This is a genomic window from Candidatus Defluviilinea gracilis, from assembly GCF_057138825.1.
In genome coordinates, this window is the sequence record NZ_DBNHEF010000051.1 from 1 (window position 1) to 57,367 (window position 57,367).

The following is a 57,367-nucleotide window of genomic DNA, read 5'->3' on the forward strand; positions in this document are numbered from 1 at the left end:
GTTTTGGCTCTCATTCGACAGGCTAAATTTCATAATGCCGCTCACGCCCGTCGCTGGTTTGCCGCGCACATCTCACAAGCCTTTGCCCTACTCACCACACCTTTTTCTCTACTTTGGTAAAGCCATACGCGGATTATAACATTCCCTGCTCAAATTACGAACATTCTGATACAATACCGCCCGCACGTCCTGAAATTCGGAAGGCTCGCGAAAGCCCCCGCTCGTCACAGGCTGGGGCTTTTTTGTCGCAAAGTGCGCAAGTAAACACGGAAACAGGTAAACACGAAATACGCAATACGCAATACGCAGTACGAAGCATATCCCCGTTGCTCGACTAACCAACTACCAAACTACCAAACAAAGAAACTAACCAATGCTAACAACCCGCACCGACCTCCGCAACATCGCCATCATCGCCCACGTTGACCACGGCAAGACCACCCTCGTGGATGGTTTACTCCGTCAATCGCACACCTTCCGCGACAACCAGCACGTGGAAGAACGCGTCATGGATTCCAACGACCTCGAACGCGAGCGCGGCATTACCATCCTTGCCAAAAACACCGCCATCACGCTCAACGATCCCAAGACCGGCAAGCCCATCAAGATCAACATCGTGGATACGCCCGGTCACGCCGATTTCGGCGGCGAGGTCGAGCGCGTGATGAACATGGTGGATGGCGTCCTGCTCCTCGTGGACGCGGCGGAAGGTCCCATGCCACAAACGCGCTTCGTGCTCAAGAAGGCGCTTCAAATGGGACACAAAGCGGTCGTCGTCATCAACAAAGTGGATCGCAAAGACGCCGAACCGGAACGCGTCCTCAATGAGACCTTCGACCTGTTCATCGAACTTGGCGCCTCCGACGAGCAGGCGGAATTCCCCGTCGTCTACGCCATCGGGATCGACCAACGCGCCGGGCTGACCACTGAACTTGGTCCCGACCTTCAACCTTTATTCGACGTGATTTTGAATCACATCCCCGCTCCCAACGTGGACGCGGACGCGCCCCTGCAAATGCTCGTCACCACCCTGGGCTACGACGACTATCGCGGCGTGACCGCGGTGGGTAGAATTTTCTCCGGCACGATCAAAGCCGGTCAGCGGCTTGCGCGATTAACCATGGATGGAAGAAATTTACCCGAATCGGCAAAGTATCTTTACACATTCCAGGGTTTGAATAAGATCGAGATCGAAGCCGCCAATGCCGGGGATATTGTTTCGCTGGCAGGCTTGGAGGAGATCGCCATCGGCGAAACACTCGCCGACCCGGCGAACCCCGTTGCTTTACCCACAATTAAAGTAGAAGAGCCCACCGTCCGCATGACGTTTGGCGTGAACACATCGCCCTTTACCGGCAAAGAGGGGAAGTGGAGCACCTCCCGCAAACTGCGCGAGCGTTTGTTCGAGGAACTTCGCACGAACGTTTCACTGCGAGTCGAAGAGACCGATTCGGCTGAAAATTTTTTGGTCTCAGGCCGCGGCGAGTTGCATCTTGGCATCCTCATCGAAACCATGCGGCGCGAAGGCTATGAATTCCAAGTCTCGCGCCCGGAAGTGATCTTCCACAAAGCGGACGATGGGATGTTGCTCGAACCGTTCGAGGAAGTGCACATCGAGACCAGCAACGAGACGGTTGGGGCGGTGGTCGAAATGCTGGGGAGTCGTCGCGCCAAAATGATGGAGATGCACGACGCGGGTCAGGGCATGACGCGCATGGTCTACATTGCGCCCACGCGGGGCTTGCTCGGTTTCCGTTATCAGTTCCTGACCTCTACGCGCGGCGCGGGGGTGATGCACAGCATCTTTCATGGGTACGATGAAATGGCGGGAGCGATGTCCACGCGGCAAACAGGCTCACTCGTGGCGTGGGAGGCGGGCGATTCCACGGCGTACGCGCTGAAGAACGCGGAAGAGCGCGGCACGTTGTTCATCGGTCCCGGTGTGGCTGTCTACGAAGGCATGGTGATCGGCGAGAACACGCGCGGGCAGGATATGCCCATCAACGTGTGCAAGAAAAAGCATCTCACCAATATTCGCTCGGCGGGCGCGGATATGGAAATCCGCCTCACGCCGCCGCGCCGCATGTCGTTGGATGAGGCGGTCGAATATTTGTCTGACGACGAATTGCTTGAGGTCACGCCCGAGTCGTATCGCATCCGTAAACGGATTCTCAACACCGACGATCGCGGCAAACAAACCAAGAAAATGAAGGAAGCGTTGGGAGAGGAATAATTTTCATTCACGCTCATAGAGTCGGACAGGTCTCGCGCGCCATGCGCGAGACCTGTTTCTTTTTGCGTTTATACCGCGACGGCGGTTTAACAACCAAATGAATTGGTGGAATCGGTTTCGATGCCAGCCGCGTTATACGCCTCGAGGCGATAACTCACGGTCTGCCCGGAGTCTACCGCGGATTTGTCCACGAACGAGGTGGTGTTCGCCGGGAGATCGGCGATCAACTCTCCGTTGCGATAGAGGCGGAAGCCGGTTTCGTTTTCCGATTTGTCGGACCAGGTCAGCGTTACAGTGAGTTCGGTGTTGACTCCGTTGAATTCACACGAATAATCCCAACTTTGAAACGATGGCGCTTTTGGCGGAGGTTTCGTGGCGGTCGGCGGCGGCGTGACGCTCGGCACAACCCAGTAACTGCCGCTCACTTCGACGAACTCGCCCCACAACCAGCATTGACCGGTTGGGCTGTCGGACGATTTCACGAGCCAGTAATTTGCGATCCCGTAGTTGCCGACGATCTCCAGTTTGGCGTTCGGCAAATAGGTGAACACCACTGCGTACTCTTGACCCGGTCCCGCGCGGCAGTTCGTTTGCTCGCGGACGATGAGCATCGGCACGGAATAGGTCGGTGTGATGGTTGCCGTCGCCGCGTTTGGATTCGTTGTGCTTGTTAGACTTGGTATCGGCGAAAACGTCGCGGTGATGGGAACGTCCGCGCCATTTTGGAGACCCTCCATGAGCGCGGTTTGAAGTTCCGGTGGCATTTGGTTTTCATCTGTAGGCGGTTGCGCGTCGGGCAAATTGCAGGCGAGCATCGCCGCGATCAACGCGAAGGATGCGATCGCAATGTTGGTTTTGTTTCTCATTTAATTTTCAAGTGCGCGCGCCCGCCCACGCGGAAATATTTCACGCGTCCCTTTTCGTCGCGGAGGATGTCGGCGAGCGCGCCGTTGTAGGGTTCGTCCAAACCGATGAGGTTATCTTTGTCGTAAAACGCGAATCGCATCGGCGCGAGAGCGGGACCCGGCGGCGCGTCGGGCGTGGGGAATCCTCCAAGCGGGATGTGATGATACACGAGATATTTTCCTTTTGTCTTGATGTCGAAACATTCGGTGCCGATCTTATATCGCCCGACGAATTCTTTTCCGTCTTGCGGATTCTTCATCGGCTTCGGTGATTTGAGTTTGATCCCAAAATAGAGGTCGAGCGCCCAGCCGAACGTCTGCGCGGTGATGACGCCGCCCTCGTCGCTGTTGGTGAGGATGGCGAGCGCGAAATCTTTTTCGGGGATGTAGAAGAAATACGCTTGCTGTCCGTTGGTCGCGCCGCCGTGCGCGTACGCGGTGAGAGCATCGGCATAGCGGATGAACCACGTGATGCCCATGTCGCCGCGCCCGCCCGCGCTCACTTGTTTGACGCGCATCGCTTTGAGACTCTTGCGCGTGATGATTCTGTTACCACTGCCCATGTGGAAGCGCGCATACTTCAGCAAGTCTTTGACCGTGCTGACGACTCCTCCCACGCCGTTGCCTGCCCTGCCAATCGCCCACGGACGCGACACGTGAGTTTTTTTGTCTTTGCGATAATGCCCGACAACGAAGCGATGCGTGAAGAGAATATCGCTTGGATAAAGGAACGACATGTTCAAGCCAAGAGGATCGAGCAACATTTCCTGCAATGCCTGCTCGTATGATTTTTTCGTCACCACTTCGATGACCCGCGAAGCGACGTTGAATCCCGTGTTGTTGTACGACCAGATTTTTCCCAGCGGCTGAATCTGCGGAAGATGGGAAATATCTTTCACCATTTTATCGAGCGCGTCGTCGCCATCGCCGAAACTGTTGAAATAATCGCCGACCCATCCGCCCGTGTGCGTAAGCAAGTGACGGATGGTGACTTTCTTCGCCACGCTTTCATCCTTGAGTTTGAAATCTTTGATGTACTTTCGCACAGGCGCGTCGAGATTCACTTTTCCCTGCTCGGCGAGCATCATCAGCAATGTGGCAGTGAATGTCTTGCTGATCGAACCGACTTGCATCAACGTATCGGCATTGACGGGCAAAGGGTTTTCGAGACTCGTGACGCCGAATCCCGCCGTCCAATCTTTGCCTTTGTGATAAATTCCGATGGCGACGCCGGGAACGTGGAGTCGCTTCATTTCTTTTTGGATACGCGTGGAAATGGTTTTGAAGTTTGCGTTGGGGGAGGTTGTCGTTTTCATAGACTGATTGAAGAGACCTCAGATGTTTTGAAAACCTCCGAGGTCTTTGATGTTATTCTCCGGTTCCTTCCATCCACGTGGACTGATACTCGGGCTTCTCGAATTCGAGCGCGTCCTTCGTGAGATGCAGCGGATAAAACGTATCCACCATCACGGCTAACTCTTTCGTTTCTTTCGCGCCGATGGAGGCTTCGGTCATGCCGGGTTGCGGACCGTGCGCCAAGCCGTAGGGGTGCATGGAAATGTCACTGCGGTCAATGCCTTTGCGCGACATGAAGTTGCCCTCGGCATAATAGATCACCTCATCCGAGTTGACGTTCGAGTGATTGTACGGCGCGGGGATGGCGAGCGGATGATAGTCGAATAGTCGCGGGACGAACGAGCAGACGACGAAGTTATGCGCGTCGAAGGTCTGATGAACGGGCGGCGGCTGGTGGACTCGTCCCGTGATCGGCTCGAAATCTTCGATGTTGAAGATCCACGGGTAGAGATAGCCGTCCCAGCCGACAACGTCGAAGGGGTGATAATCCAAAATGTGTTTCGATAGGCGATCGCGCACTTTCACGCGCACTTCAAAGTCGCCGCGTTCGGTGTGCGTTTCAAGTTCTTCGGGCGTGCGGATGTCGCGTTCACAGTACGGCGCGTGTTCGAGCATTTGACCGAAATTGTTTCGGTAGCGTTTCGGCGGCTCGATCTGCGATGGGTTCTCGATGGTGAAGAAACGCGCCTCGCTTCCGTCAATGTGCATTTGCCACGTCGTGCCGAACGGGATCACGATGTAATCGCCTTTGCGGAATTTGAGATTCCCAAACTGCGATTTCAACACGCCGCTTCCTTCATGCACCCACCACGTTTCGTATGCCTGCGCGTTGCGATAGAAATAATCCATGCTCTTCGACGCGCGCGCCACGCCGAGGATCACATCCTTGTTGGCGAGAAGCGGAATCCGCGCGGAGACCGCGTCGCCGCCAAGAGGCGCATCGGCAGTCTTGAACGCGCGATGACGGATGGGACCAAACTCCACGGTTTCAGGCAGACGCGAGCCGAGGTCTTCGGTGTGTTTGACGCGCGCCGGGATGAAGTTGTGATAGAGGATGGATTGCAGGGATGAGAATCCCTCCAGTCCCATCAGTTCTTCGCGGTACAGTTCGCCGTTCGGTTTTCTGAATTGCACGTGCCGCTTGTGTGGGATTTGTCCGAGTTTTTGATAGAAGGGCATTTTGGACTCCGTATTTCGTGTGTTCTCCCGCCGTTCAACTGCGGGAGAAACGGATTGTAGTATTTCGTATTGCGTAAATTCTCCCGCGTTCCTTCGGCAGTTCAACTGCCGAAGGAACGGCGGTAAGCAACTCTCCTAAGGCGAAATCGTTATAGATTGGATCAAGGCGTCTAAGGAAGCAAGAACCGGCGTAAATGAGGAGGGATCCGCCGCGGTGAGTTTATCCGCGACCGCCAGATAGTACGCGTCCATTTCGCCCGGGGCGGCGGAAGCGTAATCGGGGAAGTTGATTCCGTCCGCCGATGGGTTCTCCGCTGTGGATTGAAGCGGCGACACGACCGGCAAGATCGCGATCACATAATATTTTCCGTCGCTGGTGAGACCTTGATAGTGATAGATCTGTCCGGTGCGGATGATCGGACCGGGAAATTGCGAAAAGTGCGAGATCATGCGAATGCCTGAGCCGTTTTGAAAATTTAGCCTCTCACCTTTTGCAACCAGGTCTTGACCCGCGTTATAGAACGGAATACCCGGAGCCGAATCGAGATCGACCGGCGCGGACGGGCTGGCGAGCAACGCCTGCAACTCCGGGATGCTCAGGCTCGCGCCCGGACTGACCTCTGCAAATGCTTGCGTTGGGTATACGTAAATGGTCGGCTGGATGGGATGGTTTGGGTCTGTTCCGGTATACCCGGTCAGCGTAAACACAATATGTTCGGGAGCCATTTCCCATGGGGCGGTGTCGCCACCGACGGCCGGCTCAAGGATTGGCGTCGCGCCGCTAGCGAGTCCGTTGGGGATGACGAACGAAACATGATTGAAAGAGACTTCAATACCAGCGGGAAGCGGCGTTGCCGCCGTAACTGTTTCGGCGGGCGTCTCGGCAGTGTAAGCTTGCAATGTTGACGCCACAACAGTTTCGAGTTGTCCCGGGTTTTCAGCGGCTGGAGTTGCATTGCCGCACGCCGTTAACCCAATTGCCAACATCATTGACGCGCATGTAAATTGTTTGAGCGAGTTCAATGGATTATCCTTTCGCGCCGACCGTGTTTCGTAACAAACCAATGCGCTCAACTTCTAATTCGACCACATCGCCCTCGTTCAGCCACGGACCTTGGTTCTTGGTCAACTCATACAAACACCCTGTACCCACAGTGCCGGAGCCGATCACATCGCCTGGTTGGAGCATAACCGATTCGGACGCGCGGGCGATGATATCTCCGAATGACCAGTAAATATCGTTGAAGTTGCCGCGTGAGACTTCTGTGCCGTTGATCTTGGCGGTCATCAATAGGTCGTACACGCCCGGTCGTGTTGTTGCTTTATCGGCAAGCGATTCGTGAGTGACGATGACCGGTCCGTAGGAGGAGGCGAAATCTTTCGATTTGACCGGACCGAAGTTGACCCTCATCTCTTGCACTTGCAGGTCGCGCGCCGACCAGTCGTTGAAAATGGTATAGCCGAAGATATGCTTTGGGGCATCCTCTGCTTTGATGTTCATGCCCGCCTTGCCGATGATCACCGCGATCTCCAATTCAAAGTCAATGGCGTTGGTGTAGGCTGGATGGGGAATCACGTCATCATGCCCGAAATCGTTGGTGGGGTTCGAGAAATAAAAGACCGGGAACTTATACCAATTCTCTGGCACATCTTGTCCGCGATTACGGTTCGCGGTTTTGACGTGGGTTTCAAAGGCATACGCATCGCGCAAGGTTTTGGGATGGATCGGCGAGAGGAATTTCACCTCATCCAGCGCGAGTGATTCCTTTGCGGCTTTCTGCGATGCGGCTCCCGCGCCCGCGGCGATCACCGCGAGCATGTCGGGGTAGGGCAGGGTGTGGACGCGGTCGTCCACGACGATGGCAGGCTGGGTCGTGGCGCGAAGCGTGCTGACGGTGGCAAATTTCATAGTGTGAGTCCTATGTCAAAGGTCGCAAGTCGCAGGTCGTTGACTTTCGACCTTTGACCTTCAACTTTCAACTATAGATTGCCTCGTCGTTCCTGTTCCACTTCAATCGACTCGAACAGCGCTTTGAAGTTACCCTTGCCGAATCCTTTCGCGCCGTGACGTTGGATCACTTCGATGAACATCGTCGGGCGGTCTTGGATGGGCTTGGTGAAGATCTGCAAGAGGTAGCCTTCGTCGTCGCGGTCAACGAGGATGCCAAGATCGTGGATGGCTTTCATGTCCTCTTTGATCGAGCCGACGCGGTCGGGCAACGCCTCGTAATAGGTGTCTGGCACGCGCAAAAATTCCACGCCGCGACTGCGGAGGGCGTCAACGGTCTTGAGGATATCGCCCGTGATGATGGCGACGTGTTGCACGCCGGGCGTCAAATAATAATCGAGATATTCTTCGATCTGGCTTTTGCGTTTGCCCTCGGCGGGTTCGTTGATCGGGAACTTGACGCGCCCGTTTCCGTTTTGCATTACCTTCGACATGAGCGCGGAATATTCGGTGGAAATATCTTTGTCGTCGAAATGAAGCAATTGGCGGAAGCCCATCACCTGATGATAAAAATTCACCCATTGATTCATCTTGCCGAGTTGCACATTGCCGACCATGTGATCGATTGCGGCGAGTCCCGTTGACTCGGCTTCGTATTTGATCGGCTTATACGTCGGCGCGAACACGCCTTTGTAATCGCCGCGATCAACGAACACATGCAGAGTTTCGCCGTAGGTGTAGATCGCGGAGGTGCGATAGATGCCGTGATCGTCTTTCTCTTCGCGCGGAGTCCATCCCGATTTTCCGCCGCGCGCGGTGGTTTCCTTCCATGCTTTTTCCACATCGTCCACTTCGAGCGCGATCATCTTCACGCCGTCGCCATGCAGCATGTGATGCGATGCAAGCGGGCTGGACGGCGAATAGGGCGCGGAAACAACAAACCGCGCCTGCCCCGATTCCAACACATACGAAGCAAAGTCGCGGTTGCCTGTTTCAAGTCCCGAATACGCAATGGGCTTGAAGCCGAATGCCTTCCACCAATAATACATGGCGTGCTTGGCGTTACCCACATAAAAATGAACATGGTCAACGGATTTGATCTGAAGAAAGTCCGCCTCTTCTGTCATGGGGCGTGCCGCTTGCGCGGGTTGTACAGTTGTAGCCATCGAGCCTCCTTGGGTTAGATCATCGGATTGTACGCCAAAGGATGTTTCAATGCAAACAAAAAATGTTGCGGATGAAACCCCGCTTCACCCCACGGGACGGCTGTTTCTCAGTAGGAAGTTTTTTTCTACGCTGATGTTTTCCCTCGTTGATTTACGCTGATCCAAAGAAAGAAAATCTGCGGTTTCTGCGCGGTCAGCGGCCAAATGGTTCTGTATGGTTTGTCACGGCTTGACGCGGCTGACTTTTCCATCCGTCATCTTTTGCAGGTCGTCCGTTCTCAATTCAAAGATCGCGTTGGGAGTCCCCGCCGCCGCCCAAACTTTTTCGTATTGCAGGAAATCTTCATCGAGGTACGTTTCAATTTGTTGAGTATGACCGATGGGAGGCACGCCGCCGATGGCAAAGCCAGTGACGGTTCGCGCGAAATCAGCGTCCGCTTTGCCGATGGTCTCGCCCGCGTACTCGCTGATGCGTTTTTCGTCCACGCGGTTCGCGCCGCTGGTGAGGACGAGGATCGGCTTGTGCGACTCTTTGCCCTTGAAGATCAGCGACTTCACGATCTGACCGAGTTCGCATCCCGCGCGGTCTGCGGCTTCTTGCGCCGTGCGCGTGGACTCGGCGTGTTCGATCACGGTGTAGTTGTAGCCAAGCGAGTTGAGCAGGTCTTGAATTTTTTGAGCGGAGGGGGAGAGAGTTGACATGTCCCCGATTATAATTTGGAAATCATGCCCATTATAAAAGTCGCTCTCGCGTTCCTGATCAGTCTCATGCCGTTGAACGTCTTGCGCGTTCTCGGCTATCGTTTGCTGTTCGGCTACCGAATTGACAAGTCCCGAATCGGATTTGGCGCGATCATTGCCGTTGACGAATTTGCCATTTCGAAATCCAAGATAGGATTCTTCAATCAATTCATCGGCCCCATGAAAATCAAGATTGCGGAAGGCGCGTCCATCGGAAACCGAAACACTTTTTCATGCGGATACTGGGTACTGCGAGAGGAAAATCAAGCGATGAATTACGCGCGGACGCTGGAAATCGGCGCAGATGCGTTGATCACGTCGGGTCATCACTTCGATGTGGCTGGCAGATTCAAACTCGGCGACCGTTCGTGGGTGGCGGGCATCGGCTCGCAGTTCTGGACGCACGGAGTCGGCGCGCGAGATCGGGATATTGAAATTGGAAGTGATTGTTATCTCGGAAGCGCTGTCCGCTTTGCGCCAGGTTCATCCATTGGAAACAATGTGCTTGTCGCGATGGGAAGCGTGGTCAGCGGGAAAATAGATGTGAGCAACGCGCTGGTGGGTGGAGTCCCTGCGAAAGTGTTGAAAGAAAATTACGATTGGAAAACTCAGCGAGAGTGATTTCGATGTTCGTGACGCAGTTGCACTGCGTCACGCCTGTCGGCAGTTCAACTGCCGACAGATCAAATGTCAAGAAAATGTGACACGATTGGAAAACTCAGAATGAGTGACGAACAACAAAGAAAAATCTACCAAACAGATGGGGATCGTTACGAAGCCTTAATTGCGCGGGAGGATTATCAAAGCAATATCTTGAAAGCAATCGAAGAAATTATCAGCCCCGACGGCTTGGACATCCTCGATCTCGGCGCGGGGACGGGACGGTTGACGCTCCTGCTTGCGCCTCGCGCAAGATCGATCCGCGCGTTCGATATTTCAAGCGAAATGTTGCGTGTCTGCCGCCAGCGACTCGCAGCAAGCGAATTGTCCAACTGGCAGGTAGATATCGCCGACCACAGAAAATTGCCAATTACTAATCACTCTGCTGATCTCGCCGTCTCTGGCTGGAGCGTGAGTTATCTTGCGGTGTGGAATCAGGAATCAGGCGCTAGAGAATTGGAGAATTGGTTGGAGGAGATGAGGCGCGTATTGCGCAAAGATGGGACGATCATCCTGTTCGAGTCGCTTGGCACAGGCAACGAGAGTCCGATTCGGCTGGAGCATGTCGAGTCTACCTATCAATGGCTGGATGCGAATGGATTCCAAAGCAAATGGATTCGCACCGATTACAAATTTGAATCGCTGGAGGAAGCCGAAGAGTTGTCGCGCTTCTTCTTCGGCGATGAGTTGGGAGAAAAAGTCAGCCAGAACGAATGGATCGTCCTGCCTGAGTGTACCGGGGTGTGGTGGTTGTAAGACCGACTTAAGTCGGTCTCGTTGATTATTTGACGAACGCCTCAGCCCGGTTCATCAACGCGTCTTCCACGCGCAACTTGTGATTTCCAAGCATCGTCAGTGCGTCCATCTCAGTTACCGAGAAAAACCCCGCGTCGGTTGTCTCGTTGCTCAAGCCCAATTCGCCGCCGACGATCGCCACTTCGAACGATAACGCGACGACGAAAACTTTATTCGCATCGGGATAGATGACGAGTTGATTCGGATCGCTGTACACGCCGACCAAACGCTTCACGCGGACGTGGAGGCTTGTCTCCTCCCACACCTCGCGGATACAAGCCTCAGCCGCGCTCTCGCCTGAATCCATTGCGCCGCCGGGCAGGCACCACTGACCATTGTCCGTGCGGCACGTGAGCAGGACGCGCTGGTTTTCATCGAAGAGGATGGCTGAAGTGCCGAGTCGGAGTTGCCCCTGTTTGCCGAGGCGGTCGCCGTAGAGGACTTGAGTCATATTAAATTATAAGACCTCACAGGTCTCTGAGACCTGTGAGGTCTATCTCCTTTTATTTTATGAAGGTCCCGTTGCGCAGTTCTTTCAACGTTTCTTGAATCTCTTCCAATGTATTCATCACGAACGGACCGTATGGCACGATGGGTTCTTTGAACGGCGCGCCCGCGATGAGCATGAAGCGGACGGAGTCGTTTTCTGTTTTGACCGTGATGTGATCGCCCTCGTCTGAAAACTTGAGCATGTGAGTGGCGTTAACTGTGTCTTCGCCGAACACGCCTTCGCCGTGGAAAACGTACGCCACTGCGGTGTGTCCGCTGGGGATGGGGAAATGCCAGACGGAGGCGGGAGCCAGCTCCACGTCGAGATAAAGAGGCGAGGCGGAGATGTCTTCGACGGGTCCGTTGACTCCGTCCACCGTCCCAGCGACGACGCGGATTCTGACTCCATCCTTTTCAAATGTTGGAATCGTTGACGCGTTCACTTCCTGATAGCGCGGCTCAGACATTTTGAGATGCGAGGGGAGGTTGACCCAGAGTTGGAAGCCGTAGATATTGCCGCTTTCGCCGCGACGGGGCATTTCTTCGTGGAGGATGCCGCGACCGGAACTCATCCATTGCACGTCGCCGGGACCGATGGTGCCTTCGTTGCCGAGGCTGTCGCGGTGCGCGGTGGAGCCTTCGAGCATGTAGGTGACGGTTTCGATGCCGCGATGCGGATGATATGGGAAGCCGCGCAGGGGTCCTTCGAGCGGATCGTTGAAGGCGAAGTGATCGAAGAGCAGGAATGGGTCGAACAGGTTGCTGACCTTCGGACCGAACGAGCGAAGTAAGCGCACGCCCGCGCCTTCGATGGTGACCTGCGGTTCGATAATCCGTGAGATTTTTCGTGGGTTGTTCATGTCGTGTAGATGAGGTGAGGAGGGGAGGTATTACGTTTACCTGTGAGACACTGGATGAGTTGTCAATGCTATAATTGCTCGCAGTGACTAGAATCTATCTCGATAACTGTGTGCTTAATCGTCCATTTGACGATCAAAGTCAGGAGCGGATTCGGCTTGAGACCGAGGCGATTGTACTCCTTCTTTCACGTGTGGAACGAAAAGAATGGACATGGCTCGGCAGTGAAGCATTGGGGATCGAGATTGATCGCACGCCCGACGTTGACCAACAATCACGATTGAAACGTGTTGTTAAATTCGTCAATTCTGTTATCGAGATCAGTGACACAGTTCTGGCGCGCGCTCGTGAATTGCAGACGGTAGGTTTTGTGGGCTTTGATGCAGTTCATCTGGCTTGTGCGGAAAAGGGTAAAGCGGATATTTTTCTTACCACAGATGACCGCTTGCTCAAGACGGCAAAACGCTTGTCGAAGAAATTACTTGTAGAAGTTAAAAACCCTTTGGATTGGATGAAGGAGAAAATCGAATGAACATACGATTGATGACCCCTCAGCAAATTCGCGTCGCTGGGCTAGCCGCGCTTTCTCGCGAGCTTGGTCTGGTTGGGATGATTCGTTTTATGCAACAGTTCGAAATGGGGAAGGGCGACTATTCCAAAGACCGCCATGAGTGGCTGGACCAATATTCTGTGGACGATATTGCTAGGATGGTTCGCGAAAGAAAACCGACTTATAAGACCAGCAGAAAGAAGAAATAAGAAGCGGCGCACAATTGAGTGCGCCGCTTGGTCTTTAACCTCACCCGCCAGTCCCCAATTCAAGAAACTTGACCTCATGCGTGAGCTGGTAATTGACCAGCCTCGGCAGGAGCGCTTCGTTCAATCGGTTTTCGATCCGTTTTTCGGCGTCATCGAGCATTTCCAGTTTGGAGGCTTTATCCAACGCCAGAGCATTGAGTTCTTTTGTGGCGTTCTCAATATCCTTGCTCAAAACCCAGTTGATCAGACCTGAGGAAGATGTCTTTTGTATGTCCAGCGGTTCGACGGAGAGAATCTCGGCGCGCGGAAGTTGCAAGATGACTTGACCCGGCTTGAGAAATCCTCCGCGATGGACTTCGATGTTGAATCCCTTTTGCAGATCGAATCCGATCTTTGCCCGGTACATGCCGCGCAGGTGAATCCGTTTTTCGCTTCCTAGCAGTTTGTCGCTGGTCTCATATTCGACATCGTAATCCTGCTCGATCATCGCCAACTGTAGGATTTCATTCGTCCGTTTGTAGATGATCTTCTGGTTGATGGTCACCTGCGGCGTCAGCCCCAACGTGTTCTTTACAGTCTCAGCCAGTTCGTTGGCAACCGATAAAGTCTTTTTGGGGAAATAGACGAACACCAGCCATGCCGTCCCTGCGAATAGGATGAGCAGGAAGACGAGGATACTGATGACGATGATGGTTGTGTCGCTCATGGTGTTGTTGGTTCAAGGATACAGGAAAACATCACTGCCTGCAAGCCCATGAAAGTTGACAATGCCTGGCTTTCTCAACGCCCTAGTTTTCTGAGGTCCAATCGCGCTTAAGTACCACTTGAAAATAATCGAGCCTAAAACACTCTCGCCACTTTACAGTACCAACGGATGAAATTTCAGAACTGTAATTGAATTTTCTCCATCAGACATTTGTAGATCGCGGTAAGCCTCCTACAATTTCAGGCATGACCCGACCACGCGCCAATTTGCGCAGTCTGCTTTTAATATTTGCTATGGCGTTCCTTATCCTTCCGTCGCCTGCGCGGGCGTGGGAGGGGAGCGAAATCCCGCCGCTGGATGAATTTATCGCGCATGTGGCAAACGGCCAAGCGGACGAACTGCGCGGCATCTACGTCCCAGATCTATTTGCTTACCCTGTCGTTCCTCAGCCTGAGGATAGCCCTGCTTTCGTTTCCACTCAACCCGAAACTCTCACGCAATTTAACGCGGCGGCGCGATACGGCACGACCGGTCTGCTGGCGCATAATTATCTCGCGGGTGAAAGTTTTTCATTGTTGGAAGAGGGACAATTGATCTATCTGATTTACGGCGATGGCAAAACCGAAACATTCATCGTCCGTGAATTCATGCGTGTTCAGGCATTGAGTCCGAACAGCGTCACCAGCGAATTTGTAGACCTCGACACGGGCGAACGGCTATCGTCAACCCGTCTCTTTTTCAAAGTGTTCAATCGCCCAGGCAATTTAACACTGCAAACCTGCATCAACGCCGAGGGAAATCTATCGTGGGGCAGGGTGTTCATCCTTGCCGAGCCTATCGTCAATAAATTCATTTCCATGCCGCATCGGTTGAAGTTTTACTAAACGGTAGTAACGACTTCAGTCGTTTCTGTTGCCGCTACGACGCTAAGAAATTCGCTCGAGCAACTGTCTCGCCGCGCCGTAGTAGTTTTCATCTTCATTGGATGCGTCAATGCGCAGGATTTTTTCCGGGGAAATTGACTCCAGCCATTCGCGGATGAATCCCTCCATCGATTCCGCATCTTGCGCCGACGCGATGTTGATGCGCCTGCGGGAGGCGAGTCGCCCCTCGATTATTTTTTGCGGCGCGCTCAGCACGACGATGAGATCGGGCGGTGGAAGGAACTCGCGGCAGAGCGAATAAAGCCGAAGGCACAGATCAAATTCAGGGTTAGCGAGCAAGCCGCGGCGGTGAAAGAGGCGGGTGAATCCGTGGAAGTCGAGGTCGAGTCCGCCATCCATCAATCCAGTTTTATCGCCCGCGCGAAGTTGCTTTTCCTGTTCGGCGCGTAAGAGCAAATAATCCATTTGGTTGGCGAGCGCGTATTTGTTATCCTGCTTGAACAGCGACTGAAACGGACGCTCGGCATGTTGTTCGAATGCCGTCGCGAACAATCCCGTTTTTGCCAGCGCGTTGACGAAGGTCGTCTTGCCCACGCCGCTCGCGCCGATGACTGAGATGAGTTTCCGCATTATGGGAAGCGTCCGTAATACAGCGTGGGGCTTTCGTACGGGGTCATGAAGAAAACGAACTCGATGATGTCCGCGCGGTTGAATCCAACGACCGACCATTTGACCGAAGGGCTGGCGTCAAAGGAGAAACTGCCCGGGGGCGAGGCAAATAGTACCGGGTTGTTCCAGTTCGCGCCATTTTTCCGAATGGTGCAAATATCGTCCATGGAGGTGCAGGTCGCATTCAGTGGATGCCCATGACCAATGATGTAAATCTGCCCACTGCTGTTAATGGCGACGGCTGGATCATGCGTGAACGCCGCGAGAGGCTGATCCACCCAACCTGAACCGTTATTGCTCACGTAGTGGATACGACCATAATCGCCGACGGACAAGTCGAACTCCTGGATGTATGCCATGTGCTTCGCGCCGGATGAGTCGATGATCAGACTGGGACCCTGGTCGATGTTGAGTCCGTTCGAGGAACTCGTCCACACCGGGGATGTGCTGGCGGTTTCGATGGAGCCCCACGTTCCATTTGATTGGCGCGCGCGTGTGAGGATTTGTGGCGGGCTGACTGCTTGCGATATCCATGCCACCGTAAGCGAGTTGTTCGCTGGCGAGATGGCAAGGGATGGATGATTCGCGCTCCCTGCCGTATCCACTTGCGTGAAGCCGCCTGCGGGTGTGAGGGTGTTTGATCCGCTATTGTAGGTGTAGGCACGGTGGAGGATGTGGTTGCTGTTCGTCCAATAGCCGACGTGCAAAGTTCCGCCCGGCTCCATCATCCCGCTGATGCCGCTGGTTCCCACGTATGGTGAGCCGCTCACTGAGCCGCTGTCTGTGGCAAGAGTGATGGCAGTTTTGAAGGTATTGGTGGAGGTGTCAAATGGATAATCTTTGATCTCGCCGTTGCGCAAATTGATCAACACGTGGATGATCGTTCCGCCGTTGTAGACCGCATCCACAGAAAGCATACTGCTGGACTCGTTGATTGTGATCGGGGCGGCGAAATCGCTCGCAGAGTTGGGGAACCCGGGGTTGTTAGTTCGATACACGCGCAGGAGCGAGGAGGAATCCTGGCTGGAAAACAGGTAGAGGAAATTACTGGAGGCGCGCACAATCTGATGCGGGATCACATCCGCACCGCCTGGTCCCACAGCGAAAACGGCGGGTCCAACAGGCGGGCTGTTCGTGTTCGTGGGGGTTGGCGTGTGCGATGCTGTTGAGGTGGCGGTTGGCGCGTCTGAGGTCAGTGTGGGCGAACTGGTAATAGAGGGCGTTAAAGTTGGTCCGCCTGGCGTGATCGTGTCGGTCGATGCCGGACCGCCCGGGGTGTTCGTAAGAGTCGCGGTTGAGGCGCCCGGCGTATTTGACGATGAAGCATTTGATGTCAGCGTGGGGGTTTTCGTTAGTGTCGGTGTCGAAGTTGGCCCGCCTGGCAATTTTGTGCGGGTGAATACCGGCGCGGCGGTGAAAGTGCGCGTCGGCTTTTTGATCGTGCCGGGAGGCAGAACGACGATGGTAAATGTTGGGAAGGGTGTGGAAGTGGGGACAAAAGTTGGTCGGGCTGTTTGCGTCTCTGTAAACACCGGCGCGAAGGTCGAAGTGGAGGCGAGAGTATCGGTGGCGGCGGGAGGGCTGGCATTGCGACTCCGGAACAAGATGCCGAGCAGGATCGTCACGCCACACACGAACAGCAAAAGGATCAACACGATGGTGGCAACCTGTGTGGAGCGTTTGTTGAAATTGACGTTCATCGGAGTTAAGCCTTTCTCGCGCTATCGCAGTTCGGCACGGTTTACCTTGCGGGCGGAAGTCGTCGCCAGATCGGTGCAAAGTGAACTTTGCGCTACGGCTGAATTGTTTCGATCTTAATTGCAAAACGCCGGCGCGTCAAAAAAAATCACCGAGGTGATGAACCAGCCCGCGTTCAGTTTTTGAATCGTGATCGTCTGCGGCAACAACCTGGGACCGTCGCTCGAAACCGCTTGCCCATCCGCGCTTTGATAGACCGTGATCGTCCACACTTCGCAGGTGTCCACTTCGAGGCGCGTGTCGCTGACTACGCGGATGTCGTGAATGAAACTGTTGTAGTAATCGACCTCGGAGATCGAAACCAATCCTTGCTGGTTGAGCGCATCGATTTCGGCAAATAGATTTTCGAGAATATCGCCCGCCATAATCGAGGAGGCGATCGCCGCGTCGCTGTTGCGATACGCCCGAATCTGCAACTCGATGGCTTCGGTTAAGAATTCGCTGACTTCCTCTTCAAGTTCCGGCGACACATCCGCCTGCTCGGGGAAGAATGGATTCGTGCCGGCGGCAACCTCCTGCCCGTCGTTCACGCCGTCACGATCCATGTCTGCGTCCAGCGGGTTCATGCGGTTGACGACTTCCACGCCGTCGTTTAAGCCGTCGTTGTCGCTGTCCGCAGTGTTGGGATTGGTGCCGGTGACGAGAACTTCGTCGCGGTCGGAGATTCCATCCTGGTCCGAATCGTCCTCCGCGCTGGGAGGCGGCGCATCTTCCGCAGGGACATCTGGCGCAGGCGGTGGAGCGCTTGCCACCCCGTACAGGCTTTGCGCGCCGGCGATATCGTCGTTCCCGAGGAAGCGATGCGGTCCGCTGTAACTGGGATACATCAACGCGTTGGGATCGTCGCTGTGACCCAGCCCCAAAGTGTGACCGATCTCGTGCGCGGCAACGGTGAGCAAGTCCACGTTGCGCGAGTCGCTGTTTACCCAGCGTTCCGCATCGTCGAAATGCAGGAACACCTGGCGGTCTTCGTAAGGATTGGGGAAGGAGGCGTGCGCCAACACGTCGCCCGACCCGTCAAACGGGTCGCCGTCTCCGTGTTCGCCTTCTGCCCAGCCGATGACAATATCTGCTTGCGAACTGCCGGCAACTTCGGTAAAGGTGAGCGGCGTAGATCGCGCCCACATCGCGAAAGCCTGCCGCACCACATCTTGTTCCTCGTTGCCGGATAACGCGCTTGTCCCGTTGACGAAGACATAGGCGATCTCGAATTTGTTCCATTGTGCGATGGCGCGATACTCAGAGAATGCCGCGCTTTCATTTCCGGGGGCGGGCAGATCGTCGTAGCGATATTCAGGTTCGGAAGCGGAAGTTGAGAAGTTTCCGCAGGCAAGCGAAACAAGGGCGAGTGCGATCATTCCCTTGAAAAAATTCAAGCGTTTGGGCAGGCGCATGACGAGACCTCCGTGAAAGATTGTCCTTTTATAGCACATGCCCATCGGCGCATCAAGATAACGTTTTTACTTATGTAACTTTCTCAAAATCTCTTGAATACCCGATCTCCACTGGTTGTGCCGCAAAGTTTACTTTGCGATTGCGGCGTTATTTCAAGTACCGATCAAAGAACTCGATGGTCCGTTGCATTGCCGTGCTAAAGTAGTTCGAGATGTTGTGGTTATCGCCCTCGTACTTGTACAGTTCCACATATTGTTGGGCGTCCAGCATTTGAAAGAAAAGGTTTTCCGAAAATAACAGCGGCACGTCCGTGTCGTTTGTGCCATGGTGCAATTGGATCGGACCGGAGATGTCGGCGAGATATGAGTTTGCCGAGATGGAATTCCAAAACACCGGGTTTTGTTCCGGCGAGCCAAACTGATCTACGTAGGTAGATCGCCACGAACCCGGGCGCGGCGCCGAGTCGGGGGAGGCGCCTGTTCCGCGACGCCAGTTGTATAGAAGGTCGGGATATGAACCGACCACGCCAGCCCAGATCACGCCGGCTTTGATATCCTTCGTGATAACCATGGAGCGCAAGGTGATGTAGCCGCCCATGGAGTGTCCCCACATGCCGATGCGATTCGGGTCGGCGCCGGGATATTTTTTCATGGATGCGACGGCGTTCAAAATATCTACGGTGTAATCGGGGTTGCTGTACGCGCCGCGCGCTTCGCCTTCTGAGTTGCCGTGTCCGCGATAATCGGAGCGGAAGACGATGTATCCGTTGCGCGCGATCAGGTCAACGTATGCGACGTACCGTTCGGTGGTGACGTACACGTCCGGGGGAATGTATCCATGGTTGAAGATTACAACGGGCCAGCCATCGGCGGGTTTTTCGCCGGTGGGCACGGTCATCAGCGCGTAGATTTTGAGTCCCTCGGAGAGGTAGGAGACGATGAAGCGGTTGTAGTTTACGCCGGGGTCGAGCGTGGTTTCGATCACGACGTCACTGCCGGGGTAGTCGCGCGCGCGCATGGCATCGATCGATAGCGGATGCGGGATGGGTGTGGCGGTTGGGGAGGCGGTGAATGTGGAGGTTGGCGGGGGTGTTTGTGTGGGCGGCGGAGGGGTCGAGGTGGCTGAAGCAACTTCACTTGTCGGAAAGGAAGCGTTGCTTGTCGTCCCGCAGGAGTTCAAGAGGAGGAAGCCCGTCAGGAGAATGAAATTCATGGCGCGTAATTTTTTCATGCCGTTACGACGCTTTTTTTTGTTTGATTATTACTCCCTGGCGGTTTCCCATTTTGGGTTGAATCAAAAAGCCCTCGTTGCGGCGAGGGCTTTTGTGAGTTGATTGGTTTATTGTCCTTTGAGTTTCCACAGTTCGACGCCGGCGTTGTCGTTGCCGTTTGCCTGGAAGAGCAACTCGTTGTTGAAGACGACCAAATACGCAGGACCGTCGTTGCCTGCCGGGTTCACGTCGCCGACGAGTTTCGGGGAGGCGCCGTCGAATTTCCACAACTCGATCCCTTTCCCGTCGTTGCTGATGGCGCTGAAATATAACGAGCCGCTGAAAACGGTGAGGAAGGATGGGGCGGCGTCGCCCGCCTCGGGGTTGATATCGGTTACGCGGACGGGGTTGTTTGTCCCATCATATTTCCACAACTCGATGCCCTTGGCGTCGTTGCTGATGGCGCTGAAGTATAGGGCGTTGTTGAATAAGGTGAGATAGGCGGGGTTGGCGTTGCCCGCGTCGGGGTTGATGTCGCTCACGCGGACGGGTGCGGTTGTTCCGTCGAACTTATACAACTCCACGCCTTTGCCGTCCGCGCTGACGGCGCTGAAGTACAAGGCGTTGTTGAATACCGCCAAATGCGAGGGGTTCGAATCGCCCGAGCCGTTGATGTCTGCGATCAACTGGGTGGAGGTGCCATCCGTTCGCCACAATTCATTCCCTTTGCCATCCGAACCTGTCGCGCTGAAGTATAGGAAGTTGTTGAACACGGTCAGGTAAGCCGGGTTGGCGTCCGCCGCGCCGGCATTGATCTCAGCCACCCTGCCGGAATCGGAGCCGTTCCAGCGCCAGAGTTCTGCGCCGTTGCCGTCTCCGCCGTTTGCCCTGAAATACAACGCGCCATTATATGAGGTGAGGTACGCGGGATCGGAGCCGGTGGGTCCTGGGTTAATGTCGTCTGCGATGGTGGGGAGTTTCGTGGTGGGGTCGTATCTCCATAGTTCGGCGCCGGCATTGTTGTTGCCTGTGGCGCGGAAGAATAACTGCCCATTGAAGTTTGCGAGGAACGCCGGGTCGGAATTTGGGGGTCCGGGGTTAATGTCTGCCACGCGTTCGAAGGAGGTGGTTGCCGGAGTGACTGCCGATACTTCAAGCGAGAATTGTTTGGTGGAAGCTTCGGCGCCGGTAACAGTAATAATGGTATCGCCTGACGTGGGGACAGTTCCCGTGAATGTGGCGTTGGCGTCTTGCGCCTTGAGCACAGTTCCGCCGGCGGCGGTAATGCCCATGGTGAGGGTGTTCGCGGGACCCGTTAGTTTTACTGTGAGCGTTTGCCCTTGTGAGACCGCCAACAGATAGCGGACGGTCGCTGTGCCGGTGACCGAACCAACAACGGTTGTGCCTGTGCTTCCGGACGGGAAGGTGATGCGAATGTCTGCTCCGGGTTGGGGCGTGACCGGCGAGGTGGATGGGCAGGCTGTGATTACGGTTTGAGCCGGCGTGGCTCCCCCGGCGGAATTCAACGGGATCTTGAGGCAGTTCCCCAGGGATGGAGAAACGATGGTTCTGTTTGCCGCTTTCAAAACGACTACATCCGCATTAAATCGCGTTGCGATATTTTCCCAAGTGTCGCCAATTTGCGCCACGTAGTATCCCGCGCAGGGAGGTCCGAAGATCGTCCCTTTCGAGCCGATATTGGGGACGTTCACGGTCATTGCGGGCAGGATGTAATGCAGGTTAGGGATCTGCGGGTTGGCGGCAAGCGTCGCATTGATGTCCGCGCCATAACAACGGGCGATCTGATACAGCCATTCGCCGCTCACCACGGTGTGGGAAATGTTCGAGCCTTTGGTGTAATTGCCGCCGGTGATTACGCCTTTTGTGACCACGCCATTCACCGCCGGCGAGGTAACGCCTCCGCCTGAAGCGGTGACTGTATTGGTGATGTTTGCCGCATCCAGGTCGGCCTGGGTGACGATATATTGCGCCGAGCACGAGATCGATTCTCCGGGACCCAGCGTTCGGTTGGCAACGTCGCAGTTAACCTGCGCGGTTTGCTTGCTGTCGGTCACTTTGAATTGATCGGGACCGATCGAAGCCGCGCCTGTATTTTTTACGCCATACGAGTAGGTGATGATCTGCCCCACAGCGTTGTAGGCGGTTGTGTTCGGCGTAACCGTCACAGTGAGCGCCTTGTTTACCGCCGCCATGGGCACGGTGGTTGTGGCAGTGTTCGAGTTGATTCCGCCGACTTGCGCTGTGGCGGTACTCACCACCGAACCGGCGTTGAGATCGTTTTGGGTGATGGTATAAGCCGATGTGCAGGTGACGGTCTCGTCTTTGTCGAGGTTGTTATCGAGATTTCCTACGGTGTTGACCGCTATACAGACAGGTGGAGTCGTCCTATTGTCCGCAACGGTTACAGGGCCGGTGAGGGTTGGGTTGCCCGTGTTTTTCACCGAATACGAGTAGTTGATCGTTTGCCCGACCGTGTTGAACACGGTTGTGCCATTGACCGCCACAACCGCCAAGCCAACCGATGGAATATCGCCTGAAAAGTTTGCAGGCTCTGTAATCTCCTCTGGCGTTGCCGTTGGGCGCGTGATACAGCCATAAAGAATTAATGAAGTAGCGACCCCCAATACGATAAATCTCTTGAATGTGCTCATCCTCAGTACCCTTTCCCTTTCTGCCAGTGAGGCGGGAAGTACCCGTTCGTTGGTTTAGTATAGTCATTTTGACGGGATTTTACAACCAACGGTTCCCAGTTCACGGCTTTCTTAAAATCAAACCATGCCTTTTTTTCGTACACGGATTGGACGGATTTTCTTCCGTTTGTTACGGAGAAATCCGTGACTTCCGTGCAATCCGTGTCCAAAGAGATCGTTAACCGCGACTTATAAGAAAGCCCTGCCCAGTTTTTGGCTTGTTCATTAAATTGGCATGGCTGTCTTGAATCAAAAAACTCACCTAATTTTAGGTGAGTTTTTTGAAATCCGTTTTTTATTTCTATGGAATGTTATAGGAAGTCAATTCGATGACGCTGTTCCCGCCGTCGCCTGTTTTGGCTGTTTTGACCGCGCCGACATTTTCCGCATACCAACTCGTCGTGGTAAATTTGAGCGCAGTTGTCACCGGGGTGTTCGCCATGGTGATCGTGATGTTCATGTTCGTCTGACAGTCCACGCGCATGGCGTCGAACGTCCCCGCAGGGACGGTCACCGATTCAACCCCGACTGCTTTGCACGAATTGGTGAATTCATTTTTTGCGGGGATCTGATTGCCGCCGATATCTTCCGTCCCTTCGAGGGTTATGGCTTGCTCCCACGTGTCGCCAGGCTTGATCGTTGCGGGCAAAGTAACTCCGCTTGACGAAGTGGTTTTGAAATCGGCGGTAGCCTTTTCTGTACTCACGGTCCCGGATGTGTCGGCGCTCGGATCGAGCATGATCAACGCGCCGTCGTCGCAGTTCCAATATCCCTGGCGGGTGACTCCCGTGCCAAAGACATCTTGTTCACTGAAACTACTCGCTTCAACGGAAATGACGCTGTGGATATACGTGTCGGCAACGTCGCCGGTCATGCTGTAGTTCCATGTCGCGCCTTGAACAATGGGCAGATAAGGATTATCACATGCGCCGCGAGAAATATTGGAAGAAGATTGGTCTTCCTGCGGCGCGGTTTCTGTCGAGTTTCCTCCTTGCGGCTGGGTCTCCTCGGTAGGCGCTTGGCTCCCTACATTACATGCCAATGTGGAAAGTATCAGAACACTGGCGGCGAACACGATGGAAAATGTTCTTTGTTTCATGATGTATCACTCCTTCTTGTTTGGGTAAACGTTCGAATCGAGTATAGTCCTCTCAGTTTAGGAAAGTCTGAATTTAGGAAGAATGGAGGATAAACCCCTCCCCAAAATCTGCCATGCCTCGTATAATCTCGCTCAATGAAAATCAACTTCACATCCTCTGCCGCCGCTACATTGCGCGTCCTGTGAATCTGTCACGGCTTGAGGCTGAATGATAACGACCAGTCCCGAACCCAACAGGTTCGGGATTTTTGTTTCACCCGCTTGGTATAATTCGCCCGTCATTGTCAAAATTGTGGAGTTCTCATGAGCAAAAAACTTACCGGCAACGAAATCCGCCAGACCTTCATTGACTTCTTCGTCGAGCATGGACATACCGCCGTGCCTTCGATGTCGCTCGTCCCGGGCGGCGACAGCACGCTTCTTTTCACCAATTCGGGCATGGTTCAGTTTAAGGATGTCTTTATCGGCACCGACAAAAAACCCTACACCCGCGCCGTTGATTCGCAGAAGTGTATGCGTGTGGCAGGCAAGCACAACGACCTCGAAGACGTGGGACGCGACGACACGCATCACACTTTCTTTGAGATGCTTGGCAACTGGTCGTTCGGCGATTACTACAAAAAAGAAGCCATCGCCTGGTCGTGGCAACTGCTCACCGAAGTGTGGGGTTTGCCCAAAGATAAAATTTACGCCACCTGTTTTGAAGACGACAAAGGCAATGTTCCGCGCGATGATGAAGCGGCTGACGCATGGAAGGCGCAACCCGGCTTCGACCCTAGTCATGTTTTGTATTTTGGTCGTAAAGATAACTTCTGGCAGATGGCAGAGACCGGTCCATGCGGTCCGTGTTCCGAGATCCATTTAGATCGCGGCGAAGAGTTCGATAACCTGCGCGGCACCGACCACGTCTGCGGCGTGAACGGCGAATGTACGCGCTACCTCGAACTCTGGAACAACGTCTTCATCCAATACAACTTATTCGACGACGGACGCCTCGAGCCGCTTCCGCAAAAACACGTGGATACCGGCATGGGCTTCGAGCGCATCGTGTCCGTATTGCAGGGCGTGGACTCGAATTACAAGACCGACCTCTTCGCCGACTCTCTTGACGTGTTGCGAAGCCTCACCGGTCACAGCGAAAAAGAAATGCTCGATAATTTCACGCCGTATCGCGTCATCTGCGATCACGTCCGTTCTGCCGCGTTCCTCATCGCGGATGGGGTCGTGCCAGGCAACGCGGGTCGCAACTACGTGGCGCGCATGATCATCCGCCGCGCCGCGCGCTTCGGCTCGAAGATCGGGTTGAACGATCCCTTCCTCGCCAAAGTCGCCCAGGCGGTGATCAATTACTACGGAGATTTTTATCCCGAACTCAAAAAGGCTCAGCCCGCCATTTTGGATAATTTGACTCGTGAAGAGATCCGCTTCGCGCGGACGGTGGAGGCTGGCACGGCTCACCTTGAGACTCTGCTCGCCGACCTGAAATCCTCCAATTCTCTAATTCTCGATGGGCATCGCGCCTTCGACCTCTACGCCACTTATGGACTTCCCTTCGAAATCTCCCGCGACATCGCCCGCGAGCAAGGACTCGACGTGGACGAAAAAGGATTCAACGAAGCAAAGGAGAAACACGCGCTTGCCTCCGGCGGCGGAAAAGCCATGGGCAAACTCGGCGGCGAAGATGCGGAATTCTTTGCCGAGATTTTGAAAGACTTACAATCGAAGAAGAAGCTTGGCGCGAACGGCGTTGAATATGATCCGTACAACAGCCCGCACGTGGAGGGTAAAGTTCTCGCTCTGATCGTAAATGGCGAGAGTGTTGATTCTGCTTCGCTCGACGATCAAGTCCAAGTGATTTTGCCAAAGACCGGCTTCTACATTGAGTCGGGCGGGCAGGTGGATGATATGGGATACATCAAATCTCTCCCCCCATTTTCGGAGAAAATGGGGGGAGCCGGAGGGGGGTGGGAAATTGAAATCTCCTCCATGCGGCGCGCTTCGGCGGGTGTGATCGTTCACGTTGGCACGGTCATTTCGGGTCAACCTAAAGTGGGCGACAACGCCATCGCCGAAGTGGACTTGACCCGCCGCCACGACATCATGCGGAATCACACCGCCACTCATCTCTTGCACAAAGCATTGCACACCGTGCTGAGTGACCAAGCCACGCAAGCAGGTTCATTGGTCGCGCCCGACCGCCTGCGCTTTGACTTTAACCACCCCGAAGCATTGACTTCCGAGCAACTTGATCGTATCGAACACATGGTCAACGATGCTATCGCGGCAGATATGCCCGTGAAAAAAGAAAGCAAGTCGCTGGAGGAAGCTAAAAAAGAAGGCGCGATGGCGTTGTTTGGTGAGAAATACGGCGAGACTGTGCGGACGATTTCGATTCTGGAAGGTTTGGAAAGTTCGTCCAGCAGTTCAACTGCTGGACGAACAAAGTATTCCTACGAACTCTGCGGCGGCACGCACCTCGAACGGACATCGGACATCGGCGCGTTCCTCATTGTGAGCGAAGGTTCGGTCGCGGCGAATGTGCGGCGCATCGAAGCGGTGACGGGTCGCGGCGCGTATGAGTTGATTGCGAAGCGATTCAAAACGTTGAAACAATCCGCGGCGTTGTTGAAGACTTCGGTGGATGAAGTCCCTCAGAAAGTGGAAAGCGGACAAAGCGAGATCGCCGAGCTGAAAAAGGAACTTGCGAGTCTTCGCGCCCAAGCCGCGCTTTCATCCTTCCAGTCTCTAGTCTCTAATCTCCAAGTTGTAAAAGATACGCACATCCTCGCGGCAGAGATACCCGATTCCAATGCAGACACACTCCGTATGCTCGCCGACAAGTTCCGCGAGAAATATCCGAAGGGTGGAGTCGCTCTACTGATAACTGGGTCAGCCGTCATCGCGGTAGTGACCGAGGATCTCGTCAAGCGCGGACTCAAGGCGGGCGATCTCATCACGGGTATCGGCGGCAAGGGCGGCGGGCGTCCCAACATGGCGCAGGGGAGTCTCGCTGGCGATGCCAAAGAGGCGTTGAGTAAAGTTGCGAAAGTCGTCGAAGAAAAATTGAAGTAAAACTGTAGGGCAGACTAATGGGTCTGCCCTTTGTTGTGTAGTACATTCTTCCCTCTACTTGGAAAAATAGATGGGATTATGATTATCTCAAAAGGAGTTCGAATGTCACGACTATTTAAAGTTTCAATGTTTACGCTGGTTCTCGTTTTCCTGCTCGCCTGTTCGCTGATCTCCAACCCGGTCAACGACGTAAAAAATGCGGCGAACACCGCGCAGGCTGTTGCGTCTGATGTGAGTTCTTTTGCGAGCGCCATGCCCATGGAAACGCTGGAGGCTTTGGCGACTACCATGCCGCTCGGAACGTTGGAAGCCCTGCCCAGCGAGATCGCGCAGATCGGAAATTACTTCGACCCGCAAGGGACGCCGGTGGCTGAATGGAACGGCATCCCGATCATGCCGCAGGCGACGGCTGGACAGGAATTCGACGCGAACAATTACAGTTTCAAGTTCACGGGCACAGCCAAAGAAGCGGCAGATTTTTATACCAGCAACTTGGGCGCTGCCGGCTGGTCGCCGATGGTGACCACGTCGGACGAGCAGGGCGCTTTGCTGGTCTACTCGCAAGACGATAAGTTTCTGACGGTTACAGTTGCCGGCGCGGACGATGGAATTGTCGTGTGGATGTCGTTTACACAGTAGTTCGAACGTAATATCGAAAAGAGACAGGCGTATCGCCTGTCTCTTTTTTTGTCTGTTTGCTATTTTCCACGCCGCGCCATAAACCAACCCCAGCCTTGTTCCCCTCTGCGGTTGCGGACGAGTTTTTCCTGCCACGATTTTCTGATCTCAGGGAGCGAGCCGTCGTTGGGCAGTTTCGCCAGTTCGAGTTCGAGGTAATCGCCAAAGAGCGGAGTCTTATCCATTGCCCGCACTTCGACGAAGCCCGCCTGCTCGATGAGTCTGCCGTACTCGCCGACGGTATACAGGTCGTAGCCGCGTTGCGCAACGTAGGCGAGAAATTCGTCGCTGTGTTTGCCTTCACCCCAGCAGTAATCGGTGAAGAATAACAAGCCGCCCGGTTTGAGCGCGCGCTTGAGCGTTTGGAATAACTTCGCTTTTTCAGGGATGTGCAGGAACGCGTCGCGGCTGTATGCCACATCGTACTTTGAGTCGAAGCGGCTCTCGAGGATGTCGCCAAACTCAAAGGTCACGCGCGAATCGAGATTCAATTCCTGCAAACGTTCGTTGGCAAGCGACAGCATGTTGTGCGATAGGTCCAGCCCGTGAACATGCGCGCCGTACTCCTGAGCCATGTGGAACGCCGAGCCGCCGAGACCGGAGCCGATATCCAGCACTTCCATCCCCGGTTTCAAATTCAGCATTTTTATGATCTCGCGCGTGCTGTCCAGTCCGCCGGTGCTGACGAAAGCATGACCGTAGATCTTCTCATATTTCAAAATGCCTTCGCGCGTATATTGGCTGGCGTCCAATTGCGCGCTGTGTTCCTCTACGGAAGAGGCGATGTGGGTTTCGTCCAGAATGTCCATGGATTGTTTCCTTTGAAAATAAAAATTAGACCCTCGAGATTTCTACAACCGTGAGGGTCTTTGTGGAAGTGTCAAAAAGCAAAATCGGGGTTCAAGCCGTTTTGCGGATCGATGCTTTCGTTCCCCGCCAGCGACTCTACATACGCATGCAGGTCATCCACCGAATCGATGATCACATCGGCAAACGGGATCAAATCCTTTGCAGCGGAGACTCCCGAAAGGACGCCGACCACTAAACCCGCGCCTGCCGCGCGTCCCATCTTCAAATCCGACGTGGTATCGCCGATCACCATCACCTTCGATGGTTCAATGTTCATGCGCTGGCAGATCGTTGTCACCATTTCGGGCGCGGGCTTGGAGGGGATTCCATCGTCCGAGCAGACCATCGTCGTGATGAAGTCTTCGATGTCGAACGCTTCGATCATCGCCTGAGTCGGCGCGCGGTCGTCGGAGGTGGCGATGCCGATCTTGATATTCTGCTGATGCAGTTTGCTGAATAACGCCCACGTGTCGGTGAATTGTTTTGCCGAAATTACAGGGTCGGGGATGCACCAGCCTTCATCCACGACTCGTTCCGCCTGTTCAGCGGATAGCCCCTGCGCCTGCATGACCTCGACGGTCAATTGGCGCAACTTACCCATTGGCGAAGCCGCCATCATGCCATGCGCCAGGACTTTTTTCGACGCTTGATCGTAACCGAACGCGTCGCATAACGCGTCGCGCACTTGGATGCCGCTTGCCCGATGTAATTGTTCCGCCAGATAGAGCGCCCATCCGCCCCACATTGCGTCAAAGTCAATGAGCGTGCCGTCCTTGTCGAAAATGATCGCTTGCGCTCGAAAGTGTTTTAAATCGTTAAACAAAAGAGTTCTCCCAAAATATGACCCGCATTGGATGCGGGTCATATTCACTGATGTGGATTTTGAAGCGGCGCATATTGTACTTGTTTTTTTCTCTTCCCGCGCTCGTCATACGCCCAGTGCAGGATATGTCGTCGCTGTGGATGCGGCTCAAGTTATAATTATTCGCAATGAAGACCAAGATCATCACCCTCGAATCGCACGATGACCTCATCTCCGTCCGCGACAGGATGTCGTGGGCGAAGACGCCGCGCATTTTGTTGGTGGCGCCCAAGTTCGAGAAGATCGCGCTTCGTCAAGCGGACTTGAAAGTTTTGCAACGGCACGCGTCGTCACTTGGCGCGCAGGTGGGGTTGGTGACTCGCACAAGGCGCGTGCGCGCAGACGCCGAAGAGTTGGGCATCCCTGTTTTTGAGTCAACGGCGGAGGCGCAGAAAGAGGCGTGGGCGCAGAATCCGCCGAAGAGGTTGACGCGAAAGCCTCCAGCGAAGAATCTGCGTGAGAAGCGGGAGCAGGTTCAAGTCCGAGAAGAAGCGTGGCGCGCGCATCCCGCTACACGGCTTGGCGCGTTCATCGTCGGCGTGATGTCGGTGTTTCTCATCGTCGCGTTGTTCATCCCGCGCGCGCAAATCCGATTGAAACCGATCACTGAAACGCAAAGCATTGTGATCCCTGTGATCGCGAGTGAATCGACCGAGTCTGTTTTTGTGACGGGCAACATCCCTGCGCGTGAAAAACGAATCATTCTCGACGGCGCGCAAACGGTTGTGGTGACGGGCGAGGGCGTTGTGCCGCAATCGAAAGCGACTGGCGTTGTTGTGTTTCGCAATCTCACGTCGAACGCGGTGACGATACCCGCTGGCACAATTGTGGAGGCGGCGCGTGACGCGCTCGTGCAATTTGTGACTCTTGAAGACGGCATCATCGCGGCGGGCGTCGGCAAAGAACTTGAGATTCCCGTCGAGGCGGTGGAGAGCGGCGCGATCGGCAACCTGCCCGCAGAGTCGTTGATCGTCATTCGCGGCGCGCTGGGGCTTTCGCTTTCGGTCACGAACCCCGAGCCGACGGAAGGCGGGCGCGAACAATCGTCTGTGCAGGCGAGCGATGCGGATCGCGCGCGCGCGAAAGAGTTGTTGATGAAATCTCTCGACGAAGACGCGCGTATAAAATTTTTGAACGATGTTGGTTCGGGCGATATTCTTTTTGATAAAACGATTTCCATCTCGCAAATTTTGTTGGAAGAATTTGATCCGCCTGCGGGCGCGGCTGGAACCACGTTGACGTTGACCTTGCAAGTGGAATATTCCACGCGTTACGCCTCCGCTTCAGACTTGAGTGAGCTTGCCTCGCTTGCGTTGAACGCTTCTCTCCCTTCGGGCTTTCGCGTTGCATCATCCAACGTGAAAACTGAATCCGTTGGCTTACCTGTGTTAAGTGAAGACGATTCTACGCGTTGGCAGTTGCGCGCCGAGAGGCAGATCGTTCAATCGGTTGACGTCGCGCAGATCGCAACATTGATTCGCGGCTTGAGCGTGAATGAAGGGCGTGCACGCTTGGACGAGTCGTTTGATTGGGAAAGCGAGCCAGTGATTTCAATGTTCCCCTCGTGGTGGAAGTGGATTCCGTTGTTGCCGTTTCGGATTGAGGTGGTTACGGAGTGAAGGATGAATTATGAAGGCTTGCGTTGAGCTGTGTCGAAACGATGAAAGAGGAAAGAAGAAAGTGGAAAGTAGTGAGTTTCAAGATTCATGTTTCATGTTACCTGTCTACCTGTCTACCTGTCTACCTGTCTACCTGTTTACTTGTTTACTTGTTTCCGTGTCTACCTATCTACGGTGATTTACCCCAATGCGTATCCTAGCAGTTGACCATGGCGAAAAGCGGATCGGTCTCGCGCTCAGCGACCCGACCGCGACGATTGCCAGCCCATTCAAAGTGATCGAGCATGTTTCCCGTCTGCTCGACGCGGCGCAGGTGGCGAATCTTGCCGCTGAAAATGAGGTCGGCTTGATCGTCGTCGGTCAATCGTTTGACGAAGAAGGCAAACCGAATCTGGCAGGCAGGCGCGCCGCGAAATTCGCCGACGCGTTGCGCGGGCAGACTCACATCCCTGTGGAGTTGTTCGACGAATCGTTCAGCACGCAAGACGCGCGCACGGCGGTCGTCGAAATGGGCGTCTCGCGCAAGAAACGCGCGGGGCACCACGATTCGTTGGCGGCGGTGGTGATACTCCGTTCCTATTTAGAGTCGCGGAAGTGAAAGGTACTGCGTACTGCGTACTGCGTAAGGTGAGGTACGAGATACGAATTACGAGATACGAGTTACAACCTGTTTCCGTGTTTACCCAGCCCCCATGCGCAAACTCATCCTCCCAATTCTCTTAATTCTCACAATTCTCTGTTTTCTCGTTGCCTTCATCGCCATTCCCTCCGAAGCCGCGCGGATTTACGGTCCGCCCGCGCCGTGGCTGACGATATTCCAGCGCGCGCAATATTCCGCGCGATTGTTGTGGTACGACGGCTTGCTCACGCGTCCGCTGAATGGCGAGGCGAGCGAACGGAATTTCAGAATCGAGTCGGGGCAGTCGGTGAGTTCGATCGCGGCGAGTCTGCAAGATGCGGCATTGATCCGCGACGCTGAATCGTTCCGCGACTATTTGGTGTATTCGGGGCTGGACACGTCCATTCAAGCGGGCGAGTACAAACTCAGCGCGGCGATGTCCGCGATTGACATTGCGCGGGAGATTCAAGACGCGAGCGCCACCGAAGCGACATTCACTGTCCTCGCAGGCTGGCGGATGGAGGAGATCGCCGCGTCTCTCCCGACCTCGGGCTTGGCAATCACGCCCGACGAATTTCTCGCCGCCGCGCGGAATCGGCGCAACGATTACGATTTTCTCGACGGCGCAGACTCTCTCGAAGGATTTCTATTCCCCGATTCGTACATCCTTTCGCGCAACATATCGGTCAACGAATTGATGGATGAACTTCTCCGCAACTTTTCGCTGAAACTCACTTCCGAGTTGACTCACGGTTTTGAACAACAAGGACTGACGGTGTATCAAGCCGTGATCGTCGCGTCCATTGTGGAGCGCGAAGCTGTGCAGGATGAAGAGAAGCCGTTAATCGCTTCGGTCTATCTCAATCGTTTGAATATCGGGATGAAACTCGAAGCCGACCCGACCGTGCAATACGCGCTGGGGTTTGATTTCGCCGCTGGAACGTGGTGGAAGAATCCGCTCAGTTTGGACGACCTGCAATTCGACTCGCCATTCAACACATACGTCTACGCAGGTTTGCCGCCCGCGCCGATCTCCAATCCCGATTTGGATTCTCTGCAAGCGGTCGCGTTCCCTGCTGAGACGCCGTACTTCTTCTTCCGTGCCAAGTGCGACGGTTCAGGGTATCACTCCTTTGCGGAGACATTCGAGGAGCATGTGGCGAATGGATGTGAGTAAATGGCTTCGACGCGAGGTATAATGTCGAAGGTTGCTTGTCTTGTAAAAATAGGTGAACTATGAAATCTGACATTTCCATCCCCAATCCAGTTTTCCATGCCGCGCAAAACCTTGCTAAAAAAATGGGAGTTTCGCTGAGCGAGTTGTATACCGCCGCACTGAATGCGTATGTGGCAGAACATGAAACGGAAAACATCACAGAGACTTTGGATCAGGTCTATGCCAATGAACCCTCGGCGCTTGAGCCTGAGATAGTGACGATGCAGGTCGTATCGCTGGATGGAGAACAGTGGTAATTCAACGCGGGGAAATTTGGTGGGCAGACCTGCCCGAACCTACAGGCTCAGAACCTGGTTTTCGCCGCCCAGTGTTGGTCGTTCAGTCCGATGATTTCAATCGCAGTCGCATTGCAACTGCGATTGTTGTTGTCATCACATCCAATCTCAAATTAACAAACGCGCCTGGAAATGTATTTTTGCCACTAAAAGCCACAGGCTTATCCAAAGATTCGATTGCGAATGTCTCGCAGGTCCTAACAGTGGACAAAAGTTTTCTGACCGAGAAGATCGGTGATCTGCCAATTTATCTTCTCGAACAAGTTGAAGCGGGTTTGCGCTTGGTCATGGGGTTAGGCTAAAAGACATTCGGCGTAAATTTTACCAATCAACAATTTGGGGAACATCTTGCAACATTTCTGAATCCCAACCTGTATATGTGCTATGAGAACATTCAAAAAATTCGTGTTGACGCTGTCTACGGGTTACATTTTCTTTCTCTTCTCCGAACTTTTATTTTGGGCGCGCAAACGTCCCGAGGATTCGCTCGGCGAATGGGCGATGACCTGGCTGGCGTATTCGTTGATGGGGTTCGTGTTCCTCCTGATCGTTTCGCGCTTCAGAGTCAAAAACATCTGGGCGTTATTTCTCGCGGGCGCGGTGTTCGGCTGGTTTGGCGAAGGCATCGTGGTGCAGACGACGTACGAGTCCCTGCCGCTCTCGATCTCCTTTACCACGCTTGCGTGGCACGCGCTGATTACGGTCTGGATTGGATGGTATGCGATTCGAAAATCCCTGCGTGCCTCGAATCCTTTCTCGACGTTGAAACTGTCTCTAGCCATCGGGCTTTGTTACGGCTTGTGGGCGATCATGTGGTGGCTCGAACCCGATGGAGGAGTTTCCTCCGTCGCTGAATTTGCGACATTTTCTTTCAGCGCAGGGATCCTTGCCATCCCCGCTTACTGGCTAGCAGACTGGAGTTCCTCCGAATCCTTCCGCCCGAATCGTTGGGCGAGCATCGCCATTGTGGGTTTATTCGCTTTGATGTTCCTCTTCGTGGTTGTGCCGAGCAATCCGCTGACGATCATTATCCTGCCGACCTTGTTGGGGCTGGCATATCTCGGCTTGCGCTGGAATCGATTGAGTGAAGATGACGGCTCGATACTGACCGATTTCAGCGTCCCTGCGCCAGTGTGGAAATATCTCTCGTTGTTGGGCATCCCCGCGGCGGGCGTTTCTTTTTATGCGCTTGCGGCGTCCCTGCAATTGCAGTGGCAAACGAATTGGGTCTTGTATCTCATCACAACCCCGCTTGGATTTATTTTGTTTGGCATGAGTCTGTATAAATTGCGGAAGAGAAAATCCGCCCTTGTTTCAAATTGATGAATATAATTGACATCCAATGCGTTTTTTGTTGACGCAACTCTCCAGTTGAAGAGGATGTCGATATGTCAAAAGCAACGGTCAACAACATCGAGTTGTATTACGAAACTGCTGGAAGCGGAGAATCTGTTTTATTCATTCACGGACTCGGCTCCAGCGCCCGCGACTGGGAAATGCAAATCCCCGCTTTTACCAAACAATTCAAAACGACAGCCTTCGACCTGCGCGGACATGGACAATCGCAGAAGCCGAAGGGACCGTACAGCATGTCGCTGTTTGCGAAGGATACTGCTGAATTGATTCGGTCACTGGGAGTCGGCTCTGTCCATGTGGTGGGGATTTCACTGGGAGGGATGATCGCATTTCAACTGGCTGTGGATCATCCAGAATTGGTCAAGAGCATGGTGATCGTTAATTCTGGTCCCGAACTCGTGGTTCGCACGCTCAAAGAACGCTGGCAGGTGTTTATGCGGTTTGCAATTGTCAGATTGATGGGGATGCGTAAAATGGGCGAGGTGTTGAGTAAGCGGTTGTTCCCCAAAGATGGACAAGAGAAATTGCGCGAGATATTTGTCCCGCGTTGGGCGGAAAATGATATCCGTGCCTATTTGGATACGATGCGCGCTATCGTCGGCTGGAGCGTGGTGGATAAAATTCAAAATATCAAATTTCCCGTTTTGGTGGTGGCGGCTGATAATGATTACACACCCGTATCAGCCAAAGAAGCGTATATTCCCAAGTTGGGGAATGCAGAATTGGTCGTCATTGAAGATTCCCGCCACGCCGTGCCTGTTGAAAAGCCCGATGAGTTTAATCGCATTGTGTTGGGGTTTTTATCCAAGCAAGAGTTTTCTGTTCGCTAATCACTTCCTCAATTACAACGGGGGCGGGAGCGATCTGCGTTCCTGAAACAAGATATAATCGCGCAAAAATAACAATGAGGAGAAAAATGTCTGAAGATATATTTTTGGCTAAAGCGCTTGCCGCAGTTCAAAGAGCAGACTATGAGGAATTAGAAGGTTTACGCGACGAGATCAAGCCCGAGTATGTTTCGCGGCTTGCGGCAACGTGGAATAAATCCATGCCGTGGAAGACGAAGGATGCTTACATTACTTTGTTGATGGATCAATCTGGCGCGACGGTGCGGAAAATTATGCTCGATGCGCTCGATTCTCCAACGGTAGAGTCGCGAGCGTATGCGCTGTGCATTCTCAAGGGGGATTTTGGGTTGTTCGATTCGTTTTTGACGGATGGCTGGGTGGATCAAAATAAGGTGGATACAGCGTTGGCGCAGTTTCGGGCGGAGTAATTCGTTTGCGTGTTGCCCGATCCTTTGTTTCGACGGGATTGGGCGCGGCGATGAGGCGGGCAATGTATTTGATGTTGGAACAAATCCATTTTCCGATCCGTTAAACAAACATCCAAATCGTTAGGAGGCAAATATGACTCGCGTCAAATTCCAGTTTGTGACATTGACCTTAGTTCTTTTGTTGACCGCTTGCGGCGTTCAGGCAACAGCCGTACCGACAGATGCGCCTACATCCACTCCCTTGCCTACAGCGACAATAACATTCACGCTGACAGCGCCTCCAAGCCCAACTTCGACTCTCACTCCAATCCCCTCCGATACCCCGATCCCTCTGCCTGCATCGCTTATTGGAACGATATCTATCTCGAATGGCAGTGTTAAGCCATTTTCCAGCACAGTCGAACTGCGGATGGCCGAATCGTTCGATTTGGTCGCTGGCGAAAAGACGAACTCGAAAGGGGAATACAAGATTGAAGACATTCAACCTGGAAAATACGAATTGTGGGTGTTGATCACCGCTAAATCCGCCATGCTGTCGGGGTGTAACGATGTGCGTCCGCAAGATGAGGCGTGGAAGATCGGGGTCAATTTTGAGGACGGCCAAGGCTTGACGATGGAAAACGCTTATCTCTCGAAGGCGTTGTTTCTCGTAGATGGTTTACAAAGCGCGGGCTTGAAGGCGAAGGGCTATTACGCCGTGCTGTCAGATTTTAAAATATTATCGGGTGTTGAAAACAAATTCGATGTTACTTTGTACTGTGATTAATGAGATACGAATCAACGACTCCTAAACCCATTCCGTACTTCTCGCATGGAGTTTTTGTTGGAGTTTGAATTCCTGAAACAAGTTATAATCGTCGTTGCACAAAAGGAGTTCGAGCAATGATTTACCCAACCTTGCGCGCCACAGTTCGCAATGGCAGGATCGAATTGTTAGACGACGTTCAATTGCCTGAAAACGCGGAAATATTGGTCACCATCATGGATGAAACGCCGCTTGAGTCGCTGACACTCGGCGAACATCTCGCGGCGGGATTGCAAGACATTCTACTGGGAAGAGTTTCCCGCGCCGACACGCCCGAGGAGCTGGCTTCTCATCTCGATGCGGTGTTGGAAGACGCTTGATGAAGTATCGCTTCATTTTCACAACTTGGTTCGACCGAAATTTGAAATCGCTGCGCAAGCATAATCCCAGCTTACGCAGCGATTTTGAATCTTTCCTGCAAGCGTTTGACGCCGAGGCTCATCCCATCATTCCGCGCACAGGTGGAGCACGAAAGGCAAGGATGTCTGCGAAAGGGCGTGGCAAACGGGGAGGCTATCGCGTGGTGTATTATTTTGTCCTTGAGGATACCGTCTGGCTTCTTACGATCTACGATAAAGTTCAAAAAGAAAACCTTTCACCCGATGAAGAAAAAATCATTCAAGGGTTGATCGAAAAAATACAATCACCCTGAGTTAAGTGACGGTCACATCAAAGATGACCGTCACTTTTTTACGGATTCCTAAACCCATCCCACACTTCCATTGCGGGTTTAAGTGATCGGTCGGGATTCAAAAAGCCGATGAACGCAAAATTGGATAAGCCTTCTGTGTCTTTGGGATCGCGTCCCTGCTTTGCCATTTCTGCCGCGTACGAGTCCATGTTGAAGTCGGTGAGGATGGTGTTTACCCAGAACGCGAGGCGCGGTCCGAGTTGGTCGTGGACTGCGTTGAGGAAAATCACCTGGTCTTCGGGAGAACCTTGCGCGAAGCCGACGGGACGGGAGGAGAATCCGCTTTCAGCAATGGCGACAGGCTTCCCCGTCCGCAGGAGAAGCGGGGTGTAATAGTCTGCTGGAATATCTGAGGCGGAGGGAAACACAAAGTAGGGATAGGTCGAGATCACCCATAAATCCAGATTCGGTTCGAACGCTTCGATCTGTTCCCAATTCGGGCTGAGTCGCTGACGATTGCCCTCCTCGGGCTGGGGGAACATGTTGTTGAGATCATCCCATTGAAAAGTGACGAAGATCTGCGTGTCTGGCGCTTCGGCTTTGACCAGCGCGTACATTTCGTTGTAGAGGCTGATGAAGTTGCCCGCGTCGTCGGGATGCGCGTCCATGTAGGTGTTGATCTCGGAGGCGAGACCGAGATAGCGCGGATGAAATGTGCGCGCGACCCACAGCGCGTAATTGCGATACGCGGAGCGAACATCGGGATTTGCAAAACTCGCCTCCCAGCCAGCAGGCAAGCCAATGAACTCGCGGCGATTGAGACCGTTGAGGGCATCAATGACGAAGATGTATTCGAGATGATTTTGATTTGCAAGTTTAACTTGATTGATCAAGTCGGTTTTCGTTTGCGATTCAGATTCTGTTCCGCCCACAAAATCTTCCCACGCTGTGTTTTGCTGGATCAAAACAAAATCGGCGTGTTGATCCATATCTTTGTAAAGTTGGAAGATGCTATCGAGTGTCGCTTCGGGCGGGGAGGGGAAGAATCCGTACGCGGTTTTGCCTGAGTCGAAGATGGAGTCTTCGGGAGGCGGCGGGACGCCTCCGCCGTTGCAGGCGAGGGAGGCGAGGAGCAGGATGGAGAGGGAGAGGAGGAGTCTGCGCATTTTATCACCTTGATTCGTGCCGTTGCGAAGGACGACGTTGGCATTGAGCCTGTCGGTGGGAATCAATCTCATGGAAACAGGAGATTGATTTGGGCGAGTAGCATCGCCCTCGCAATTTCATACAGTTGGCAGGGATAAAAAGTTGCGCGATTCTATTTGTTGGCTACGATGTCAATGTAATCTTCGGTCACTGTTTCGCCGTCTGCCGCGCCGAGCAGTTCGAGTAGTTCGTTGAGGAGATCGGCTTTGTTGTCGGCGTCTTTGCGGCTCCACGTGCGCGATTTGACTTCAAGGAAGTGCCCGAGCGGCGGCGTGGTCATGTGATCGAGGTTGATGTAAAACTCGGTGTCTTTGTATTTGATGAACCAGCGTAGGCGGTCTTTTTCGATCGTAATTTCGGTCTTCGGTTTGAAATACTCCCGATAGAAACGAAGCGAGTTTGTGGCGGGCGCGAGGAAGCGACTGCGCGATAACAGCACTTCGTGTTCAAAGTGTCCCTCGCGCTTTTGCCCCAGCAACGTGAGTCGCGCGCGCGTTTGCGTGACCGTGTTCTTGGCATCGTCCACGAAATCGTCTTCGCGGAAGCGCAGACGTCCTTGCGACTCATCCTCGAAGAAGAAGTACGCGTCATGTTGACGATAGTGACGTTCGTACAGAATGTCTATCTCGTCTCGCATCAATTCGCGGACGACGCGGTCTGGGTCCGTGATTTTGACCTTGACCTGCACCTCGAACGATTCCTCTTCCATCGAGCCGCCGAGAGCGATGAGTTTCGATAACACCGATTGTTCGCGTTCGACGAGGAACGAATCAATTTGCTTGGCGAGGTCGGCGGCTTGGGCGAGCAGTTCATCTTCTTTGAGTGTGAGCAATTGACGATCGCGCATGATCCATTTGCCGTTGATCATCACGTCGGTCACATCGGTGGATTTGCTGGCGTAGACGATCTGCGCGTACGCGTTGTCTGCCGAGCGGCGGAAGGAGGGGGAGTTGTGGACAGGGCTGAGGTCAACGAGGATGAGGTCGGCGCGGCGGCTGGGGGTGAGCGAACCAGTTAGATGTCCGATATGAAGCGCTTGGGCGCCGAGGCGCGTCGCCATGAGCAAGGCTTGCGGCGCGGGGAGCGACGTCGGATCGTTGGTCACCGCTTTGGCGATGAACGCGGCGAGGCGCACTTCTTCGAACATATCCAGATCGTTGTTCGAGGCGGGACCGTCTGTGCCGATGCCGACGTTGAGACCGGCGTCGAGCATTTTCACCACAGGCGCGAAGCCCGATGCAAGTTTGAGATTCGACGAAGGGTTATGTGAAACGCCCGCGCCCGCGTGATGCAGGGTGCGGATCTCGCCGATGTCGAGATGCACGCAATGCGCGGCGATGACCTTGGCTTCGAGTAGTCCCTGTTTCTTCACGTATGGAATGACGGGTATGCCTTGTTCTTTGCGCATGTTGTCCACTTCGAAGGACGTTTCGGCGAGATGCGTGTGAAGCGGAATATCGAACTCTTTGGCGAGTTCGGCGGTTTCGCGCAAAATATTTTCTGTGGTTGTGTAGGGCGCATGCGGCGCAATGGACGGAACGATAAGCGGATGCCCCTTCCACTTTTTGATGTAATCGCGCGCTTTTTCCATCGCGTCTTCATACGACGCCGCGTCGGGCGTTGGGAATTTGAGAATGGATTGCCCGCAGATGCCGCGCATCCCCGCGTCTGCGGTGGCGGTGGCGACAGCGTCTTCGTAGAAATACATGTCGTTGAAGGTGGTCACGCCGCTTTTGATGAGTTCGGCGCAGGCGATGGATGTTCCCAAGCGGACAAATTCTGGTGAGGCAAATTGCCGTTCAACGGGCCACATGTAGCCTTGCAACCACACGTCGAGTCGCAGATCGTCTGCGATGCCGCGCAGGAGGGTCATCGGCACATGCGTGTGCGCGTTGACCAAGCCCGGCATGAGGATCTTGCCTTTGCAGTCAATCGTTTCTTTGCCTGAATATTCTTTCTTGATCGCGTCTTCGGGTCCCACCGCGACGATGCTGTCGCCTGTCACTGCGACCGCGCCTCGGTTGTATTGGGTCATTGTTTCGTCCATGGTGAGGACGTGGGCGTTGAGGAAGAGGGTGTCTACGGTTTGCATGAATTCTCCTGAAAGTAAGCAAAAGGCGGCATCTCTGCCGCCCGATCGTATTTCTATTGCGGGCTTGCTGTGACAAGCGCGGGTTCGATCTCAAAGATCACGCGACCTGAGGTCTGTGACAGCACGCGATGGGCATCGAGAATTTCCAAGCCCGCTAGTGTACCGTCGGGACCGTAATCGGCGAGAATTTCTTCGGTTAATTGGCGCGTTTCCGCTTGCCCTGCTTCGAGGTGCAGGAATTCAAGGTAGAGGGCGTCAACATTCATGTCGAAAGTAATTTTCATTGCCTAATCACTTTTGCTAATTATACATCTTCCTGCATTTGAATGATGTTTCCAACTCACCTTATGCAAAATTTCCTCTGGTTTGACATTATTCATTTGGCGGATCGGTGACCGTCCACGAATGCGCACGAATAAACGAATTGATTTGCCGACATTCGTAAATTCGTGGTCTTTATTCGTGGACGGTTCACTACCAATCGCACCACTTCGACTTGCACTCGGCACTCCGCTCCGTGCGGATGTGGTTACGGAACAAAATTCAAAAATGCCTTCAACGCCTTCAAGTTTGCGGCGAAATCGGTGTTCTTGTGGTCGCGCAATTCCATGTCCACTGCCGCGCCGACGCCGTTCTCGACCGCCCAATCGGCGAGTGTGCCTGTGTACACACACCCAGTGTCCACCGGGGGGTATGGATAATTCGTCGCTTTTGCCAATGCTTTGGCAAGTTGCTTTGATTCTTGAGTCCATGGCACGCCGCCGGGGAAGACTCCCAGCGCGGCGCTGTGATAACTAATTAATGCGGTGATGTTTTGCCCCTCGATGAAACTCATCACGGAACGCGTTTCAGGTTCCGAACCGCCGTACAAGCCGCCTGTGGTGGGGCGATAGATCCAACAGCCGTCGCGGTCCCAGTCGGCGGACCAATTTTCACTGGGGAAGTTGCGGTTCAAATCCACGCCGTTATTGTTGACGCGCCCGTCCACGCCGTGGGCGCGGGCTTCGCCATCGGGGTTCATGTTGCGGATAATGTACAGGGTCGCATCCGATGGAATCGCGCCCGGGTCTTTGCTAAGATGTTCGATCAATTCGTTTGCCAGCGCAATTGTATTCCATTCGTAGCCGCCGTGGATGCCCGCCACGATCAAATATTCGCGTTCGCCGTTTCCGAATTTGTACGCTTCGAGAGGATAGCCCGCAACTGAATAACCGATAACGTTCGGCGCAGGTCCGTTGTTGAGCACAAACGGCGTCGACGTTTCAAACACATACGGCGTGAAATTTGGGAATGCCGTCAGCGTCGGTAAAAAGAAGGTTGTCGGCGCGGCTTCCGAGGCGGGGGCGAACTTTGTTGGCTGGCTGGGCGCCACGGCTTCCACCGTCTGGTCGGTCAAATAGAATGCCGCCCCGGCGAGCAGGCACAGCAATATCACTCCATTCACGATCCAGATTGAATACACCCAAACGCGCGCCGATGTGCCTCGTTTCATCGAGCATTTTCCATTGCCCGGCGGCGCATCCAATCGAGCGCAAGATTCACCGACCACATCGGCAGACTGCGCGGAGGTCCGCCATAGGTGACATGGTGCGTCTTTTCGCCTTCGGGTGTGATGAGCGCCATATCCGCTGAGCGGTCTTCGATATTGATCATGACCCCCAGCGCGACATCGGCTTTGGATTCGTTTCGCGCGGCGCGAAGGGTTTCGATGAGATTGGGAACCTGGAGATTGGAGACTATTGTGGTGCGCGAGATCTTTCGCGCAAGCAAACCGTTCAAATTGGATTCCAACCCGGTCAGACTCCAGCCCCGGCTTGCCACGGCTTGGAGAGCGGAGTCTTCCAGTGTGTCTTCATCTGCCCCGAAGACCACCTCCCCGAGCCGCGCGCGCACGTCTTGTTCGATCGTCGCGATCATTTCATCCGCTTGCGTTTCATCTTTTGCTTTTGCCGCGATGCGAATGTCCACAACGCCGGTGTGCGCGGCGAGACCGACCGTCGGGTTACTCAACGTTTCGAGATCGGCGATCTTCTCGTCGATCAATCCTTCGCCCAAGCCCGCGCAATGCAAGATTTTGATTTTGATGAGTTCGTTGAGGTTGAACCGTTGTTGTAAATATGGAATCACCGACTCGTGCAGGACGTGTTCCATTTCGTTGGGGACGCCGGGCAGGGAAATGACAACACCCCCCTCTTTCTCTCCCCCCATGTTCTCCGAAAATGGGGGGAGTTGGAGGGGGGTCTCCACAATAAAACACGGCGCGGTGCCGACGGGGTTTTTGATCCCAATCGCGCCTTTGGGGGCGTAGGCTTGCTTTTTTTGATTCTCGGAGGGCTTGCGCCCGTAGCGCGAAATGTTTTCGACGACCTGTTCCCACAAATCTTCGCGGAATTCGAGTTCCACGCCTGCCGCGCGCGCCACCGCTTCGCGGGTGGGGTCGTCAATGGTCGGACCCAAGCCTCCCGTGGTGATGACAATTTCCGCGCGGCGCATCGAGTTGCGGATGGATTCCGCGATCCGTTCGACGTTATCGCCGATGGTGATGGTGCGGAACAAGTTCACGCCCATGCCGCGCAAGACGCGCGCGATATACCGCGTGTTCGTGTCTACGATCTCGCCGAGGAGAATTTCCGTTCCGATGGTGATGATTTCTGCAGAGGGCATTTTTTTCTCTGTCACAGAGAGCGTAGGGATTCTGAAGAAAAACTCAAAGGTCTCTGTGCGCTCTGTGGCTGATTTTCTAAAATTTTACTTCAACGCCAAGCTTCATGGCATGAGCATTTTTTAACGCGACTTGCGCGGCGACGGCATCTTGAACCGCGTTGCCAACGGATTTGAAGAAGGTGATCTCGTCGTCCGCCTGCCTGCCTGAGTGTGTTCCCAAAACGATCTCGCCAAGTTCGGCATGGATGCTCGCCTCGGTGATCAACCCCGCTTTCATGGCTTTGACGATGTCGCCAGCCTCGTCCATGACAGTGGCGCGCGAATCGACAACGATGCGAGAGCGCGCGACGGTTTCGATGGGGAGTTCCTGCATCTCGGGCGTGTACGCGCCGATGGCGGAGATGTGCGTTCCTGTGTTTACGTCTTTATCATCGAAGATGGGTTTCTTCGAGCCTGTCGCTGTGCAGATAATGTCCGCGTTTTCGATGGCTTCTTTGGGAGTCTTTGCCACGCGGATGTCTTTGGGAATATTTCCAAGCCCAGCCATTTCTTCAACGAACGATTCTGCTTTTGATGTGGTTGGATTATAGATGAACGCGGTTTCGATGTTGCGGGCGGAACACGCGGCTTCGAGCTGGGTCTTCCCTTGTGGTCCCGCGCCGAAGATGGCGACAACCTTGCTGTCTTTGCGCGCGAGCAGGTCAATTGCCGCGCCGCTCCCTGCGCCAGTGCGGATGGCGGTGAGGGAACTTCCTTCGAGCAACGCAATCGCGCGACCTGTCTCCGCGTCGAAGACTAACACTGCGGCTTGAATGTAGGCGAGTCCGCGCGGGGGGTTGGATGGATACAACGACACGACTTTGACTGCGAGCGCTTCGGTGGAATCTTTTTTCATGTAGGCGGGCATGAACAGGCTGACCGCGTCGCGGCTGGGGATGGGGAGACGAGTCCGCAATGGCGCGACAGCCGTCCCGTCGGAAAGAGAGGCGTAGGCGTCCTTCATGGCGGCTATGGCAGTGTTCATCGGCAGGGCTTGTCGAACTTCAGTCGCATTGAGGATGAGCATGAGTTATTTCCTATGATAACAGGGCATTGCGTGGTGGTAGCAAAAAGCGCAGAGGGGATGGATTCTCCTCTGCGCTTTGTCTTTGAGGCGAACGGTTACTCCATCCCCAGATATGCCTTTTGCACGGTGGGGTCTTTTTTGAGGGCTTCGGCGGCGTCTTGCAACACGATCACGCCAGATTGCAATACATAGCCACGGTTGGCGATGGAGAGCGCCATGAGGGCGTTTTGCTCCACGAGTAAGACGGTCACGCCTTCTTTGTTGATCTGTTGGATGGTTTCAAAGATCAACTCCACCAGCACCGGCGCGAGACCCATCGAGGGTTCGTCCATGAGCAGGAGGGTGGGGTGAGCCATGAGCGCGCGCCCGGTGGCGAGCATTTGTTGTTCGCCGCCCGAGAGTGTGCCGGCGATCTGGTTGCGGCGTTCTTTCAAGCGCGGGAATAAGCTGAAGATACGTTGAATGTCGGTATCGTATTCCGTTTTCGAGTTGCGGCTGTACGCGCCCATGTCGAGGTTTTCGGTGACGGTGAGGCGGGCAAAGATGCCGCGTCCTTCGGGGACCATCGCGATCCCTTTGTAGACGATATCGTTCGCCTTGTGCCTGGCAATATCTTCGCCGTTGAGTTTGACCGTTCCCGCGCGCGGTTTGAGCAAGCCGGTGATCGTGCGCAGGATGGTGGTTTTTCCAGCCCCATTCGCGCCGATGAGCGTGACGATCTCGCCTTTGTCGACAGTGATCGAGATGCCTTTGAGCGCGTGGATGTTACCGTAATACGTGTGAATATTATCGAGTTCAAGCATTGCCATGGTGATATTCTCCTCGCGGCTTAGTGGTTTACTTGCCCGGCTGTGCCGCGACCGAGATAGGCTTCGATCACGCGTTGGTTGCCTTGAATGTCTTTGGGCGTGCCCTCGGCGATCTTTTCGCCATAGTCGAGCACGGTGATCTTTTCAGAGATGCCCATGACCACGCGCATATCGTGTTCGATCAACAGGATGGTGATCCCCAATTCGTCGCGCAGGTGGCGGATGAACTTCGTCATCTCTTCGGTTTCATTAGGATTCATGCCCGCGGTGGGTTCATCGAGCAGGAGCATTTTGGGTTTGCTGGCAAGCGCGCGCCCGATCTCGAGCCGCCTCTGATCTCCGTAGGGAAGGTTGCGCGCCAGTAGGTCGCCTTTTTTTGCCAGCCCGATGAAGTTCAAGAGCCGCAACGATTCCTCGAGGGCGGCTTTCTCTTCGCGTTTGGTTGCCGCCGTCCCGAAGATGGGACCGAATAAAGTCGCTTTCATTAATGGGTGTTGACCCACCAGCAGGTTTTCGATCGCCGTCAGGTTTGAGAATAGACGGATGTTTTGATAGGTGCGCGAAATCCCTCGAATGTTGATCTGGTCGGAGGAAAGACCCAGGATCGAGCGTCCGTTGAAAACGATATCGCCTTCTTCCGGCTTATAGAAGCCAGTGATACAGTTGAAGAAAGTTGTCTTGCCGGCGCCGTTCGGCCCGATCACACTGTAGATGGACTTTTCAGGGATCTCGATGGAAAGAGTGTTGACTGCGGTAAGACCGCCAAAGCGTTTTGTCACTGTTTCTGCGGTAAGTATGTTTGCCATTTTTATATACCTGCCTAGCCGCCTGCGGCGTGGCTGAGATTTTCATCTTCATGGAACTCGCGCTTGTGCACTGCTTCCGGCAGAAAGCCTTCCGGCTTGTTGAGCATCATGACGATGAGCAGGATGCCGAAGATCAAGAGGCGGTATTCCGAGAATTCGCGGAGTAGCTCGGGCAGACCCGCCAGTAACAAGCCGCCCACGATCACGCCGGGCAGGCTTCCCATCCCGCCGACGATGATGAGCGCCAGCACATTGATCGAGGTGATGAGCGTAAAACTATGCGGGTACACTGTGGAAAGTTTGGCGGCAAAGATCGCGCCGCTCAGTCCGCCGAACGCCGCGCCGGTTGCAAAAGCGAGAAGTTTTGTGGCGGTGAGGTTGATGCCCATGGCTTGCGCCACATCTTCATCCTCGCGGATCGCCTTCCAAGCGCGGCCAATACGCGAGTCGCGCAGGCGGTAGGCTACGAACAAAGCGACGAAACACGCCGCCAGAATAACGTAATACAGCGTTTGCGACGAGTCCAGAACAATCCCGCCGATGGTGGGCGAGGCGATCGACACAATGCCGAATGATCCGCCAAAATAGGGTTTGAGGAAATCCGACAGGAACATGATGCGGATGATTTCGCCGAAGCCGAGGGTGATGATGGCGAGGTAATCTCCGCGGATTTTAAGCACAGGGATACCAAGCATGATGCCCGCAAGCACTGCGACGATAACTGCAAAGGGGAGCGCTTCCCAAAACGTCCAGCGGACATCGAAGAAGATTTCGCCACCGGTTGTGGTGAGCACGCCCATGGTAAACGCGCCCAGCGCGTAAAAAGCAACATAGCCGAGGTCGAGCAAGCCGGCGTAGCCCACGACGATGTTCAAGCCAAGCCCCATGAGGATGTACAGCCCAACCGAGTTGGTCACATCGCTGAGTACGGGACCTGCAATCTGGGGCCAGATTAGCAGGAACAGCCCAAGCAATCCCCACCTCACCCAACGCTGTGTTCTTTTGGTTGCCTCTGGTAACGCGTCGCGTTTTGCGCGCCGCGCCGCGCCGTTTTTTGCGTCGTTATAGATTACGCCTGCCACAATGAGGAATACTACAATGGCGCCAAGGATGGAAAGTCCTTCCTGTCCGCGCCTGCCAAACATCCAGCCTAATGCTGATGTAACGAAAGGGAAGGGCGTCAGCGTGATGCGGACCAAGTCTTGCAAGAGGGCTAGCAAAAGCACGACAGAAAGTCCCGAAACGATGATCCGTTTCCAAAATGGCGTGGCGCCATGAACGAGCGACGCGGCAAGGCTGACGACGGCTCCAACGACAATAACGGCGATGTATGCAAGAGTGGGGTTGGAAATATCGAGAGTCAGAATTTTGTAAAGCGCGGGGCTGGCATTTACAAAGATCGACCGCAAGTTGACGACGGCGCCTAGCATTACGAAGAGAACGATCATGAGGCTGGTCGCAACGCCGGTGATGACGCCGGATGTAACCCGCGTGGAGAATGGCGCCTGTGCGTCGCGTGATGATGAATAGGCAAAACCGATGAGGATGAGCAATAAAAGCGTTTCGCCCATCGACATTTGCCCGGCGATAATGTCTCTCGCGTGGAACGATTCGACCATTCCGATCAACGAAGCGAGGATCGCAACGACGCCGCCGATCAAGCCCAATTGTATGGCTTTCAGCCACCATACGGTGTTATTTTCTTGTTCCATGAAATTCCTGCCTTTACGCCTTGGTTCGGGAAAGTCGTTCGCCCAAAATACCGCTAGGGCGGAAGAGGAGCACAAGCACCAACATCGAGAAGGCGATCACGTCTTTCAACTGGTATGGGGCGGGAACATTCAAGCCATCCAGAAAAAGGATCGGTCCAATCGATTCGAATAAGCCCAGGAATATTCCCCCAAGCATCGCGCCCGGGATATTGCCAATGCCGCCGAGCACGGCGGCAGTGAATGCCTTGATGCCGGGAATAAAGCCCATGAAAAAGTTGACCTGGCGGAATGTGATGGCGTACAAGATGCCGGCGGCGCCCGCCAATGCCGCGCCCAGCGCGAACGTCCGGACGATGATCGCATCCACATCGATGCCCATCAGCGCGGCGACATCCTTGTCTTCAGCGACGGCGCGCATTGCCTTGCCGGTTTTTGTGTATTGAACGTAGAGGAACAGCAATAACATGAGGAACGCGGCAGACAGGATAACGACGACCTGGACTTTTGTGATATTGATATCACCCCACGTAAAACTTCCCTTGAGGGTTTCGATTTCGGGATATGCCTTGAACTGGTCGCCATATAAGCCTTTGAACATATATTGCAAGACGAACGACGCTCCAATGGCTGTAATCAATGGAACCAAACGGGGCGCTCGGCGCAGAGGGCGATAGGCAATCCGTTCCACCAACACGCCGATAGCGGTCGATGTGAGCATCGCGATGGCAAACAAGATTAAAACAGCGACGAAGGTATTCGTTTCTAGAAATCCCGACTTTGCCATGGATGCGGCGGCGAAGTATGCGGTAAACGAACCAGCCATGAACACTTCGCTATGGGCAAAGTTGATCATACGCAGAATGCCGTATACCAGCGTGTACCCCAGGGCGATGAGCGCGTAGATGCTCCCCTGGGCGATGCCGAACACAACAAAATCGAGCCATTGTCTTGTTGTGTAATTTCCTTCTGCCAGCGTTTTGAACGAACCGATCACGATCAAACCGACCAACGCCGCACCGATGATACCGAGAGCAATATCCGTAAAATTGATACGGTTTAAGAATCTCTGCCTCATACGCTCTTCTCCTCAAAAAAGATGGTTACTCTTCTGGCTAATTGATGCGCAATTATAGTGCATTTGTCAAAATCTAATAGGGTTTTGCGCGCCGAAAATCGTCGGTATCATTCCCGCCTGGGGACGCCCAACGCCGGTTCGTGGAACGGATTCCCGCCGCATTGCTATCCCCATCTCCGCCGCCCATTCCCATACATTGCCTGCCAAATCTAAAACGCTGTAATCGTTGGCTCCTTGTGAAAACGATCCGACGGGCAAAGGTTCATTTATGTAGGACTTACGCAGTTGAACCTGTTGCGCCGTAGTTGCGCTGCGGCGGCGGCAGTACAACTGCCCGCCAACTGCGTAAGCCCTGATATGTTGTGATCGAGCTTCGCCCGGTAGCAGATAAACAATGAGCCGGGCGCATCGAAACGCGCCCGGCTCAAAACTACTTCTTACAGTCTACACTACCGAAAATCCTTACGGTTGCCAGATCGGTACGGAAGTGGTGAGATTTTCAGATCCATCGACCATGGCTTGCGTGATTTGATACACAGCAAGCGCTTCACCGGTGGCGCAGTCGCCGTTGGGGTCGCAGCTGAGGTTGCCGGTCAAACCGGGGAAAGCCTTGGTGGCATAGACGGCGTCACGCAGAGCCTGGCGGCCAATGTGAACGGTGCCGTCTTCATCGACAACAGCCACTTTTTCGATCGCGGCGAAGAAGATGTTCATCGCGTCGTAGGAGTGAGGACCGAAGCCGGAAGCGGGATCTTCACCGAATTTTGCCTGGTACTTGGAAAGGAACTGGGCGCCAGAATCACCGGCGACGTACGGGCTCGACAAATACATGCCAACCGAGCACGACCCGGCGGTGCCGGCAAAGCCGGAGGTAAACAAACCATCCGCGCCCATCAGAGCGGTGTTTTCGAGGCCCGAAACTTCGCACTTCTGCGAAGCGAGCAAATTGCCTTCGGGTTCGAAGATCGGGAAGTAGATGATCTCCGCGCCGCCAGCCGCGATTGTTGTCAACACGGGTTTGAAATCGGTATCGCCAACGTTCACTGCTTCCGATGATGTGATGGTGCCGCCTAATTCAGTGAATACGGTTTCGAATACCTTGCGCAGACCATCGGCGTAAGGGGAACCGTCATGAACGGTAGCGGCCTTTTTGAGACCGAGTTCATTGTAGGCAAATTCCGCCGCAATGCGACCCTGGAACAGATCGTTGTGAGCGGTGCGGAAGTAACCAGCGTGGTGATCGGGATGTTCGGGGTTGGTGAGATCGGGGTTGGTGTTGGATGAGGAACTCATCACCATGCCGGCGTCAGCAATGAGCGGCATCGCCGAGCGGGCTTCACTCGAACAGGTCGTTCCGAGGATGGCGACCACGGTCGGGTCGGAAGCGATCTTGGTGCCCGCGGCTTGACCACCTTCTGCGCTGCAGAGGGAATCTTCACCGTCGAACTGAATCGGGTGGCCGAGCAATTGGCCTCCCTTGTCATCGATCGCCAACTGGGCGCCATTGATATTGGTCACACCAAGCGAGGCGGTCGCGCCAGAGACAGACTGAATATAAGCGAAGTGAATGGGATCGCCGGGCGCGATATCGACACACCCGATCGCATCGGTACATTCAAATGCGGGGGCTTTAGGCGTGCAAGCCACGAACACCAGGCTTGAGAGCACCAACACCGAAAGCAAAACATGTAAGCGTTTCATTTTTACTTACTCCTCCGAAAATTGTAGGTATTGAAGATTGTATCCTCAGGCGGATACGACAACCAGGCGGACAACGCTCTCTTAAGATGGGTCGGCATCACCTCCTCGCAAGTGATCTTCAACGTCTGTTTAGAATAAAGCCGGAGAATTGGTTTCTCGCGGCTGTAATCACTATTCTTCTTAATTGTATTCTAATGGTAAAACAAATACGGAATCGGGTCAAGTGTGCGGGGTTGCGCCAGCGCTTAGTTTTTGTCTTGCGGTTTATACAGCAACTGTTCGCGGATTCGCAAGTCGGTGTTACGGATCTTCATGGCAAGGTCCGCAGACAGATTGTACATCAGGCGATACCCAAGTTGCGGATAGGTTTCGCACAACATGACGAGTTTGTCGCGGGGAATAATCAAGAGTCGAGTATCGTTTTGCGTGGCGCACGCGGAGGCAGATCGCAAGCCCTCGTCTACCAACGCCACTTCGCCAAACGATTGCCCGCGTCGCAGTGTGGCGATCACCTGGTTTTCGCGGCTCTCATCTTCCGCAGAGACTAACGCCGGGTCAACGAAAATATCCACCTCGCCCTGGGCGATCACATATAATTCCTTGCTGGTCGAATTTTCCTTGAAGACCAGGTCGTTCTTTTGAAAGGTGGCTTCCTGGCAAAGGTTTGCCACCAGTTCCAATTGAGTTGGCGTGAGTTGAAAAAAAATATCGCTTTGCTTCAAGAACGTGACAATGGTCGGGTTCGACATGTGCGCCTCATAAATACTCTGCGAGGTAGTGTAGCATAAACAGAAGGGGAGCGCAACGCATCTTCTACGGGTAAGCCTGATTCAACCATTCCAACGGATTCACCTGCGCGCCGTTTACCCACACCTCCCAATGCAGGTGCGGTCCCGTGACTCGGCCCGTGCCGCCGACCAAGCCGATTACCTGTCCCTGTTCGACGAAGTCTCCCACACTTACCAAGATTTCGGATTGATGCCAAAAGCCACTGTATACCCCCCAGCCGTGGTCAATGATCGTCGCGTTGCCGCGCACTGTTAATGGCGCGGCAAATACCACGCGACCCGGAGCCGGCGCGAAGATCTGGAGTCCTTCGCCGCCGGAGAAATCAAGCCCGCTGTGAAATCCCTGAATTGTCTGATCCGTTCCCGATCCGTGATAGATACGCCGAGTGCCAAAATAAGAGGTGAATTGGTCCGGGTACACGGCGGGCGCTGTGAATTGCCCGCTCCAATATCTGACAGGCGTAGTTGGAGCCACCACCGAAAGGATGGTGTTATTTTCCGGCTCTGTCGCCAACGGGTCGATCGTCGCGGGATCGACAATAAGTTCTTCTTCAAAATAATTTCCCGAGGTTACAACCACCATTTGCTCAAAGGACTGCGCGCTGCCATCCGACAGGATCGTTTGAATTTTCAGGGGATACAGACCCGGTTCCAACAGGGCATGGATGCCTTGTAGAGCCACCTGATCCCCGTCCTCGCTGAAAAATTGCAAAGGCTTATCCACAAGTATTGCCGAAACGGGGGTGTCTCCCGCGGTGCGCACGCGGATGACTTCGGTTGATCCTTGTTGAATGGGAAGAGGGGAAATGCTCGCGCTCAAAATGCCCGATGGGAGCTCGCTGGCGTTGGACGATGGCTGTCCACTGACGGTGGGCGAATACAGAACATCGCCGGGCAAAGCCGCCCACGTTCCACCCAGTTTATTGATGGATGACAGAGTCCATGAATCGCTCCCTTGTTTGATTGCCATTTCAAACAGTGACTCGGCGGGCGCCGGTGAAAGCCTCGAGGAGAAGGAGGCTTGATCGTCCTGAACCGGAAGAATTAAATTGATCCCCACATAGAGTTCGCTTGGGCTGATGAGGTGGTTCAGCCTTCTCAGGTGATCGCTCGAAACTTGCGTCCTGCGGAGGAGACTCCGCAGCGAGTCGCCGAAGGTCACCACTTCGGTTTCCAGTCTGCCGGTCAATCCCTCCAGCCCTGGAATGACGAGTTCCTGCCCGACCGCGAGACTGCCCGGGTCAACAGATGGGTTTGCTTCAATGAGATCGTTGACTGAAAGGTTAAACCTGCCCGCAATGGCAAATAACGTATCGCCGGGTTGCACAATGTAAACAGGTCCCTCGGTTTGCGCAGAAACAGGGCGAACCGATGCGATAAAAATAAAAAGCGCGGCGAATAAAATTCGCGCCAGGCGTTCAGGCATCTTTGAATTCCACAAGATCTCCAACAGCGAATTCGTCGTACCGCTGCGGATGGATTTCAAGCACATACTGTGCCGGTCGTTTGGACAAATAGGCGGGACGCCATGAGCGCGCAAGGACTTTATCCACAACTTCCATGTTCGAGTCGATCCAGACCACGGTCAAATCGAAAGCGACGAACAGCATGTGGATGGACGAATCGAGGCGGGAGTTTCGGTTGCCAACGAGAATCAGCCCCACGTCGGGCGAGAGGCGCGCGCGGAAGGTGAATCCGCGTAGTTGGGTGAGGAAGGTGTCGCAGTATGAGACGCGCGGGTGAGGAGAGTCTGCTGGCTTGGTTTTATTGAGAACGTAAATTTGGCGGGGCATGAAGATTGAAAAGATCGTCCTGGCGCGCTGGTTCACTCTTTGGGTTTGTTGAGAACTTTTTCCACACTGGTGAGTAATTCTTGGGGGCTGAACGGTTTGGCGATGTAGTCGTCCACTTTGGCGATGTGAAGCCCCAGCACGCGGTCGATGCTTTGCGCTTTCGCCGTGACCACGATGACCGGCGTCCCCTTCATTTTTTCGTCCGCTTTGATTTGCTGATATACTTCCCAGCCGTCCATTTCGGGCATCATTAAATCGAGCAAGATCAGGTCTGGAGCGTGCTCGCGGATCATCTTCAATCCCTCCATGCCGCTGATCGCTCCTTTGACATCATATCCCCTGCGGCCCAGGATCAGCCGCATCAAGTCGATCATTTCAGCTTCATCTTCAATGCACAGTATTGATTTTGCTTTTGTGTTCATCGCCAAATCTCTCAAAGAGTTTACCATAAAGCAAAGGTTATGAAGATACTCTCATGGAATGTCAATGGTTTGCGGGCGTCCCTTCGAAAAGGAGCGTTGGATTGGGTGTGGAATCAAAAGCCCGACCTGGTCTGTTTGCAAGAGATCAAGGCGCGGCCCGATCAACTGACGCCTGAGCAACGAAATTTTTCCGGCTACCACGCGGTTTGGAACCCAGCGGACAAGGCCGGTTATAGCGGGGTGGCTACTTTGATGAAGTCTCCCGCTCTCGAATCGACATTGGGAATAGGTTGGCGGCGCTTTGATGTGGAAGGACGGGTCATTTCCACCCTTCATCCTGGTTTCCGACTTTTGAATCTCTACGCTCCAAGCGGGACTCGGGGTAGGGAGCGAGTGGATTTCAAGCTGGATTTCTACGCGTCTCTTTTAAAAGTGTGCGCGCACCTGCGCAAAAGAGGGGAGTCGTTGATTCTGACCGGGGATTTCAACACGGCGCACACGTCATTGGATTTGAAGAACTCAAAATCGAACCAGAAAACCTCGGGTTTCTTGCCAGAGGAGCGGGCATGGATACAGAAATTCCTCGACCACGGATTTGTCGATATATATCGTCATCTATACCCCGATCGTATCCAATACACGTGGTGGACGAACATACTCAATGCCCGCCAGCGCGGCGTAGGCTGGCGAATCGATTATTTCCTCATTTCCCAATCCCTGATTTCTCGGGTCAAAGATGCCGTGGTCCATGATGGGATTCCAGGCTCCGACCATTGCCCGATCGAACTGGTTTTGGATTGACCGGGACATTATTAGAGTTGCATATAAAGATTCCAGCGAGGCTGTTCCCAGTCTGCCCTCGTTGGTATAATCTCGCTCGGTATTATTTGGAGGCACAGTGAATCAAAGAAGCCAATCTTTTGTGGTCACGTTTATCGTAATTGCCGCCGTGGTGGCGATGGTATTCATGATGATCCAGCGGGAGACCCCGTCTGAGAACTCGCTTACCATCAACCAACTGGCGGATGATATCAAAGCGGGAAAGATTTCCCGCGTGGTGATCGACACCGATGACCGCTTGCGGGTCATCTACCGAAACGGCGATGAAAACGGGGTTGAATCCTACAAGGAATCTAATTCGCCCCTGGTGACCCAATTGTTAGCCCTTGGGGTATCGCAGGAACAACTTGCGTCGAACAACGTTACGATCGAAGTCAAGCCGCCATCTCAATGGGCGGGGCTGTTGAGCGGCGCGCTCTACATTTTGCCGGTCGTATTCATGGCTGGCGTGTTGTGGTTCATCTTCCGTCAAGCGCAAGGCTCGAACAATGCCGCCATGTCTTTCGGCAAATCTCGCGCGCGCATGTTTAGCGGCGAGCATCCCACCGTCACATTTCAGGATGTGGCTGGCGCGGAAGAATCCAAGCAAGAGCTGGCGGAAGTGGTCGAATTCCTGAAAGAACCGCAGAAGTTCATCCAGTTAGGCGCGCGGATTCCGAAGGGCGTCCTGCTCGTTGGACCTCCGGGAACCGGCAAGACGTTGCTTGCGAAGGCAGTGTCTGGTGAGGCGGGCGTTCCGTTCTTCTCGATCTCCGGTTCCGAGTTCGTTGAAATGTTCGTTGGCGTGGGCGCGAGCCGCGTGCGCGATCTGTTCGATCAGGCGAAGCGACATTCACCCTGCATCGTCTTCGTGGACGAAATTGATGCCGTCGGTCGTCAACGTGGGGCGGGGCTGGGCGGCTCGCACGATGAGCGCGAACAAACCCTCAACCAGATGCTCGTCGAAATGGACGGGTTCGACACGGACACGAACGTCATCATCATCGCCGCGACCAACCGTCCCGATATTCTCGACCCGGCGCTTCTGCGTCCCGGTCGCTTCGACCGCCGCGTCACGCTCGACCGTCCCGATATGAAGGGACGCGAAGCGATCCTCAAGGTTCACGTCAAAGGCAAGCCGCTGGAGCCGAATGTTGATCTTGGATCAATCGCGCGGGGCACGCCCGGCTTCGTCGGCGCGGATATCGAAAACCTCGTCAACGAAGGCGCCATTCTCGCCGCCCGCCGCAACAAAAAATCCATCGGGCAACCCGAACTGGAAGAGGCGATCGAGCGCGTCGTGATGGGACCCGAGCGCAAATCGCGTTTGATCTCGGATGAAGAGAAACGCATCATCGCCTACCATGAGGCTGGTCACGCCGTCGTCGGCAACGCCATCGCCGAAGCGGACCCGGTCCAAAAAGTGACCATCGTCGGGCGCGGGCAGGCTGGCGGGGTGACATGGTTCCGCCCGGACGAAGATCGTATTCTGCACTCGCGTAAGAAGCTTCTCGCCAATTTGGCGTATGGTTTGGGCGGGCGCGTGGCGGAAGAGATTGTCTTTGACGACATCACCTCCGGCGCATCCGGCGATATCGAGCAAGTCACACGCATGGCGCGCATGATGGTCACCCGGCTTGGCATGAGCAGTGAAATGGGTCCCATTTTATACGGGCAAAAAGAGGAACTGATCTTCCTCGGGCGTGAAATTTCAGAACAGCGCGATTACTCGGAGGCTGTCGCTGAAAAGATCGATCAAGAAGTTCGCAAGATCGTAGATGAATCCTATAAACTCGCGAGGAAGTTGCTCACCAAATACCGCAAGGAATTGGATGCGGTTGCGCAAAAACTGATCGAAGCAGAATCGCTCACGCGCGACGAGTTCGAAAAGATCTTCCCGCCGCCGTTCCCCAAGAAGAGCGGCACGCCTCAGATCGCGTAAGTAAAGAACACAGGGAAACAGGTAGACACGTAAACACAAAAAGAGTCTCGCAATCGGCGAGACTCTTTTGATTCCCCATGTGTGCGTGTTTACTTGCCTGTGTGTCTACTTACTTTCCACCCTCTTTATGCTGTCTCACCAACTCGCGCCGCAGGATTTTACCAACAGTCGTCTTGGGCAACTCGCTTCGGAATTCAACATGCGTCGGCACTTTATACGGCGCGAGGCTTTGCTTGCAGAACGCGCGGAGTTCATCCTCGGTCATCGTTTCGCCGGGCTTGAGCACCACCCACGCTTTGACCGTCTCGCCGCGGTTCGGGTCGGGGATGCCCGCCACGCCAACCTCCAGCACTTTGGAATTCGACTGGATGGCTTCCTCCACCTCGCGGGGCCACACCTGGAAACCGCCCGGCTTGATGAGTTCCTTTTTGCGGTCAACGATGAAGAAATAGCCGTCCTCATCCATGCGGACGATATCGCCGGTGTACAACCAAACTTTCCCGGTCTTATCGGCGCGCAGTGAGTTGGCTGTTTCGGTGGGCATGTTGTGATAGCCCTTCATCACCTGGGGTCCATGTAAGAGTAGTTCGCCAATCTCACCCTGCGGAAGATCCGTCTCGCCATCGTCGAGGCTCACCACGCGGCATTCCATGTTCGGCAAAGGCATCCCGATCGAGCCGGTCTTGTTTTCGCCGAGCAGGGGATTGCAATGCGACGCAGTCGGCGCTTCCGAGAGTCCGTAGCCTTCGAATACTTTTCCGCCGGTCAATTTTTCGAATTGGTCTTTCGTCTCGCGTAACAACGCGGCAGAACCCGAGACGCAAGCCTTGATGGATGAAAGATCATATTTGCCAGCCTTCACATCGGGGTGATTGTTGATGCCGTTATATAACGCCGGCACGCCGGGGAAAATGGTTGCCTTGAATTTTTGGATGTTATCCAACACGTCTTTGAGATCGCGCGGATTGGGGACCATCACCATCGTCGCGCCGGTAGACATGGCGAAGTTCATTCCCGCCACCATGCCATACACATGGAAGAGCGGAATGCCCATCAACACGATCTCTTTCCCCGCCTCAAGTCCGGTCATCCACGAACCGATCTGCAACGTGTTGGCGACAATGTTGCGATGCAACGCCACCGCAGCCTTGGAAACGCCGGTCGTCCCGCCCGAATATTGGAACAATGCCGTATCGTCGGGACCAACTTGCGCGTTGGGGCGAGCCGCAGAACTGTATTTGGCGAGCAAGTCTTGCATCCACACATCGCCTGCGGGCAGGTTCTTGTCAATATGGAATCCGCCTTTCTTTTCGCGCAACAACGTGAACAGCAGGCGCAAGACAGGCGGTAGAGTCTCTTTTAGATTCGTCACGATCACTTTTTTGATCTTCGTGTTGGGCTGAGCCTTTTTGATCGTGTTATAAAAATTCGTCATCACGAACATCACTTCGATGCCCGCGTCGTTTGCCTGATGTTCGATCTCGTGCGGCGTATACAACGGGTTCGTGGCAACCACCACGCCGCCCGCCTTGAGAATACCGTAATACGCCATCACAAATTGCGGCGTGTTCGGCATGAAGATGCCCACGCGGTCGCCTTTCTTCACGCCCATATCCACCAGCGCGGCGGCAATGCGGTCGGAGAGTTCGTTCATCTCCTGATAAGTAATAAC

Annotated in this window: 56 protein-coding genes (1 of these 56 cut by a window edge); 21 read left to right on the plus strand and 35 right to left on the minus strand. The window is 54.3% G+C overall.

The genetic code is table 11. From position 1 onward, the window contains the following. Positions 1-373: 373 nt before the first annotated feature. The gene (typA, locus tag AC16KF_RS07340; RefSeq protein ID WP_484036653.1) at positions 374-2,233 is read left to right on the plus strand and encodes a translational GTPase TypA; all 1,860 of its coding nucleotides are present in this window, start codon (positions 374-376) and stop codon (positions 2,231-2,233) included. Positions 2,234-2,319: 86 nt separating this feature from the next. Here typA and AC16KF_RS07345 read toward each other — a convergent pair whose 3' ends face one another. The 7 genes from AC16KF_RS07345 to AC16KF_RS07375 all read right to left on the minus strand — a co-directional run bounded on the left by AC16KF_RS07345 (position 2,320) and on the right by AC16KF_RS07375 (position 9,489). Then, positions 2,320-3,099 (minus strand): SH3 domain-containing protein, encoded by a 780-nt coding sequence (locus tag AC16KF_RS07345; RefSeq protein WP_484036654.1) that lies wholly within the window; start codon positions 3,097-3,099, stop codon positions 2,320-2,322. After that, a complete protein-coding gene (locus AC16KF_RS07350; protein ID WP_484036655.1) occupies positions 3,096-4,454 on the minus strand; it encodes a serine hydrolase domain-containing protein in 1,359 nt (452 codons plus the stop codon). The genes AC16KF_RS07345 and AC16KF_RS07350 overlap by 4 nt, the downstream gene beginning before the upstream one ends. Positions 4,455-4,506: 52 nt before the next feature. After that, positions 4,507-5,673 carry a homogentisate 1,2-dioxygenase gene (locus tag AC16KF_RS07355; protein WP_484036656.1) on the minus strand — a complete coding sequence of 389 codons (1,167 nt, stop codon included), beginning with the start codon at positions 5,671-5,673 and terminating at the stop codon, positions 4,507-4,509. A gap of 135 nt (positions 5,674-5,808) precedes the next feature. Beyond that, positions 5,809-6,696, minus strand: a complete 888-nt coding sequence (locus AC16KF_RS07360; protein WP_484036657.1) for a hypothetical protein — start codon at positions 6,694-6,696, stop codon at positions 5,809-5,811. A 4-nt stretch (positions 6,697-6,700) separates the two neighbouring features. Continuing rightward, entirely contained in the window at positions 6,701-7,582 is an 882-nt protein-coding gene (locus tag AC16KF_RS07365) for a fumarylacetoacetate hydrolase family protein (protein ID WP_484036658.1), read from the minus strand. A gap of 71 nt (positions 7,583-7,653) precedes the next feature. Beyond that, the gene (gene hppD, locus AC16KF_RS07370; RefSeq protein WP_484036659.1) at positions 7,654-8,787 is read right to left on the minus strand and encodes a 4-hydroxyphenylpyruvate dioxygenase; all 1,134 of its coding nucleotides are present in this window, start codon (positions 8,785-8,787) and stop codon (positions 7,654-7,656) included. Positions 8,788-9,009: 222 nt separating this feature from the next. After that, the gene (locus AC16KF_RS07375; RefSeq protein WP_484036660.1) at positions 9,010-9,489 is read right to left on the minus strand and encodes a YbaK/EbsC family protein; all 480 of its coding nucleotides are present in this window, start codon (positions 9,487-9,489) and stop codon (positions 9,010-9,012) included. 24 nt (positions 9,490-9,513) lie between these two features. Between AC16KF_RS07375 and AC16KF_RS07380 the strand changes: the two genes are divergently transcribed. Together AC16KF_RS07380 and AC16KF_RS07385 are read left to right on the plus strand one after the other, a co-directional pair. Next, on the plus strand, positions 9,514-10,149 hold the full coding sequence (locus AC16KF_RS07380; protein ID WP_484036661.1) for an acyltransferase: 636 nt from the start codon (positions 9,514-9,516) through the stop codon (positions 10,147-10,149). Positions 10,150-10,251: 102 nt separating this feature from the next. Then, on the plus strand, positions 10,252-10,944 hold the full coding sequence (locus tag AC16KF_RS07385; RefSeq protein WP_484036662.1) for a class I SAM-dependent methyltransferase: 693 nt from the start codon (positions 10,252-10,254) through the stop codon (positions 10,942-10,944). Between the two features lie 25 nt (positions 10,945-10,969). Here the strand turns inward: AC16KF_RS07385 and AC16KF_RS07390 are convergent, their stop codons facing one another. Further along, positions 10,970-11,434, minus strand: coding sequence for an NUDIX domain-containing protein (locus AC16KF_RS07390; protein WP_484036663.1), 465 nt, complete (start codon positions 11,432-11,434; stop codon positions 10,970-10,972). A gap of 52 nt (positions 11,435-11,486) precedes the next feature. Then, positions 11,487-12,332, minus strand: coding sequence for a pirin family protein (locus AC16KF_RS07395; protein ID WP_484036664.1), 846 nt, complete (start codon positions 12,330-12,332; stop codon positions 11,487-11,489). Positions 12,333-12,415: 83 nt separating this feature from the next. Between AC16KF_RS07395 and AC16KF_RS07400 the strand changes: the two genes are divergently transcribed. Together AC16KF_RS07400 and AC16KF_RS07405 are read left to right on the plus strand one after the other, a co-directional pair. Further along, a complete protein-coding gene (locus AC16KF_RS07400; RefSeq protein ID WP_484036665.1) occupies positions 12,416-12,862 on the plus strand; it encodes a PIN domain-containing protein in 447 nt (148 codons plus the stop codon). Continuing rightward, positions 12,859-13,089 (plus strand): hypothetical protein, encoded by a 231-nt coding sequence (locus tag AC16KF_RS07405; protein ID WP_484036666.1) that lies wholly within the window; start codon positions 12,859-12,861, stop codon positions 13,087-13,089. The genes AC16KF_RS07400 and AC16KF_RS07405 overlap by 4 nt, the downstream gene beginning before the upstream one ends. 40 nt (positions 13,090-13,129) lie before the next feature. Here AC16KF_RS07405 and AC16KF_RS07410 read toward each other — a convergent pair whose 3' ends face one another. Next, positions 13,130-13,795, minus strand: a complete 666-nt coding sequence (locus AC16KF_RS07410) for a DUF4230 domain-containing protein (RefSeq protein WP_484036667.1) — start codon at positions 13,793-13,795, stop codon at positions 13,130-13,132. Between the two features lie 245 nt (positions 13,796-14,040). Here AC16KF_RS07410 and AC16KF_RS07415 point away from each other — a divergent pair, with 245 nt between their 5' ends. Continuing rightward, positions 14,041-14,679: a sortase, YLP family gene (locus AC16KF_RS07415; protein ID WP_484036668.1), complete on the plus strand. Its 639-nt coding sequence runs from the start codon at positions 14,041-14,043 to the stop codon at positions 14,677-14,679. 42 nt (positions 14,680-14,721) lie between these two features. On the opposite strand, the gene AC16KF_RS07420 is transcribed toward AC16KF_RS07415, so the two are convergent. The 6 genes from AC16KF_RS07420 to AC16KF_RS07445 form a co-directional block, all read right to left on the minus strand. Then, positions 14,722-15,309, minus strand: a complete 588-nt coding sequence (locus tag AC16KF_RS07420) for a deoxynucleoside kinase (RefSeq protein ID WP_484036669.1) — start codon at positions 15,307-15,309, stop codon at positions 14,722-14,724. Continuing rightward, entirely contained in the window at positions 15,309-17,048 is a 1,740-nt protein-coding gene (locus AC16KF_RS07425; RefSeq protein ID WP_484036670.1) for a hypothetical protein, read from the minus strand. Before AC16KF_RS07425 ends, AC16KF_RS07420 begins: the two co-directional genes overlap by 1 nt. Before the next feature lie 114 nt (positions 17,049-17,162). Beyond that, positions 17,163-18,500 carry a matrixin family metalloprotease gene (locus AC16KF_RS07430; protein ID WP_484036671.1) on the minus strand — a complete coding sequence of 446 codons (1,338 nt, stop codon included), beginning with the start codon at positions 18,498-18,500 and terminating at the stop codon, positions 17,163-17,165. A 148-nt stretch (positions 18,501-18,648) separates the two neighbouring features. After that, entirely contained in the window at positions 18,649-19,713 is a 1,065-nt protein-coding gene (locus AC16KF_RS07435) for an alpha/beta hydrolase family protein (protein ID WP_484036672.1), read from the minus strand. A gap of 126 nt (positions 19,714-19,839) precedes the next feature. Further along, the gene (locus AC16KF_RS07440; RefSeq protein WP_484036673.1) at positions 19,840-22,383 is read right to left on the minus strand and encodes a DUF7507 domain-containing protein; all 2,544 of its coding nucleotides are present in this window, start codon (positions 22,381-22,383) and stop codon (positions 19,840-19,842) included. 340 nt (positions 22,384-22,723) lie between these two features. Further along, complete coding sequence (locus tag AC16KF_RS07445) at positions 22,724-23,521, minus strand: TapB family protein (RefSeq protein WP_484036674.1); 798 nt, start codon at positions 23,519-23,521, stop codon at positions 22,724-22,726. 303 nt (positions 23,522-23,824) lie between these two features. On the opposite strand from AC16KF_RS07445, the gene alaS reads away from it, so the two are divergent. Continuing rightward, positions 23,825-26,593, plus strand: a complete 2,769-nt coding sequence (gene alaS, locus AC16KF_RS07450) for an alanine--tRNA ligase (protein ID WP_484036675.1) — start codon at positions 23,825-23,827, stop codon at positions 26,591-26,593. A 102-nt stretch (positions 26,594-26,695) separates the two neighbouring features. Beyond that, positions 26,696-27,232 (plus strand): hypothetical protein, encoded by a 537-nt coding sequence (locus AC16KF_RS07455; RefSeq protein ID WP_484036676.1) that lies wholly within the window; start codon positions 26,696-26,698, stop codon positions 27,230-27,232. Positions 27,233-27,291: 59 nt separating this feature from the next. On the opposite strand, the gene AC16KF_RS07460 is transcribed toward AC16KF_RS07455, so the two are convergent. Both AC16KF_RS07460 and AC16KF_RS07465 read right to left on the minus strand, forming a co-directional pair. Continuing rightward, positions 27,292-28,080: a methyltransferase domain-containing protein gene (locus AC16KF_RS07460; RefSeq protein WP_484036677.1), complete on the minus strand. Its 789-nt coding sequence runs from the start codon at positions 28,078-28,080 to the stop codon at positions 27,292-27,294. Positions 28,081-28,151: 71 nt separating this feature from the next. Next, complete coding sequence (locus tag AC16KF_RS07465; protein WP_484036678.1) at positions 28,152-28,943, minus strand: HAD family hydrolase; 792 nt, start codon at positions 28,941-28,943, stop codon at positions 28,152-28,154. A gap of 167 nt (positions 28,944-29,110) precedes the next feature. Between AC16KF_RS07465 and AC16KF_RS07470 the strand changes: the two genes are divergently transcribed. The 11 genes from AC16KF_RS07470 (at position 29,111) to AC16KF_RS07520 (ending at position 36,821) form a co-directional block, all read left to right on the plus strand. After that, entirely contained in the window at positions 29,111-30,601 is a 1,491-nt protein-coding gene (locus AC16KF_RS07470; protein ID WP_484036679.1) for a baseplate J/gp47 family protein, read from the plus strand. Between the two features lie 187 nt (positions 30,602-30,788). Further along, positions 30,789-31,199, plus strand: a complete 411-nt coding sequence (ruvX, locus tag AC16KF_RS07475; RefSeq protein ID WP_484036680.1) for a Holliday junction resolvase RuvX — start codon at positions 30,789-30,791, stop codon at positions 31,197-31,199. A 94-nt stretch (positions 31,200-31,293) separates the two neighbouring features. Beyond that, positions 31,294-32,397: an endolytic transglycosylase MltG gene (gene mltG / locus AC16KF_RS07480; RefSeq protein ID WP_484036681.1), complete on the plus strand. Its 1,104-nt coding sequence runs from the start codon at positions 31,294-31,296 to the stop codon at positions 32,395-32,397. Between the two features lie 59 nt (positions 32,398-32,456). After that, positions 32,457-32,693: a ChpI protein gene (locus AC16KF_RS07485; RefSeq protein WP_484036682.1), complete on the plus strand. Its 237-nt coding sequence runs from the start codon at positions 32,457-32,459 to the stop codon at positions 32,691-32,693. After that, complete coding sequence (locus tag AC16KF_RS07490; protein WP_484036720.1) at positions 32,693-33,034, plus strand: type II toxin-antitoxin system PemK/MazF family toxin; 342 nt, start codon at positions 32,693-32,695, stop codon at positions 33,032-33,034. The genes AC16KF_RS07485 and AC16KF_RS07490 overlap by 1 nt, the downstream gene beginning before the upstream one ends. An 82-nt stretch (positions 33,035-33,116) precedes the next feature. Further along, positions 33,117-34,055, plus strand: a complete 939-nt coding sequence (locus tag AC16KF_RS07495; RefSeq protein WP_484036683.1) for a hypothetical protein — start codon at positions 33,117-33,119, stop codon at positions 34,053-34,055. A 65-nt stretch (positions 34,056-34,120) separates the two neighbouring features. After that, on the plus strand, positions 34,121-34,918 hold the full coding sequence (locus AC16KF_RS07500) for an alpha/beta fold hydrolase (RefSeq protein ID WP_484036684.1): 798 nt from the start codon (positions 34,121-34,123) through the stop codon (positions 34,916-34,918). A gap of 86 nt (positions 34,919-35,004) precedes the next feature. Further along, complete coding sequence (locus AC16KF_RS07505; protein WP_484036685.1) at positions 35,005-35,364, plus strand: hypothetical protein; 360 nt, start codon at positions 35,005-35,007, stop codon at positions 35,362-35,364. A gap of 133 nt (positions 35,365-35,497) precedes the next feature. After that, on the plus strand, positions 35,498-36,130 hold the full coding sequence (locus AC16KF_RS07510; RefSeq protein WP_484036686.1) for a hypothetical protein: 633 nt from the start codon (positions 35,498-35,500) through the stop codon (positions 36,128-36,130). A 116-nt stretch (positions 36,131-36,246) separates the two neighbouring features. Further along, a complete protein-coding gene (locus AC16KF_RS07515; RefSeq protein WP_484036687.1) occupies positions 36,247-36,489 on the plus strand; it encodes a hypothetical protein in 243 nt (80 codons plus the stop codon). Further along, complete coding sequence (locus AC16KF_RS07520; RefSeq protein ID WP_484036688.1) at positions 36,489-36,821, plus strand: type II toxin-antitoxin system RelE/ParE family toxin; 333 nt, start codon at positions 36,489-36,491, stop codon at positions 36,819-36,821. Before AC16KF_RS07515 ends, AC16KF_RS07520 begins: the two co-directional genes overlap by 1 nt. Positions 36,822-36,859: 38 nt before the next feature. Here AC16KF_RS07520 and AC16KF_RS07525 read toward each other — a convergent pair whose 3' ends face one another. The 16 genes from AC16KF_RS07525 to AC16KF_RS07600 all read right to left on the minus strand — a co-directional run bounded on the left by AC16KF_RS07525 (position 36,860) and on the right by AC16KF_RS07600 (position 52,934). Next, positions 36,860-37,966 (minus strand): hypothetical protein, encoded by a 1,107-nt coding sequence (locus AC16KF_RS07525; RefSeq protein ID WP_484036689.1) that lies wholly within the window; start codon positions 37,964-37,966, stop codon positions 36,860-36,862. A gap of 152 nt (positions 37,967-38,118) precedes the next feature. Next, positions 38,119-40,098, minus strand: a complete 1,980-nt coding sequence (locus AC16KF_RS07530) for an amidohydrolase family protein (RefSeq protein ID WP_484036690.1) — start codon at positions 40,096-40,098, stop codon at positions 38,119-38,121. A gap of 53 nt (positions 40,099-40,151) precedes the next feature. Beyond that, the gene (locus tag AC16KF_RS07535) at positions 40,152-40,382 is read right to left on the minus strand and encodes a DUF2283 domain-containing protein (RefSeq protein ID WP_484036691.1); all 231 of its coding nucleotides are present in this window, start codon (positions 40,380-40,382) and stop codon (positions 40,152-40,154) included. A 245-nt stretch (positions 40,383-40,627) separates the two neighbouring features. Then, positions 40,628-41,590: a M14 family metallopeptidase gene (locus tag AC16KF_RS07540; RefSeq protein WP_484036692.1), complete on the minus strand. Its 963-nt coding sequence runs from the start codon at positions 41,588-41,590 to the stop codon at positions 40,628-40,630. Next, positions 41,587-42,762, minus strand: coding sequence for a competence/damage-inducible protein A (locus AC16KF_RS07545; RefSeq protein ID WP_484036693.1), 1,176 nt, complete (start codon positions 42,760-42,762; stop codon positions 41,587-41,589). The genes AC16KF_RS07540 and AC16KF_RS07545 overlap by 4 nt, the downstream gene beginning before the upstream one ends. 76 nt (positions 42,763-42,838) lie before the next feature. Continuing rightward, the gene (locus tag AC16KF_RS07550) at positions 42,839-43,828 is read right to left on the minus strand and encodes an ornithine cyclodeaminase family protein (RefSeq protein ID WP_484036694.1); all 990 of its coding nucleotides are present in this window, start codon (positions 43,826-43,828) and stop codon (positions 42,839-42,841) included. Positions 43,829-43,923: 95 nt separating this feature from the next. Beyond that, positions 43,924-44,637, minus strand: coding sequence for an ABC transporter ATP-binding protein (locus tag AC16KF_RS07555; protein WP_484036695.1), 714 nt, complete (start codon positions 44,635-44,637; stop codon positions 43,924-43,926). 20 nt (positions 44,638-44,657) lie between these two features. Then, positions 44,658-45,443: an ABC transporter ATP-binding protein gene (locus tag AC16KF_RS07560; protein WP_484036696.1), complete on the minus strand. Its 786-nt coding sequence runs from the start codon at positions 45,441-45,443 to the stop codon at positions 44,658-44,660. A gap of 14 nt (positions 45,444-45,457) precedes the next feature. Then, the gene (locus AC16KF_RS07565) at positions 45,458-47,155 is read right to left on the minus strand and encodes an ABC transporter permease subunit (protein ID WP_484036697.1); all 1,698 of its coding nucleotides are present in this window, start codon (positions 47,153-47,155) and stop codon (positions 45,458-45,460) included. Between the two features lie 13 nt (positions 47,156-47,168). Then, positions 47,169-48,230: a branched-chain amino acid ABC transporter permease gene (locus tag AC16KF_RS07570; RefSeq protein ID WP_484036698.1), complete on the minus strand. Its 1,062-nt coding sequence runs from the start codon at positions 48,228-48,230 to the stop codon at positions 47,169-47,171. Between the two features lie 66 nt (positions 48,231-48,296). Further along, positions 48,297-48,626: an SUMF1/EgtB/PvdO family nonheme iron enzyme gene (locus AC16KF_RS07575; RefSeq protein ID WP_484036721.1), complete on the minus strand. Its 330-nt coding sequence runs from the start codon at positions 48,624-48,626 to the stop codon at positions 48,297-48,299. A gap of 66 nt (positions 48,627-48,692) precedes the next feature. Beyond that, positions 48,693-49,931, minus strand: coding sequence for a branched-chain amino acid ABC transporter substrate-binding protein (locus AC16KF_RS07580; protein WP_484036699.1), 1,239 nt, complete (start codon positions 49,929-49,931; stop codon positions 48,693-48,695). A 245-nt stretch (positions 49,932-50,176) separates the two neighbouring features. After that, positions 50,177-50,680, minus strand: coding sequence for a cyclic nucleotide-binding domain-containing protein (locus tag AC16KF_RS07585; protein ID WP_484036700.1), 504 nt, complete (start codon positions 50,678-50,680; stop codon positions 50,177-50,179). Positions 50,681-50,744: 64 nt separating this feature from the next. Beyond that, the gene (locus AC16KF_RS07590) at positions 50,745-52,145 is read right to left on the minus strand and encodes a LysM peptidoglycan-binding domain-containing M23 family metallopeptidase (RefSeq protein ID WP_484036701.1); all 1,401 of its coding nucleotides are present in this window, start codon (positions 52,143-52,145) and stop codon (positions 50,745-50,747) included. Then, positions 52,138-52,512 carry a DUF192 domain-containing protein gene (locus AC16KF_RS07595; RefSeq protein WP_484036702.1) on the minus strand — a complete coding sequence of 125 codons (375 nt, stop codon included), beginning with the start codon at positions 52,510-52,512 and terminating at the stop codon, positions 52,138-52,140. Before AC16KF_RS07595 ends, AC16KF_RS07590 begins: the two co-directional genes overlap by 8 nt. Before the next feature lie 32 nt (positions 52,513-52,544). Continuing rightward, the gene (locus AC16KF_RS07600; protein WP_484036703.1) at positions 52,545-52,934 is read right to left on the minus strand and encodes a response regulator transcription factor; all 390 of its coding nucleotides are present in this window, start codon (positions 52,932-52,934) and stop codon (positions 52,545-52,547) included. A 39-nt stretch (positions 52,935-52,973) separates the two neighbouring features. On the opposite strand from AC16KF_RS07600, the gene AC16KF_RS07605 reads away from it, so the two are divergent. Together AC16KF_RS07605 and ftsH are read left to right on the plus strand one after the other, a co-directional pair. Then, a complete protein-coding gene (locus AC16KF_RS07605) occupies positions 52,974-53,735 on the plus strand; it encodes an exodeoxyribonuclease III (RefSeq protein ID WP_484036704.1) in 762 nt (253 codons plus the stop codon). A gap of 97 nt (positions 53,736-53,832) precedes the next feature. Beyond that, on the plus strand, positions 53,833-55,695 hold the full coding sequence (gene ftsH, locus AC16KF_RS07610; protein ID WP_484036705.1) for an ATP-dependent zinc metalloprotease FtsH: 1,863 nt from the start codon (positions 53,833-53,835) through the stop codon (positions 55,693-55,695). Positions 55,696-55,804: 109 nt separating this feature from the next. Here the strand turns inward: ftsH and AC16KF_RS07615 are convergent, their stop codons facing one another. Next, on the minus strand, positions 55,805-57,367 hold the 3' portion of the coding sequence (locus tag AC16KF_RS07615; protein ID WP_484036706.1) for a long-chain-fatty-acid--CoA ligase. 141 nt of this gene lie beyond the right edge of the window; the window shows 1,563 of its 1,704 coding nt (coding positions 142-1,704); the start codon falls outside the window, past its right edge — the gene reads right to left on this strand; the stop codon is at positions 55,805-55,807.

Coding starts and splice junctions, on each gene's coding strand:
- typA (WP_484036653.1), top strand. CDS start 374: ATGCTAACAACCCGCACCGACCTCCGCAACATCGCCATCATCGCCCAC.
- AC16KF_RS07345 (WP_484036654.1), bottom strand. CDS start 3,099: ATGAGAAACAAAACCAACATTGCGATCGCATCCTTCGCGTTGATCGCG.
- AC16KF_RS07350 (WP_484036655.1), bottom strand. CDS start 4,454: ATGAAAACGACAACCTCCCCCAACGCAAACTTCAAAACCATTTCCACG.
- AC16KF_RS07355 (WP_484036656.1), bottom strand. CDS start 5,673: ATGCCCTTCTATCAAAAACTCGGACAAATCCCACACAAGCGGCACGTG.
- AC16KF_RS07365 (WP_484036658.1), bottom strand. CDS start 7,582: ATGAAATTTGCCACCGTCAGCACGCTTCGCGCCACGACCCAGCCTGCC.
- hppD (WP_484036659.1), bottom strand. CDS start 8,787: ATGGCTACAACTGTACAACCCGCGCAAGCGGCACGCCCCATGACAGAA.
- AC16KF_RS07375 (WP_484036660.1), bottom strand. CDS start 9,489: ATGTCAACTCTCTCCCCCTCCGCTCAAAAAATTCAAGACCTGCTCAAC.
- AC16KF_RS07380 (WP_484036661.1), top strand. CDS start 9,514: ATGCCCATTATAAAAGTCGCTCTCGCGTTCCTGATCAGTCTCATGCCG.
- AC16KF_RS07385 (WP_484036662.1), top strand. CDS start 10,252: ATGAGTGACGAACAACAAAGAAAAATCTACCAAACAGATGGGGATCGT.
- AC16KF_RS07390 (WP_484036663.1), bottom strand. CDS start 11,434: ATGACTCAAGTCCTCTACGGCGACCGCCTCGGCAAACAGGGGCAACTC.
- AC16KF_RS07395 (WP_484036664.1), bottom strand. CDS start 12,332: ATGAACAACCCACGAAAAATCTCACGGATTATCGAACCGCAGGTCACC.
- AC16KF_RS07405 (WP_484036666.1), top strand. CDS start 12,859: ATGAACATACGATTGATGACCCCTCAGCAAATTCGCGTCGCTGGGCTA.
- AC16KF_RS07410 (WP_484036667.1), bottom strand. CDS start 13,795: ATGAGCGACACAACCATCATCGTCATCAGTATCCTCGTCTTCCTGCTC.
- AC16KF_RS07415 (WP_484036668.1), top strand. CDS start 14,041: ATGACCCGACCACGCGCCAATTTGCGCAGTCTGCTTTTAATATTTGCT.
- AC16KF_RS07420 (WP_484036669.1), bottom strand. CDS start 15,309: ATGCGGAAACTCATCTCAGTCATCGGCGCGAGCGGCGTGGGCAAGACG.
- AC16KF_RS07425 (WP_484036670.1), bottom strand. CDS start 17,048: ATGAACGTCAATTTCAACAAACGCTCCACACAGGTTGCCACCATCGTG.
- AC16KF_RS07430 (WP_484036671.1), bottom strand. CDS start 18,500: ATGCGCCTGCCCAAACGCTTGAATTTTTTCAAGGGAATGATCGCACTC.
- AC16KF_RS07435 (WP_484036672.1), bottom strand. CDS start 19,713: ATGAATTTCATTCTCCTGACGGGCTTCCTCCTCTTGAACTCCTGCGGG.
- AC16KF_RS07440 (WP_484036673.1), bottom strand. CDS start 22,383: ATGAGCACATTCAAGAGATTTATCGTATTGGGGGTCGCTACTTCATTA.
- AC16KF_RS07445 (WP_484036674.1), bottom strand. CDS start 23,521: ATGAAACAAAGAACATTTTCCATCGTGTTCGCCGCCAGTGTTCTGATA.
- alaS (WP_484036675.1), top strand. CDS start 23,825: ATGAGCAAAAAACTTACCGGCAACGAAATCCGCCAGACCTTCATTGAC.
- AC16KF_RS07455 (WP_484036676.1), top strand. CDS start 26,696: ATGTCACGACTATTTAAAGTTTCAATGTTTACGCTGGTTCTCGTTTTC.
- AC16KF_RS07460 (WP_484036677.1), bottom strand. CDS start 28,080: ATGGACATTCTGGACGAAACCCACATCGCCTCTTCCGTAGAGGAACAC.
- AC16KF_RS07470 (WP_484036679.1), top strand. CDS start 29,111: ATGAAGACCAAGATCATCACCCTCGAATCGCACGATGACCTCATCTCC.
- ruvX (WP_484036680.1), top strand. CDS start 30,789: ATGCGTATCCTAGCAGTTGACCATGGCGAAAAGCGGATCGGTCTCGCG.
- mltG (WP_484036681.1), top strand. CDS start 31,294: ATGCGCAAACTCATCCTCCCAATTCTCTTAATTCTCACAATTCTCTGT.
- AC16KF_RS07485 (WP_484036682.1), top strand. CDS start 32,457: ATGAAATCTGACATTTCCATCCCCAATCCAGTTTTCCATGCCGCGCAA.
- AC16KF_RS07495 (WP_484036683.1), top strand. CDS start 33,117: ATGAGAACATTCAAAAAATTCGTGTTGACGCTGTCTACGGGTTACATT.
- AC16KF_RS07500 (WP_484036684.1), top strand. CDS start 34,121: ATGTCAAAAGCAACGGTCAACAACATCGAGTTGTATTACGAAACTGCT.
- AC16KF_RS07505 (WP_484036685.1), top strand. CDS start 35,005: ATGTCTGAAGATATATTTTTGGCTAAAGCGCTTGCCGCAGTTCAAAGA.
- AC16KF_RS07510 (WP_484036686.1), top strand. CDS start 35,498: ATGACTCGCGTCAAATTCCAGTTTGTGACATTGACCTTAGTTCTTTTG.
- AC16KF_RS07515 (WP_484036687.1), top strand. CDS start 36,247: ATGATTTACCCAACCTTGCGCGCCACAGTTCGCAATGGCAGGATCGAA.
- AC16KF_RS07520 (WP_484036688.1), top strand. CDS start 36,489: ATGAAGTATCGCTTCATTTTCACAACTTGGTTCGACCGAAATTTGAAA.
- AC16KF_RS07525 (WP_484036689.1), bottom strand. CDS start 37,966: ATGCGCAGACTCCTCCTCTCCCTCTCCATCCTGCTCCTCGCCTCCCTC.
- AC16KF_RS07530 (WP_484036690.1), bottom strand. CDS start 40,098: ATGCAAACCGTAGACACCCTCTTCCTCAACGCCCACGTCCTCACCATG.
- AC16KF_RS07535 (WP_484036691.1), bottom strand. CDS start 40,382: ATGAAAATTACTTTCGACATGAATGTTGACGCCCTCTACCTTGAATTC.
- AC16KF_RS07540 (WP_484036692.1), bottom strand. CDS start 41,590: ATGAAACGAGGCACATCGGCGCGCGTTTGGGTGTATTCAATCTGGATC.
- AC16KF_RS07545 (WP_484036693.1), bottom strand. CDS start 42,762: ATGCCCTCTGCAGAAATCATCACCATCGGAACGGAAATTCTCCTCGGC.
- AC16KF_RS07550 (WP_484036694.1), bottom strand. CDS start 43,828: ATGCTCATCCTCAATGCGACTGAAGTTCGACAAGCCCTGCCGATGAAC.
- AC16KF_RS07555 (WP_484036695.1), bottom strand. CDS start 44,637: ATGGCAATGCTTGAACTCGATAATATTCACACGTATTACGGTAACATC.
- AC16KF_RS07560 (WP_484036696.1), bottom strand. CDS start 45,443: ATGGCAAACATACTTACCGCAGAAACAGTGACAAAACGCTTTGGCGGT.
- AC16KF_RS07565 (WP_484036697.1), bottom strand. CDS start 47,155: ATGGAACAAGAAAATAACACCGTATGGTGGCTGAAAGCCATACAATTG.
- AC16KF_RS07570 (WP_484036698.1), bottom strand. CDS start 48,230: ATGAGGCAGAGATTCTTAAACCGTATCAATTTTACGGATATTGCTCTC.
- AC16KF_RS07580 (WP_484036699.1), bottom strand. CDS start 49,931: ATGAAACGCTTACATGTTTTGCTTTCGGTGTTGGTGCTCTCAAGCCTG.
- AC16KF_RS07585 (WP_484036700.1), bottom strand. CDS start 50,680: ATGTCGAACCCGACCATTGTCACGTTCTTGAAGCAAAGCGATATTTTT.
- AC16KF_RS07590 (WP_484036701.1), bottom strand. CDS start 52,145: ATGCCTGAACGCCTGGCGCGAATTTTATTCGCCGCGCTTTTTATTTTT.
- AC16KF_RS07595 (WP_484036702.1), bottom strand. CDS start 52,512: ATGCCCCGCCAAATTTACGTTCTCAATAAAACCAAGCCAGCAGACTCT.
- AC16KF_RS07600 (WP_484036703.1), bottom strand. CDS start 52,934: ATGAACACAAAAGCAAAATCAATACTGTGCATTGAAGATGAAGCTGAA.
- AC16KF_RS07605 (WP_484036704.1), top strand. CDS start 52,974: ATGAAGATACTCTCATGGAATGTCAATGGTTTGCGGGCGTCCCTTCGA.